Annotated in this window: 56 protein-coding genes (1 of these 56 cut by a window edge); 23 read left to right on the forward strand and 33 right to left on the reverse strand. The window is 59.4% G+C overall.

The window, feature by feature from the left end:
* From ABTW55_RS07265 to ABTW55_RS07275, 3 genes are all read right to left on the reverse strand, one after another.
* Window positions 1-294, reverse strand: the 5' portion of a protein-coding gene (locus ABTW55_RS07265; RefSeq protein ID WP_033653296.1) for an RNA polymerase sigma factor. 207 nt of this gene lie to the left of the window's left edge; the window shows 294 of its 501 coding nt (coding positions 1-294); the start codon lies at window positions 292-294; the stop codon falls past the left edge of the window.
* A gap of 144 nt (window positions 295-438) precedes the next feature.
* Entirely contained in the window at window positions 439-639 is a 201-nt protein-coding gene (locus ABTW55_RS07270) for a YaiA family protein (RefSeq protein ID WP_004940491.1), read from the reverse strand.
* 47 nt (window positions 640-686) lie between these two features.
* A complete protein-coding gene (locus ABTW55_RS07275) occupies window positions 687-1091 on the reverse strand; it encodes a nuclear transport factor 2 family protein (RefSeq protein WP_060420433.1) in 405 nt (134 codons plus the stop codon).
* A 96-nt stretch (window positions 1092-1187) separates the two neighbouring features.
* On the opposite strand from ABTW55_RS07275, the gene ABTW55_RS07280 reads away from it, so the two are divergent.
* Window positions 1188-1931 carry an AraC family transcriptional regulator gene (locus tag ABTW55_RS07280; protein ID WP_060420435.1) on the forward strand — a complete coding sequence of 248 codons (744 nt, stop codon included), beginning with the start codon at window positions 1188-1190 and terminating at the stop codon, window positions 1929-1931.
* 36 nt (window positions 1932-1967) lie between these two features.
* On the opposite strand, the gene aroL is transcribed toward ABTW55_RS07280, so the two are convergent.
* The 4 genes from aroL to ABTW55_RS07300 all read right to left on the reverse strand — a co-directional run bounded on the left by aroL (window position 1968) and on the right by ABTW55_RS07300 (window position 6405).
* Window positions 1968-2492 (reverse strand): shikimate kinase AroL, encoded by a 525-nt coding sequence (aroL, locus tag ABTW55_RS07285; protein WP_060420437.1) that lies wholly within the window; start codon window positions 2490-2492, stop codon window positions 1968-1970.
* A 109-nt stretch (window positions 2493-2601) separates the two neighbouring features.
* Window positions 2602-3120 carry a GNAT family N-acetyltransferase gene (locus tag ABTW55_RS07290; RefSeq protein WP_039567014.1) on the reverse strand — a complete coding sequence of 173 codons (519 nt, stop codon included), beginning with the start codon at window positions 3118-3120 and terminating at the stop codon, window positions 2602-2604.
* 53 nt (window positions 3121-3173) lie between these two features.
* Window positions 3174-5297, reverse strand: coding sequence for a TonB-dependent siderophore receptor (locus ABTW55_RS07295; protein WP_049196419.1), 2124 nt, complete (start codon window positions 5295-5297; stop codon window positions 3174-3176).
* Window positions 5290-6405: an ABC transporter substrate-binding protein gene (locus ABTW55_RS07300; RefSeq protein WP_060420439.1), complete on the reverse strand. Its 1116-nt coding sequence runs from the start codon at window positions 6403-6405 to the stop codon at window positions 5290-5292. The genes ABTW55_RS07295 and ABTW55_RS07300 overlap by 8 nt, the downstream gene beginning before the upstream one ends.
* 216 nt (window positions 6406-6621) lie before the next feature.
* Here ABTW55_RS07300 and ABTW55_RS07305 point away from each other — a divergent pair, with 216 nt between their 5' ends.
* Complete coding sequence (locus ABTW55_RS07305; RefSeq protein WP_060420441.1) at window positions 6622-7083, forward strand: GNAT family N-acetyltransferase; 462 nt, start codon at window positions 6622-6624, stop codon at window positions 7081-7083.
* On the opposite strand, the gene ABTW55_RS07310 is transcribed toward ABTW55_RS07305, so the two are convergent.
* From ABTW55_RS07310 to ABTW55_RS07320, 3 genes are all read right to left on the reverse strand, one after another.
* Entirely contained in the window at window positions 7084-7641 is a 558-nt protein-coding gene (locus tag ABTW55_RS07310) for a class I SAM-dependent methyltransferase (protein ID WP_033647359.1), read from the reverse strand. It abuts the gene before it with no gap.
* 242 nt (window positions 7642-7883) lie between these two features.
* Window positions 7884-8168 (reverse strand): YdgH/BhsA/McbA-like domain containing protein, encoded by a 285-nt coding sequence (locus ABTW55_RS07315; RefSeq protein ID WP_033647361.1) that lies wholly within the window; start codon window positions 8166-8168, stop codon window positions 7884-7886.
* 371 nt (window positions 8169-8539) lie between these two features.
* On the reverse strand, window positions 8540-9901 hold the full coding sequence (locus ABTW55_RS07320; protein ID WP_060420443.1) for an esterase-like activity of phytase family protein: 1362 nt from the start codon (window positions 9899-9901) through the stop codon (window positions 8540-8542).
* Window positions 9902-10327: 426 nt separating this feature from the next.
* On the opposite strand from ABTW55_RS07320, the gene aqpZ reads away from it, so the two are divergent.
* Complete coding sequence (gene aqpZ / locus ABTW55_RS07325) at window positions 10328-11023, forward strand: aquaporin Z (RefSeq protein WP_025301712.1); 696 nt, start codon at window positions 10328-10330, stop codon at window positions 11021-11023.
* A 57-nt stretch (window positions 11024-11080) separates the two neighbouring features.
* Here the strand turns inward: aqpZ and ABTW55_RS07330 are convergent, their stop codons facing one another.
* Window positions 11081-11851 carry a class I SAM-dependent methyltransferase gene (locus ABTW55_RS07330; protein ID WP_033647366.1) on the reverse strand — a complete coding sequence of 257 codons (771 nt, stop codon included), beginning with the start codon at window positions 11849-11851 and terminating at the stop codon, window positions 11081-11083.
* A 117-nt stretch (window positions 11852-11968) separates the two neighbouring features.
* On the opposite strand from ABTW55_RS07330, the gene ABTW55_RS07335 reads away from it, so the two are divergent.
* The 3 genes from ABTW55_RS07335 to ABTW55_RS07345 all read left to right on the forward strand — a co-directional run bounded on the left by ABTW55_RS07335 (window position 11969) and on the right by ABTW55_RS07345 (window position 14270).
* Window positions 11969-12754, forward strand: coding sequence for a helix-turn-helix transcriptional regulator (locus tag ABTW55_RS07335; RefSeq protein WP_060420445.1), 786 nt, complete (start codon window positions 11969-11971; stop codon window positions 12752-12754).
* Between the two features lie 125 nt (window positions 12755-12879).
* Window positions 12880-13626 (forward strand): DUF2076 domain-containing protein, encoded by a 747-nt coding sequence (locus ABTW55_RS07340; RefSeq protein WP_033637249.1) that lies wholly within the window; start codon window positions 12880-12882, stop codon window positions 13624-13626.
* Window positions 13627-13721: 95 nt separating this feature from the next.
* Complete coding sequence (locus tag ABTW55_RS07345; protein WP_033653304.1) at window positions 13722-14270, forward strand: GNAT family N-acetyltransferase; 549 nt, start codon at window positions 13722-13724, stop codon at window positions 14268-14270.
* Here the strand turns inward: ABTW55_RS07345 and ABTW55_RS07350 are convergent.
* The 6 genes from ABTW55_RS07350 to ABTW55_RS07375 all read right to left on the reverse strand — a co-directional run bounded on the left by ABTW55_RS07350 (window position 14261) and on the right by ABTW55_RS07375 (window position 18794).
* Entirely contained in the window at window positions 14261-14512 is a 252-nt protein-coding gene (locus tag ABTW55_RS07350; protein WP_033637247.1) for a hypothetical protein, read from the reverse strand. The two genes, ABTW55_RS07345 and ABTW55_RS07350, sit on opposite strands and share 10 nt — an antisense overlap.
* An 86-nt stretch (window positions 14513-14598) precedes the next feature.
* Window positions 14599-15051, reverse strand: coding sequence for a thiol-disulfide oxidoreductase DCC family protein (locus ABTW55_RS07355; protein ID WP_033653305.1), 453 nt, complete (start codon window positions 15049-15051; stop codon window positions 14599-14601).
* A gap of 73 nt (window positions 15052-15124) precedes the next feature.
* The gene (locus tag ABTW55_RS07360; RefSeq protein ID WP_033653306.1) at window positions 15125-15454 is read right to left on the reverse strand and encodes a hypothetical protein; all 330 of its coding nucleotides are present in this window, start codon (window positions 15452-15454) and stop codon (window positions 15125-15127) included.
* Between the two features lie 231 nt (window positions 15455-15685).
* Window positions 15686-16861, reverse strand: a complete 1176-nt coding sequence (locus tag ABTW55_RS07365; protein ID WP_033653307.1) for a type I restriction endonuclease — start codon at window positions 16859-16861, stop codon at window positions 15686-15688.
* Window positions 16862-17167: 306 nt separating this feature from the next.
* The gene (ycaC, locus tag ABTW55_RS07370; RefSeq protein WP_033653308.1) at window positions 17168-17794 is read right to left on the reverse strand and encodes an isochorismate family cysteine hydrolase YcaC; all 627 of its coding nucleotides are present in this window, start codon (window positions 17792-17794) and stop codon (window positions 17168-17170) included.
* A 118-nt stretch (window positions 17795-17912) separates the two neighbouring features.
* Window positions 17913-18794, reverse strand: a complete 882-nt coding sequence (locus tag ABTW55_RS07375; protein ID WP_033647377.1) for a pirin family protein — start codon at window positions 18792-18794, stop codon at window positions 17913-17915.
* A gap of 125 nt (window positions 18795-18919) precedes the next feature.
* Between ABTW55_RS07375 and ABTW55_RS07380 the strand changes: the two genes are divergently transcribed.
* Window positions 18920-19828 (forward strand): LysR family transcriptional regulator, encoded by a 909-nt coding sequence (locus ABTW55_RS07380; protein WP_033637243.1) that lies wholly within the window; start codon window positions 18920-18922, stop codon window positions 19826-19828.
* On the opposite strand, the gene ABTW55_RS07385 is transcribed toward ABTW55_RS07380, so the two are convergent.
* Complete coding sequence (locus ABTW55_RS07385; protein WP_060420447.1) at window positions 19829-20212, reverse strand: VOC family protein; 384 nt, start codon at window positions 20210-20212, stop codon at window positions 19829-19831.
* 2 nt (window positions 20213-20214) lie between these two features.
* On the reverse strand, window positions 20215-20997 hold the full coding sequence (locus tag ABTW55_RS07390; RefSeq protein WP_060420449.1) for a DeoR/GlpR family DNA-binding transcription regulator: 783 nt from the start codon (window positions 20995-20997) through the stop codon (window positions 20215-20217).
* 33 nt (window positions 20998-21030) lie between these two features.
* On the opposite strand from ABTW55_RS07390, the gene ABTW55_RS07395 reads away from it, so the two are divergent.
* Window positions 21031-21321 carry a hypothetical protein gene (locus ABTW55_RS07395; RefSeq protein ID WP_225845530.1) on the forward strand — a complete coding sequence of 97 codons (291 nt, stop codon included), beginning with the start codon at window positions 21031-21033 and terminating at the stop codon, window positions 21319-21321.
* Window positions 21263-21787 (forward strand): hypothetical protein, encoded by a 525-nt coding sequence (locus tag ABTW55_RS07400; RefSeq protein WP_223307172.1) that lies wholly within the window; start codon window positions 21263-21265, stop codon window positions 21785-21787. The genes ABTW55_RS07395 and ABTW55_RS07400 overlap by 59 nt, the downstream gene beginning before the upstream one ends.
* A 29-nt stretch (window positions 21788-21816) precedes the next feature.
* On the opposite strand, the gene ABTW55_RS07405 is transcribed toward ABTW55_RS07400, so the two are convergent.
* The 4 genes from ABTW55_RS07405 to ABTW55_RS07420 form a co-directional block, all read right to left on the reverse strand.
* Window positions 21817-22080 (reverse strand): DUF333 domain-containing protein, encoded by a 264-nt coding sequence (locus ABTW55_RS07405; protein ID WP_004940597.1) that lies wholly within the window; start codon window positions 22078-22080, stop codon window positions 21817-21819.
* Between the two features lie 50 nt (window positions 22081-22130).
* On the reverse strand, window positions 22131-22619 hold the full coding sequence (locus tag ABTW55_RS07410; protein WP_015376789.1) for a DUF2501 domain-containing protein: 489 nt from the start codon (window positions 22617-22619) through the stop codon (window positions 22131-22133).
* A gap of 126 nt (window positions 22620-22745) precedes the next feature.
* Window positions 22746-23336, reverse strand: a complete 591-nt coding sequence (gene pagP, locus ABTW55_RS07415; RefSeq protein ID WP_025301698.1) for a lipid IV(A) palmitoyltransferase PagP — start codon at window positions 23334-23336, stop codon at window positions 22746-22748.
* Between the two features lie 207 nt (window positions 23337-23543).
* Window positions 23544-23972 carry a hypothetical protein gene (locus ABTW55_RS07420; RefSeq protein WP_060420451.1) on the reverse strand — a complete coding sequence of 143 codons (429 nt, stop codon included), beginning with the start codon at window positions 23970-23972 and terminating at the stop codon, window positions 23544-23546.
* A 675-nt stretch (window positions 23973-24647) separates the two neighbouring features.
* Here ABTW55_RS07420 and ABTW55_RS07425 point away from each other — a divergent pair.
* A complete protein-coding gene (locus ABTW55_RS07425; RefSeq protein WP_060420453.1) occupies window positions 24648-26327 on the forward strand; it encodes an alpha-keto acid decarboxylase family protein in 1680 nt (559 codons plus the stop codon).
* Window positions 26328-26380: 53 nt separating this feature from the next.
* Here ABTW55_RS07425 and ABTW55_RS07430 read toward each other — a convergent pair whose 3' ends face one another.
* A complete protein-coding gene (locus tag ABTW55_RS07430) occupies window positions 26381-27484 on the reverse strand; it encodes a DUF1615 domain-containing protein (protein WP_060420455.1) in 1104 nt (367 codons plus the stop codon).
* Between the two features lie 177 nt (window positions 27485-27661).
* Here ABTW55_RS07430 and tehB point away from each other — a divergent pair, with 177 nt between their 5' ends.
* Window positions 27662-28525, forward strand: a complete 864-nt coding sequence (tehB, locus tag ABTW55_RS07435) for an SAM-dependent methyltransferase TehB (protein WP_060425338.1) — start codon at window positions 27662-27664, stop codon at window positions 28523-28525.
* Here the strand turns inward: tehB and ABTW55_RS07440 are convergent.
* Both ABTW55_RS07440 and ada read right to left on the reverse strand, forming a co-directional pair.
* Window positions 28520-29233 (reverse strand): 2OG-Fe(II) oxygenase, encoded by a 714-nt coding sequence (locus tag ABTW55_RS07440; protein WP_060420459.1) that lies wholly within the window; start codon window positions 29231-29233, stop codon window positions 28520-28522. The two genes, tehB and ABTW55_RS07440, sit on opposite strands and share 6 nt — an antisense overlap.
* Window positions 29230-30285: a bifunctional DNA-binding transcriptional regulator/O6-methylguanine-DNA methyltransferase Ada gene (gene ada, locus ABTW55_RS07445; RefSeq protein ID WP_047569114.1), complete on the reverse strand. Its 1056-nt coding sequence runs from the start codon at window positions 30283-30285 to the stop codon at window positions 29230-29232. Before ada ends, ABTW55_RS07440 begins: the two co-directional genes overlap by 4 nt.
* A 237-nt stretch (window positions 30286-30522) precedes the next feature.
* Between ada and leuE the strand changes: the two genes are divergently transcribed.
* Window positions 30523-31161 carry a leucine efflux protein LeuE gene (gene leuE / locus ABTW55_RS07450; RefSeq protein WP_060420461.1) on the forward strand — a complete coding sequence of 213 codons (639 nt, stop codon included), beginning with the start codon at window positions 30523-30525 and terminating at the stop codon, window positions 31159-31161.
* Between the two features lie 159 nt (window positions 31162-31320).
* Window positions 31321-32820 (forward strand): aldehyde dehydrogenase family protein, encoded by a 1500-nt coding sequence (locus ABTW55_RS07455; RefSeq protein WP_033653317.1) that lies wholly within the window; start codon window positions 31321-31323, stop codon window positions 32818-32820.
* A gap of 33 nt (window positions 32821-32853) precedes the next feature.
* On the opposite strand, the gene feaR is transcribed toward ABTW55_RS07455, so the two are convergent.
* The 3 genes from feaR to ABTW55_RS07470 all read right to left on the reverse strand — a co-directional run bounded on the left by feaR (window position 32854) and on the right by ABTW55_RS07470 (window position 35046).
* The gene (gene feaR / locus ABTW55_RS07460) at window positions 32854-33753 is read right to left on the reverse strand and encodes a transcriptional regulator FeaR (RefSeq protein WP_041033541.1); all 900 of its coding nucleotides are present in this window, start codon (window positions 33751-33753) and stop codon (window positions 32854-32856) included.
* A 139-nt stretch (window positions 33754-33892) separates the two neighbouring features.
* On the reverse strand, window positions 33893-34534 hold the full coding sequence (locus tag ABTW55_RS07465; protein ID WP_041033539.1) for a DsbA family protein: 642 nt from the start codon (window positions 34532-34534) through the stop codon (window positions 33893-33895).
* A 107-nt stretch (window positions 34535-34641) separates the two neighbouring features.
* The gene (locus ABTW55_RS07470) at window positions 34642-35046 is read right to left on the reverse strand and encodes an Exc2 family lipoprotein (RefSeq protein ID WP_033647394.1); all 405 of its coding nucleotides are present in this window, start codon (window positions 35044-35046) and stop codon (window positions 34642-34644) included.
* A gap of 193 nt (window positions 35047-35239) precedes the next feature.
* Between ABTW55_RS07470 and ABTW55_RS07475 the strand changes: the two genes are divergently transcribed.
* On the forward strand, window positions 35240-35488 hold the full coding sequence (locus tag ABTW55_RS07475) for a hypothetical protein (RefSeq protein ID WP_019454278.1): 249 nt from the start codon (window positions 35240-35242) through the stop codon (window positions 35486-35488).
* Here ABTW55_RS07475 and ABTW55_RS07480 read toward each other — a convergent pair.
* The gene (locus ABTW55_RS07480) at window positions 35485-36252 is read right to left on the reverse strand and encodes an NAD(P)H-dependent oxidoreductase (protein WP_060420463.1); all 768 of its coding nucleotides are present in this window, start codon (window positions 36250-36252) and stop codon (window positions 35485-35487) included. The genes ABTW55_RS07475 and ABTW55_RS07480 overlap by 4 nt on opposite strands.
* Window positions 36253-36336: 84 nt before the next feature.
* Here ABTW55_RS07480 and ABTW55_RS07485 point away from each other — a divergent pair, with 84 nt between their 5' ends.
* The 6 genes from ABTW55_RS07485 to ABTW55_RS07510 all read left to right on the forward strand — a co-directional run bounded on the left by ABTW55_RS07485 (window position 36337) and on the right by ABTW55_RS07510 (window position 42484).
* Window positions 36337-36717: a helix-turn-helix domain-containing protein gene (locus ABTW55_RS07485; RefSeq protein ID WP_047569126.1), complete on the forward strand. Its 381-nt coding sequence runs from the start codon at window positions 36337-36339 to the stop codon at window positions 36715-36717.
* A 128-nt stretch (window positions 36718-36845) separates the two neighbouring features.
* Window positions 36846-38447, forward strand: a complete 1602-nt coding sequence (locus tag ABTW55_RS07490; protein ID WP_060420465.1) for an ABC transporter substrate-binding protein — start codon at window positions 36846-36848, stop codon at window positions 38445-38447.
* Window positions 38448-38725: 278 nt separating this feature from the next.
* The gene (gene cybB, locus ABTW55_RS07495; RefSeq protein ID WP_079656961.1) at window positions 38726-39250 is read left to right on the forward strand and encodes a cytochrome b561; all 525 of its coding nucleotides are present in this window, start codon (window positions 38726-38728) and stop codon (window positions 39248-39250) included.
* 54 nt (window positions 39251-39304) lie between these two features.
* Entirely contained in the window at window positions 39305-40591 is a 1287-nt protein-coding gene (locus ABTW55_RS07500; RefSeq protein WP_060420467.1) for a hypothetical protein, read from the forward strand.
* The gene (locus tag ABTW55_RS07505) at window positions 40588-41763 is read left to right on the forward strand and encodes a hypothetical protein (RefSeq protein ID WP_060420469.1); all 1176 of its coding nucleotides are present in this window, start codon (window positions 40588-40590) and stop codon (window positions 41761-41763) included. Before ABTW55_RS07500 ends, ABTW55_RS07505 begins: the two co-directional genes overlap by 4 nt.
* Before the next feature lie 16 nt (window positions 41764-41779).
* A complete protein-coding gene (locus ABTW55_RS07510) occupies window positions 41780-42484 on the forward strand; it encodes a hypothetical protein (RefSeq protein WP_060420471.1) in 705 nt (234 codons plus the stop codon).
* Window positions 42485-42487: 3 nt separating this feature from the next.
* On the opposite strand, the gene ABTW55_RS07515 is transcribed toward ABTW55_RS07510, so the two are convergent.
* Window positions 42488-43603: a hypothetical protein gene (locus tag ABTW55_RS07515; RefSeq protein WP_230199945.1), complete on the reverse strand. Its 1116-nt coding sequence runs from the start codon at window positions 43601-43603 to the stop codon at window positions 42488-42490.
* A gap of 486 nt (window positions 43604-44089) precedes the next feature.
* On the opposite strand from ABTW55_RS07515, the gene ABTW55_RS07520 reads away from it, so the two are divergent.
* The gene (locus ABTW55_RS07520) at window positions 44090-44617 is read left to right on the forward strand and encodes a hypothetical protein (protein ID WP_060420473.1); all 528 of its coding nucleotides are present in this window, start codon (window positions 44090-44092) and stop codon (window positions 44615-44617) included.
* Window positions 44618-44667: 50 nt separating this feature from the next.
* Here the strand turns inward: ABTW55_RS07520 and ABTW55_RS07525 are convergent, their stop codons facing one another.
* A complete protein-coding gene (locus ABTW55_RS07525) occupies window positions 44668-44886 on the reverse strand; it encodes a TM2 domain-containing protein (RefSeq protein WP_015376761.1) in 219 nt (72 codons plus the stop codon).
* A gap of 440 nt (window positions 44887-45326) precedes the next feature.
* Window positions 45327-46106 carry an alpha/beta hydrolase gene (locus ABTW55_RS07530; protein WP_060420475.1) on the reverse strand — a complete coding sequence of 260 codons (780 nt, stop codon included), beginning with the start codon at window positions 46104-46106 and terminating at the stop codon, window positions 45327-45329.
* Window positions 46107-46656: 550 nt separating this feature from the next.
* On the opposite strand from ABTW55_RS07530, the gene ABTW55_RS07535 reads away from it, so the two are divergent.
* Complete coding sequence (locus tag ABTW55_RS07535) at window positions 46657-47595, forward strand: VirK/YbjX family protein (RefSeq protein ID WP_060420477.1); 939 nt, start codon at window positions 46657-46659, stop codon at window positions 47593-47595.
* Window positions 47596-47676: 81 nt separating this feature from the next.
* Window positions 47677-48843, forward strand: a 1167-nt coding sequence (pqiA, locus tag ABTW55_RS07540) for a membrane integrity-associated transporter subunit PqiA (RefSeq protein WP_258366721.1), incomplete at its 3' end; no start/stop codon positions are given.

Genomic DNA, 48843 nt, shown 5'->3' on the forward strand with positions numbered 1-48843 from the left:
TTGTTCAAGCGCCGGTTCACCGGAGGGATACTGCGCCAGAACGTCGTCTTCGACCGCTTCGGTCTGCCGCCGCTGCTGCTGGCGCAGATGGTCGAGCATCAGGTTTTTGGCGGTTTTGTACAGGTAGGCCTCGATATCGAGAATATTACCCTGCGGATACTGCTCGGTCAGGCGGGTAAAACTTTCCTGCGCCAAGTCCGCAGCCAGCTGAGGGTCGCGCAGTTTGGCGTTCAAATAGGCTTGCAGCGGCCGCATATGGCGCAGAAACAGCGCCTGCAACTCGGAATTGGACATCTCTTTTCCCAGAAGTGAAACACCCAATAGGGGCGATAAAAATCACATAAATGATTATCATTATCAATATTGTTCTGGGAAATATGTGCTAAGGCGGGGATAAACGGGAAACCGGCCTGGCGCCGGTTTCCGCTGGGCTGCAGGTCAGAGCTCTAACGCCTCGTCCTCATAGCGATGCTTGGCGTCAAGCGCTTCCTGCTCGGTTTCATGTTCACTGAGCAGCGTATTCGGCTCAATGTCGTCGGTGCGCACTTCAAAACGGCGCAGATGCAGGTTCGGGTCGCCCCGAAACACCTCTACGACGCGGGCGCTCCGTGGATAAGCAGGTTGATCATTTTCGCGCATGCCGTTCTCCCGTGTGATTCACACAGTAGCAAGTATAGCAGCCGCCCTCATTCCGACACGCGCGAGCCAAGATCGCGATCGCCGGGCGCGCCCGCCAGCAGCTCGGTCAGTTCATCGCAGGCGCAAATGCGGCCCTCACGCACGGTGAAGTGCGCCAGCACCCGCACGCGGCTGCAGGAGCCGTCGCGCTTTTCCACCTCGACCAGATGGTGGGTCAGCACCACCTCGCCCCGCTCCGCCGCCGCGATCACGCTCAGCGTCATGCGCCGGGTTTGCCGCTTCAGCAGCGCCATGTGTTGCTCAAACTGCTCGAAGTTCAGCACCTTGCCATCCACCTGCTGGCGGTAGTCTGCGCTGAAACGGGCGGCGAGCTGCGTTGGCCGGTGCTCCGGGCTGGCGACGACCTGCTGCAGCGTATCGAGCACCAGGTTCAGTGGGGTAAGTTGAGTCATCAGGTTTCTCCGAAATAGGGTGAACGGCGATCCTATCCCGACCAGGCGATGGCATAATAACCACATCAAGACTTTCAATAACGATAAACGGCCAATATGACGCAGATCCGCAGCCAACGCCTTCAGCATGAAAAAAAGCACCTGACGCCCTGGCACCGGCACGAAGGCGGCCAGATCTATCTCTTGACGCGCGGCATGCTGGCAATGGAACTCCCGGGCCGGCAATGGGCGATCACCGGCGGTACGCTGGGCTGGCTGCCGCCAGGATGCGCCCATCAGGCGCTGGCCTGCGGCGACGTGGCGGGCTGGAATCTGTATCTGCCGGTGGGAAGCGTGCCGGAGATGCCGCCGCAGCCGCAGCTGTTCACGGCCTCTGCGCTGTTGCAGGCCCTGGTGGAGCGCATCGCGCAGTTCCCCGCCGGCCCGCTGAGTGCGCCGCAACGGCGGCTGCTGCAGGTGCTGCTGGACGAAATGCACGCGGCAAGCCGCGCGCCGTTACAATTGCCGCTACCGCAGGACGCCCGGTTGCTGAACATCGCCCGGGCGCTGCTGAACGATCCCGCCAGCCCGCGCAGCCAGCGCGACTGGGCCATTTGGGCCGGGCTCAGCCCGCGCACCCTGAGCCGCCGCTTTCTGCAGGAAACCGGCATCAGCTTCGCGCTGTGGCGCCAGCAGGCGCGGGTATTGCGTTCACTGGAGGGATTATCACGCGGCAAAGCGGTCGGCGAGGTGGCCGACGCCTGTGGCTATGACAACGTCAGCGCCTATATCGCCGCCTTTCGTCGCCGCTTCGGCGTCACGCCCGGGGCGTACTTTGCGCCGGCTCGGCAAACGGAATAGGAAAACGGGCGCCCGGCGCCCGAAGAGAAGAAAGGGTTACTTCACCGTCTCACGCGGCAACACCGCGAGGATTTGTTCCACCACCCGCTGCGGATCGGCGGCGCCGTCTATCACGTAATGCGCGGCGTCCTGATACAGCGCTTCGCGCGCCGCCAGCACCTCGAGCATCTCCTCGGCGATCGGCCTGCCGGTGAGCGTCGGGCGCTGCGCATCTTCCGGGTACTCTTCCAACCGCTGCGCCAACACGCTGGCCGGCGCGCGCAGGTAGATAACGGTGCCATGCTGGCGCATAAACTGACGGTTCTCCTCCGCCAGGATCACCCCGCCGCCGGTGGCAACTATAGTTGACGGCTTGGTCACGGTTTGCAACGCGATGGTCTCGCGGCGGCGGAACCCCAGCCAGCCCTCGCGCTCGACCATTTCCGCCACGCTCATCTGCGCCGCCTGCTGCATAAACAGATCGGTATCGACGAACTGATAGCCCAACGCCAGCGCCAATGCGCTGCCTACCGTCGTCTTGCCGGCTCCGCGAGCGCCTATCATGAACAGGGTTTGTGTCATTACGGGTTGTCCCTTATGCGGTGACTTGAGTGCATTGCATACCAAAATACCGAGCGGGTGCGATGGCGTGGTGGCAGCATCATACCCTGCCCGCTCTGTATTTCAATATTTACGATAGTGTAAATTCCATGGCACAGCGACTGCCTGCGGCAAAGCCGTGCGCCAGATCCTCATCCAGGTGCCGCCGCAGAGCGGCCGTGAGCCGCGCGTCGTCAAGCGGCCGGAATCCCAGCCGCCGGTAGTAAGGCGCATTCCACGGCACCTCAATGAAGGTGGTGAGCGTCAGGCGGCCCGCGCCCTGCCGTTTGGCCTCTTCCGCCACCGCGCCGATCAGGCGACGGCCGACGCCCTGCCGCTGCCAGGTGCCGGCGACCGACAATTCGGCGATGTGCCAATCGTCCCCCTGAACCTGCACGGCGATAAAACCGGCGCACTCGCCGTTGTCGCTTTGCGCCAGCCATTCACGGTGCTCGGCGATAAATGCGGCGTGCTGCTGCGGGGCCATCACCTCGCCTTCGGCGATAAAGCGCCATTCCGGCTGCTGGCGAAACAGCTGCGCCGCCGAACGTTCAACCGCCATCAAGTGCACAATATCCCGCTGCTGCGCCAAACGAATCTGCAGGCTCATGGGTTCTCCTTAACGTTGGGGCGGTTATTTAAGCAAATTTCACCGCCCGTGGCTTAGAAATCGACACTGCCGCGCAGCACCACCTCACGCGGTTCCCCCACCGCCACGCGCAGGTTGCCGCCGCTGGACGGGTAGTAGGTTTTATCGAACAGGTTCTTCACGTTCAGCTGCCATTTCACCCGATAGCCGTTGATCGGCATAGTGTAAGCGGCGAACGCATCGGCAACGGCGTAATTATCCAAGTAGAAACTGTTGGCGGCGTCACCCGGACGGCGGCCCACGTAACGCGCGCCGGCGCCGATGCGCACCTCATCGCCGCTGTACAGGCCCGGGCTGCCCAGATTCTGGGTCAGGAACAACGAGGCGGTGTGGCGTGCCACGTTGGTCATCTCTTTCCCCTTGTTGTCCGGATCGTCCACCACCCGCGCGTCGGTATACGCATAGGAACCGATCAGGCTCAGCGAGTCGGTGAGATTGCCGGCCACGTCCAGCTCCACGCCCTGCGAACGCACGCGCCCGGCGGTGCGCGTCACGGTTTCGCCCTCCACCAGCTCACTGACCATCACGTTGCGCTTAGTGATGTCAAACAGCGCCAGCGTGCCGGTAACGCCGTTCGGCAGCGCCAGCTTGCCGCCGACTTCCCACGACTTGCCCTGCTCCGGCGGCAGCGAACCAATTTGGGTGGCGATGGAAGAGTTCGGCTTGAACGACTCGGTATAGCTGCTGTACAGCGACACATAAGGCGTCAGCTTGTAGACCACCCCGGCGCGCGGCACCAGCTTGCTGTCCGAGCTGTCGGTATTGGCCTGGAACGGCCGCCCCTTGCCGGCATAGACGTCGAAAGCGTCGTAACGCAGCCCGCCCATCACCAGCCATTTATCGGTCAGCTGGATGGAATCCTGCATAAACCAGCCGTAGCTGGTGAGGTTTTCCCGCTGGTCGCTGTCTTTGGCGCTGACCGCGGTTGACGGCGGCATCAGGCCGTATACCGGATGATATATATTGAAATCGCTGTTCTTTTTACCGCGGATCATGTCGCCGCGGTAGGTACGGTTATCTTCAAAATCGAAGCCGAACAGCATCTGGTGGTTGATGCTGCCCCAGTCCACGTCGCCATTGAGCGTCAACTGCACCGCGTTGGCGTGGCTGACGGCGTTGGCGGTCGCGTCGGCCTGGCGGCTCAACACGCCGCTCTCCGGGTTCAGCGCCGTGGCGCGCGCCTGGTTATCGCTGTAGCTGTTGCGGCTGTAGGCGTAGGTCAGTGAGCTTTTCCAGCGCTCGTTGAGCGTTTGATCGATCTGCAGGGTAACGCTGTCCTGATCGCCGCGGGTGGCGTTATAGGCTTCGTCGAAACGGCGATCGCGCGGCGTATTCACCGGTTTGCCGGTGCGCGAATCGATAATGGTGCCGCGATCGAACGGCACCAGATATTCCATATGTTCATAGGCCAAGCGCACGGTGGTGTTCTCGCCGTACCACATCAACGACGGCGCGATCACCGTCTGGCGGTTGCGGCCAAAGTTGCGCCAGTAATCGGTTTCATCGTGATCGACGATCATGCGATAGGCGAACCCCGACGTGCCGAGCGGCCCGGTAACGTCAAGCTGGCCGCCGCCGCCGTTGAAGCTGCTGCCCCAGCCTTCCACGTGGGTATGCTGCTGCAGCTGGGGCTTTTTGGTGATCATGTTGATCATCCCGCCCGGCTCGCCCATGCCGTACAGCATCGAGGCCGGCCCCTTGAGCACCTCCACCCGCTCGGTGGTCGGCGTGAAGTTGCGCGCCTGCACCGAGCGCACGCCGTCGCGCAGAATGGAGCCGTCGCGGTTGTCGCCGAAGCCGCGTTTCATGACCGCGTCCTGGGTGCCGCCCAGCGTGTTGGCCTGGGTAATGCCGCTGACGTTGTACAGCGCTTCGTCCAGGCTGCTGACCGCCTGATCGGTAATCACCTGCTGCGGCACCACGTCGATCGCCTGCGGCACGTTCAGCAGGCTGGTTTCGCTGCGGGTGCCGGTGACGCTGGTCAACGGCTGATAGCTCTGCACGCCGTCGGCGTCTTTGCGGCCAATCACCACCAGGCTTTCTTCTTTCGATGCGGCTTTTTCCGCCGCCCACGTCGGCGATGTTGCGCAGGCCGCCAAAGGCAACGCGCACCACCAGCCGCGCTTGTTGTTATTCATTATCTAACTGACTCCAATAGGTCCCTGAAAAAGGTAACGGCAAAAACTGCTGATACAGCTGTTGGAAGGTCTGCTGCGGGTTAATGTCGGCGAACAGATCCGGGTAAAACGCTTTGGCGAACATCTCGACCAGCACCACGTGGTACGGGCTGAGGTAAAAATTGTGCCAGACGCTCCAGGCGCGATGGTTTTTCACCGCCTGCAGGCTGGCCAGCATCGGCTGTTTGGCGATCAGCCGGCGGAAGCTGTCGGCGGCGTCCTGTTGGCTGACCTGCGGCCCGAGGCGCAGATCGGACAGCCGCTTGCCCTGCGGGCCGGCCATGCCGGTCGCGAGGTAAACGTCGGGATTGGCGCTCAGAATGGTTTCCGGGTTCAGTTCGCCATACACCCCTTTGACGCTGGCGTTGGCGATGTTGTCGCCGCCGGCGAAGGTCAGCAGATCGCCGAGATTGCCGTGCGCGGCGGTAGTGCAGCAGGTGTCGCGCCGCCCCAGATGCAGGTGCAGCATCACTTTGGGCTTCGGTCCCTGATAGCCCGCCAGCCGTTGCCGGATCACCGCCATATGCTGCTGATAAAACGCGATGAACTGCTCGGCGCGCTGCCGGCGATTGAGCACTTCGCCCAGCAGCCGCACGCTCGGCACGGTGTTGTTCAGCAAATCGATGCGCAGATCGACGTAGATCACCGCCACGCCGGCCTTGTTCAGCGCGGAAACCAGCAGATCGTTGTCGCCGTCTTCACGCGCGTAACGCGCCAGGATCACCAGATCCGGCTTCAGCTGCAGCAGGCTTTCGATGTTGACCTGGCGGAAATTATTGCCGCTGATAATGGGGATCGCGGCGATCTGCGGGAACTTCTGCGTATAGAGCTGCCAGCTTTGCGCGTCGAACCGCGCCAGATCCGCCGGCCAGCCGACGATGCGCTGCGCCGGGTTGCCCGGCTCCAGCAGCGCCAGCGTATACAGCATGCGGCTCTCCCCCACCACGATGCGCTGCGGGTTGTCCAGCACCACGACCTGGCGGCCAGTGATATCGGTCACCGTCTTCGCCTGAGCGGAAAACACGCCAAAGCACAGGGAAAGCAGCAGTAAAATGAGGGAATTGCGCATGATTGAACCGACACGGGGAATAGTGTGCGCATGATAATCACTCTCATTAGCACTTGCAATCCTGCGCCGCAATTGCCAAAAGAAATCCGGGAAACGGCGCCGGGCGCGCGCCGAAACACCGCGAAACCGCTGAAAGAGCGGCTTTAAAAAGTTAAAAAAATGGCGGAAAAGTCGGTTAAATAGAACGGAGAAACAGCAAAAAACCGGGAGATCACCATGACTCAACGCATCATTCCGCTGTCGGAGTGCCCGCAGTTTGCCGATGTGTGCGCCGCCTGGGCCTTCGGCCAGTGGGGCTCACAGCGCGGCGGATCGCTGGAGCGCACCCAGCTGCGCTTCGCCCAATGCAGCCGGCCGAGCGACGATCACCTGACGTTGATGATGATCGACGGCGATCGCCCGGTGGGCATGGCCAGCCTGTGGCCCAGCGACGATCATCAGCGCCAGGATCTCACCCCGTGGCTGGCCGGCGTTTTCGTGCATCCCGATCACCGCCGCAAGGGCATCGCCCACCGTCTGGAAATGGCCATCGTCGAGGCGGCGCGGCAGCGCCATCACTCGGTCTTGCATCTCATCACCGACAAATCGGAAGCGCTGTACGCCGGCTGGGGTTGGCATCCCCTTGAGCGCCGCCGGCAGCATGACGAAGACGTGGTGGTGATGGAGAAAACGCTGTAGCTAACGCGGCGTACAGACATACACCAGCGCCGGCGGGAAGTTGCGCACCACCCGCAGGCGCTTCCAGTGAAAATAGCGCGACAGCAATTTTTCCGACAGGTGACTGTATTGGAACAGCACCAGCGTGCCGTTGCGCGCCAGCAGCCGTTGCCGGGCCTGCTGAAGAATGCGCACGCTGATCCTGACCGGGATCGACAGCAGCGGCAGGCAGGAAAACACCACGTCGTAATCCGTGGCCATCCGGGTCGCCGAATGGGCCATCACCTGCAGCCGCCGATCGTCTATTCCGCGCAGCCGATGTACGAAATGGGGTTGGATCTCGAAAGCCTCCAGCGCCGCATCGGCGCGCATCCGCCCCAGAATGCGTTTGGTCAGTACGCCGTCCGCCGCGCCCAGCTCCGCGATCGACAACGCCCGGGTCCATTCAATCTGATTCAACATCGCCTGGCACAGCCACGGAGAAGAAGGCGCCAGCGTGCCGACGGTGCGCGGCGAAGCCATAAATTGCTGCAGGTAAGCGAAGTGATTCATCAGTTGCAGCCGGGTCGCATTTAACATTGAGGCCTCCTTGGGTTAAGCCCTCAATGTGAGCCGAATTTCTTAAGTAATCATTAACATGATTCCGAAAGCGGCGGACACAGTTGTAAAAAAATGCAACCTCTGCCGCGGTGGAAAAAGAAAAACGGTCGTAATAATGACCTGAAAATAAGCCGCTATGCCCCGGCTATTCAGATAATTATTACGACCGTTTATTTTATTGACCGCACTGCCGCGGCCAAAGGGTGAAAAAAAACCAACGCTTAGCGATAAATTTCCGCATTGCCGCGCCAGTTGCTGGAATCCCCGGGGGTATCCAGACCGATAATGCGGTAATGGCTGGCGCCGTCCGCCGCGGCTTTTTCTTTCAGGGCGGTGATGGCGTCATGCGGTGAGCCGCTAATGCCGGAAACCGACACTACGCCGACGCTTTGCAGATTGGCGGCCTGCTCGCTGTTGACCTGTTTCACCGACGACAGCGGCGCGGCGAAAGTGGAGAAGGAAGCGGCGGCGATCAATACGGCTGCGATGCTTGGGATAAGTTTCATGATTGACTCCAGGTGTTCTTGTTTATTAGCTCGTTGTCAGTGATGTTAATTATCCGCTAGCCAATGAAAACGGACGTCACGCAACGTAAAGAACATCAATCATTGTGAGGAGAATAAGGAGGAAGTGAGAACGAGTATGTATTTTCAGGCAGGAATGACTTTACAGGCTTCACCTTACCCCTATTTGATGAACAATTAAAGACAGGACGAAAGAAAGAACGCGCGCCGCCGCTATTTAAGATTTTTTACCCGCCGAGGCGCGCTGAGCTACGCTGATTTTGGCGATGTGGGAGAGCATCTCGCGCGGCAGAACGCCGCAGCGGCACGCGGAAGCCTGAAGCAAAAGGGGGCGCTATCGCCCCCGATATCGGTCACTTCAAGGGGTGCGGCAAGGTGAGCACCCAGAGCTCGCTCAGCGACTCCGGCTGCTCCAGCGGGCGCAATTCGATGCGGGCGTCGGTCTTGTCGCCGTCGAGGCTCAACCGCCCTTCTTCCTCCAGCTGGTAGTCGCCGATTTTCTTGCTCTTTGGCGACGCATCCACCAGCTTGGCCTGCAAGCCGAAATCGTTGTCGTTGATCACCGCCAGCGTGCGATCGTCGATCAGCGCCAACCCTTCGGCTTTCTCCTGGCGCCAGCCCAACTGACGCAGATCCGCCACTTCCCGTTTCTGCGCCAGCTTCACGCCGCGTTTGGCGAGCTCTTTCGCATCGTCGAACTCCAGCGCTTTCCCCTGGTCGTCAAACGCGCTCAGATCGCTGGCCTGCGCGAGATCCACCAGATAGATCTTGTTGATCATCGTCTTATCTTTATCGCTTCCCTGTTCAATCAACAGGACGCGCTGGTTGTCCAACGCCACCACATCGCCAATCTTGGCGTCTTTGGCTTTTTTATAGCTGTCGATATCGATGGGATAGCCGTACATGGCGGTTTTGCCACTGCGCGGATCGAAGCTCACCAGCCGGATAAACTGCGCCTTGTTTTTGCTTTTGCCCTCGACATCCAGCGTACTCTGCACCGCCGCCAGAATGCGCCCATCCGGCATTCGGGTCAGCCCCTCAAAACCGCGGTTGGGCTGGCGCCACTTCAGGATGTTCGGTAAACCGCTCGCCACCGCCTGCTCGCCGGCCTGCGGCGTTGGGCCGTATTTGGCGAGAATTTTGCCTTTGCCGTCGACATGGATCAGAAACGGGCCGTACTCGTCACACAGCCAATAGCCGCCGTTGCCGTCACCGATGATGCCTTCGGTATCCAACCCGCGGCGATCGCCGGACAGCGGTTGCAGCGCGTCATTCAACGCCACTTCGTTCGTGGAACCAATCAGCTCGCCCGGCAGCGGCAGCCCGCTGATCGGCCCTTTTTCGTCATGCAAGGGCCGCGCATTCTCGGCCACGGCCTTGCCGCCGCCAATACGAATGTCCATCAACAGGGGCACGAATTGCGGATTGGCGAAAATCTTGGCTTCTTGCTTGCCCACCGCAGGGGCATCGGCATTCGGGCCGCGATCGGTCAGCGTCGTCAGCACCAGATCGTCGCCCTGCTTGCTGTTGAACGTCAGCCCTGAGCCGATCCCCACCGGCAGCCCCTGCGGGAAATTCTTGGCGAACGCCCCCTGATAGGCGACGCGTTCCCCGCCGGGAAAGCCGACCACATAACGCGCCACCTCAATGTCGGCAGCGTAGGTGAATACAGGAAACAGTGAAGCCAACAGCAGGGAGAGCGATTTTATTTTCATGGTTTTTACCCGAGGTTGAATGAAGCGTTATCAGGCAGAAGAAGATATTAATTTAGCATGACACTTAGATGACAACAGGCCATTCGTCAAATGCACGATCGGTAATAAGGTTGGCTGGCAAATAGAAATTAGCAATTAACCTGAGCGTATTGAATGGGGAAAACCGCTGGAAAAAACCGCCCGAAAATAGCGTGCCATTTCGCTTAGGGTAAATTCTTATGGCAAAGATAAAAAAAGCGGCAAACGCGCGCCGGCACGGGGAAAAACGGCGTTTTTCTCATAGACAAAATAAAATGCCGAGGATTTAATACCGCCGTTATTCAAGGTGCATTAAGAAAATTCTATAGAATATCTGCATGAACTGAAAAAGCTGTTCTATAGTTTTTAGTGCTAACGCCCGTTAGTCAATTCCGCAGGATGGAATCTATGTCAAAGCGACTTTTTGCCGAATTTTTTGGCACATTTTGGTTGGTGTTTGGTGGTTGTGGTAGCGCAGTATTAGCAGCGGCATTCCCACAGCTGGGTATTGGTTTCCTCGGCGTTGCGCTCGCTTTCGGTCTGACCGTGGTGACGATGGCCTATGCCGTCGGCCATATTTCCGGCGGGCACTTTAACCCGGCGATCACCGTCGGCTTATTCGCCGGCGGCCGTTTCGCGGCGAAAGACGTGATCCCTTACGTGATCGCTCAGGTGATCGGCGGTATCGCCGCAGCGGCGGTGCTGTATTTGATCGCCAGCGGCAAAGCCGGTTTCGACGCCACCGCAGGCGGTTTCGCCTCCAACGGTTACGGCGAACACTCTCCGGGCGGTTACTCTCTGCAATCAGCAATCGTGATTGAGCTGGTGCTGACCGCCTTCTTCCTGATCGTTATTCATGGCGTGACCGACAAACGCGCGCCGGCAGGATTCGCCCCGCTGGCGATCGGCCTGACGCTGACTCTGATCCACCTGATCAGCATCCCGGTGACCAACACCTCCGTCAACCCGGCGCGCAGCACCGGCGTAGCGATCTTCCAGGGCACCTGGGCGCTGCAGCAGCTGTGGGTCTTCTGGCTGGTGCCGCTGGTCGGCGGCATTATCGGCGGCCTTATCTACCGCTGCCTGCTGGAAGATAAAAAATAAGCGCATCGCAGCCGATAGCGTTTCGCGGGGCAGCCTTCATCGGCTGCCCCGTTGCTTTCAGCCCTTCGTCACTTCAAACATCATGATATCGCTGGTAAAGGTGCCATCCGGCTGAATGGCGAAATGCGCCGCCACCTCCTGCGACACGCTTTGCTGCAGCGCGCGGATCGCGGTAACGAAATGCGCCGGCGTGCGCATACGCGCCACCCAACTGCCAAACTCCAGCATCAACCGATCCGACGTCACCTCGCGCACCACCAGCCCGGCTTCGGTCAGCAACGTCAGCCACTCGCCCGGCGCATAGTTGCGCACGTGTGAGGTGTCGCGCAGCACTTCCACGGTTTGCAGATAGATATCCAACAGCGGATGCCCCGGCGAGACCACGTCCATAAAGATCGCTCTGCCGCCCGGCTTGAGTACCCGCCTGACCTCACGCAGCGCCTGGCCGACGTCGTGCCAGTGGTGCGCCGAATAGCGGCTGATGACCAGATCGAAGCCGGCGTCCTCAAACGGCAAAGACTCCGCCACGCCCTGCTGCAGCTGAATGTTGTTCAGGCCTTTTTCCGCCGCCGCCTGCTCCACCACCGCCAGCATCTGCGCCGACAGATCGTAGGCCACCACCTGCGCTACCCTGGCCGCCGCCGTGAAGCTGGCATGCCCGGCGCCGCAGCCCAGATCGAGCAGGCGCGCGCCGGCATGCGGTTCCAGTAACTGTGCAAGGCGCTGCAAATCCTTGCCCTGCGCGTGTACCGCGCTGGTTAAGTAGGCGTTGGCCTGCTCGCCGAACTGCCGGTCTACCGCGTTTTTATGGCTGTTGCTGATGCTCATGTTTGCTCCCGTTATTATCCGGCTTGCGCCTGTGCCTGAAGACTTTCGGCTACTATAATCAGGCTACTATACGGGTACAATATGAGCAGTTATCCTGGTATAAATAGGTACCACGCTATGTCATCAGAAGCCTTATCCGGGCCAAAGGCCCTCGGCGCGTTTCTGCGCGCACACCGCGAACGCATCACGCCGGAAATGCTCGGCCTGCCCAGTTCCTCACGCCGCCGCACCAGCGGCCTGCGGCGCGAAGAGCTGGCGCAAATCAGCGGCATCAGCGCCACCTGGTATACCTGGATCGAACAGGGGCGCGAGGTGTCCATTTCCCCCTTCACGCTGGCGCGCATCGCCAAGGCGCTGCGGCTCGGCCCCGCCGAACGCCACTACCTGTTTACCCTGGCGCGCGTCGCCGACCCCGATCAGGAAACGCACCGCGAAACCGCCAATGACGCGGTGCTGCAAAGCGTGCACCAGATGACGGTGCCCTGTTACCTGCTGGACGTGACCTGGAACGTCGTCGCCTGGAACCCGCAGGCAGCGGCGCTGTTCAGCGGCTGGCTGGATGTGGCCAACAGCCCCAACCTACTGCACTTCATGTTCTTCCACCCGCTGGCGAAAACGCTGGTCAGCGATTGGGAAGAGCGCGCTCGCCGCGTGGTGGCCGAATTCCGCGCCGAAACCAGCCACCATCAAAACACCGAAGAGATGCGCGCCTTCGTGCGCAACATGACGCACAACAGCGCGGACTTTAATCACTGGTGGAAACAGCATGACGTGATGGCGCGCGAAGGCGGCGAGCGCGCGTTCGAGCACCCTCAGCAAGGTACGCTGCGCTATCGCCAGCTCACCTTCCATCCGGCGGAGCACGGCGGCCTGAAGCTGGTGATGCTGATCCCGCTGCCGTAATTGGTAACAAATTCATAGACAGGTTTACCCGTCATTTATTTATTGGTTCATGTAAACGCGCTAGGGTGATTGTTACCGATGACAACGATCATCCAGCACCGTTATTTATCTCCCGAGGTACGCCTATGCAATCCGAAGAACAACGCCTTATCGATGGTCTGTTTGGCCGCCTGAAAGAAGCCGAGACCAAGACGGGCCCACGGGATCTCCAGGCAGAACAGCAAATCAATCAGCATATTCGCGAGCAGCCTTCCGCCCCTTATTACATGGCGCAGGCGATGATCATTCAGGAAGCGGCGCTCAAGCAGATGGACCAGCGGGTCAAAGAGCTGGAAGCCCAGGTTGCGCAGCTGCAGCAAACCGCCAACGGCCAACAGAGCAGCGGCGGTTTCCTGGCCGGCCTGTTCGGCGGCGGCAGCCGCAATACGCCAAGCCCGCGTGAACAGTATCAGGCGCAGCAGCAAAATACGGCGGCCTGGAACAACGCGCAGCAGGGGGGCTACGCGCAGCCGCAGCAGCCAGCCTACGCCCAACCGCAGCAGGCGGCGCCTTCACGCGCCGGCGGTTTCCTGGGAGGCGCCTTGCAAACGGCGGCGGGCGTCGCCGGCGGCGTGGTATTGGCCGACATGCTGACCGGCATGTTCCGCCATTCGCAGCCGCAGGAAATCGTGAACATTATCGAAGAAACCCCGGCGCCGCTGGACGACAGCGCGATGCGCAATTTCGACGCCTCCAACAACCTTGATACCTTCAACAACGGCGACGGCGGCAGCTTCCTGAATCAGGACAACGGCTTCCAGAACGCCAACTACCAGGACGACCAGGACTACGCCGACGACGATTACAACGACGACGACGATTCCTTCCTGTAATGCCTCTCTCCCCCTCTCACCCGCAGAGGGGGATTTCCCGTTTCGCCGATCTGGACTACAGTGAACGCTGTTCATTTATCCGGCCGGGAGAAACGATGCCGAGCTTTAATCCTTCAGCCCCGTACTTCAGCGAACGCCTGCAGATGCGGCCGCCGGTGATGGCGGACCTCGAACGTTTCTACGCCATCTTTGGCGATCCGCAAACCCAACGCTTCAACCCCGCCGGCCCGCTCACCAGCGAGGCGCAGGCCGCTTCGGCGCTGCAGGAGCGGCTCGCCGGCTGGCGGCAACACGGCTACGGCTCCTGGGCGCTCGCCCTGCGCGAACGGCCGGATTGGGTTATCGGGTTTGGCGGGTTGTCCTGGAAACCGCTCGGCGCGCAGCGCACCGTGAACCTCGGCTATCGCTTCGACACCCGCGTCTGGGGCATGGGGCTGGCCACCGAGATGGCGTGGGCTTCACTGCAATACGGGTTTGTCGGGCTGGGGATGGGTGAGATTTCCGCCATTGTGCGCGCGGAGAATCAGGCTTCGTGGCGGGTGCTGGAAAAGATCGGCATGCAGCGTGTGGATACGCTGGATGACGTGCCCGGCGCGGCGCCGAGCCTGGTGTATACGCTAAAGCGCGGCGACTATCAGGGCTGATCGTCGCTGATTTTAGCCAACGCCATGCGGTAAGATTTGACCTTCTGACGCTTTTTCAGCCAGGTGGTGGTAGAGACGATGAACACCGCGCCCGACATCGCCAACACGCCGATCGGGTGGCCGTAAAACACCATCAAGGCAAAGTATACGGCGGAAACGATCGCCACCCACTTCGCCGTATTGCCCATGTCGTTCTTCTCCTGGGTCAAACGGCGGATGTGCTCTTCTTCACTGATTCCCATACGCGCTCCTTGTTGGCTGAACGTTCCATTATATGGGGCTGGAATGTTGATATTTCAAGCAGTTGGATGGTAAAGAAGCGTAAAGCTCAGGCCGGCGGTTCCCGCCGCCGAGGCAGATAGCGCCCGGGCTGATCGGCGCCCGGCAGGCCGGTGCCGTCGTTGCGGCCAAACAGCCGGTAGCGATTGCCGGCGACCGCGTCGTAGACCTTGTCCGCCAGCCGCGGCGGCAGGTAACGCGCCAGCGCCAGCACGCGGTACGGCCACCCCAATTGGCGCAGCGCCTGGAACAGCGCAGCCGAACGCAGCCAATAGCGCCCCTGCTCAACATAGACCACGGAATCGAAACGATCGGTCGGCAGCCCCAACGCCTGCAGGATCGCCTGCCCTTCGACCGATTGCACCGTCGCCAACAGAATGCACCGCTGCCGATCGGCGCGAATAAGATACCTCACCAGCCCGTAACACAGATTGCATTCGCCGTCGAACAACAGCGCGCGATCGCCGGGCTGGAGATAAGGCAATGGTGATAAAGGGGTCATCCCGCCTCCCGATAAACGTACGCCTTAGCCTAACGCGCCTTGAGCGTGCGAACCAGTGCGGAATGACGATCCGTTAACGCGCAGGCGGGGCGTCCGGCACGGCGACCACCGCAACGCGCACCTCGTAATGTTTGGCGCTGCCCGCCGGGATCACCGCCGTCAGTTTATTGATGGTTTCCACCGGATTGTCGCTGGCCGAGGTGGCGCAGAACAGTTCGCCGCCGTGGCAGAACCCCGGCTTGGGCGGGTGCCCGCCCGGGAAAGGCGGCATGCGCATCGGCTCATCCGCCGCGGGCGGCACCGCTTTGGCCGCAGGCGCCTCGGGGGCAGATATCGCGCTCGCGCTGAACAACAGCGCCATGCCCATGCAGGGCAGCGCCAGGATCTTGATTGCTTGTTTCATTGAATTAGCCTCATTTGCCGGGTTCGGGATTACGCTACCCCGCTCCCGGCTAATGAGAAAGCCGCTTTTCGCTACCTTTTCGCCCCGCTACGTTTTGCTTACATCCCGCGTCTAACTTAATGAAAACAGAAGATTTGGAAGCACTCCGATTTTTCCATCCTTCCACACGGCGCATACAACCCTGTGTGGAAGGCTTTAATTTTCCAATCAACCACTTAATGGGGATACAGGCTAGCTTTCCTGCTTATCTTTTCTCTTCTGCCTAAAGTTTTCGTCATTAATACAATATTGGTAAGAATCAACGATCAACCCCGTTAGCCGCAAAATATTTTCCGGGCGGTCGATAATGATATGCCCCCCTGCTGCCAACTCCAGGCCGGCGCGAGTTATCTCAGCCTGCCTGGCATCGTCTATCTCAAGCGGAAGCAAAATGGTTGGGCGTTGCTTATTGTCGAAATAACGCAGAATCCAACGCGTCGTCTTCCCTTGAAAGAGGATGCTGTAATAGCTTTCGGTATCTTTCGCAACCAGCTCTGCCTCAGTGCCCAAGATCATCGCCACATTGTCAAACAGGCACCTTTCTGCAAATGTAGTCACTATTTTACTATTCTCGGGGTCAACGATCGGGGCAAGCGGGTCGGGTCTGTTTTGCGTTTCACCTTCATCTGAGGATTCAGACGCTACAACATTTTCCGACGTCACTGACAGGCCAGAAACGACCATCGCACTCACTGCTTTTTCAACAGCCAAACGAACCAATGGCGTTATTGTGTCCAAAAAACGTTGGTTTAGCTGACGCTGAACGTTAGAGCGACTTGCCACATAACGAACAAAATCTGAATCAACGTCTCGAAGGCTGGCGCTGATAGTTTTTGTAAATGAAGTCAGATAGATACTTTCTTCAGCTAACGTTCGCAGCGCTTCAGGCTGAAATTGGTCGTGTCTAAATCTATAAAGCTGATCAATATCAGAATCGTTTAGATTATTAAAATCTATTTTCAGGAATGGCGAATCATCCATGATGTTCTTATCTTTCAGATCGGTGAAAAATCGCCATTCTTTTCCATTAGTTATTGCAGAAACCGTGACCTCTGGTGTCGCATTAAAATAGCGAGATAGCTGGGGACTATGGTTTGACAGATTTTGATTGAAAGACTTCGCCTCGATGAACATGACGGGAACCGCATGGCAAAAAAGGGCGTAATCAACGCGCTCACCCACTTTAACACCTGGAAAATCAGCACCATACTCTGCCTTCACCTTAGTGGGGTCATACGGATGAAAGCCTAAGGTTTCTAATAACGGCAAAATTAATGCCTGCTTAGTCGTTTCCTCAGTATTGCAATGCTGGCCAACAGAGGCCACATGAAGAACATGGGCCTTAAGCTTATCTCTGAATGCATTCATCAACCATCCCTCTGCTGTGTTAAATCGCTGTAGTCTTAAATCACACGTTCAAAAGTGCTTTTCTTGCAACAAAGCGGTGTTCTTAAATAGAACTCCGTCAATATTTAATAGAATTAGCATTAATTATTAGTTATATAGCAGAACAAATAGCCTTAATCAAAATAGGAACACGAAGACCTACAGCCGATCACAATAAAAAAGAGATAAGTATTAACAGATGGGAATTTATAGCGAGTGAACCATTATTGGTACTTATACAGAATCCAGCGACAAATGATGGGCAGGGAATACTGCCCATCTATCGCGTTACTTACCGTTTGTCAGCGTGTTATAGCTGGTCATCAGATTGCGGTAGTCCGGGATATGGTTGGAGAACAGCGTGCCCAGACCTTCGATGTCGTTGCGCCAGTCGCGGTGCAGCTCGCAGGCGACGCCGAACCAGGTCATCAGCTGCGCGCCGGCGGCTTCCATACGGCTCCAGGCCGACTGACGCGTCAGCTCATTGAAGGTGCCGGAGGCGTCGGTCACCACAAAGACCTCAAAGCCTTCATTGAGCGCCGACAGCGCCGGGAATGCCACGCACACTTCGGTCACCACGCCGGCGATGATCAGCTGCTTGCGGCCGGTGGCTTTCACTGCGTTGACGAAGTCGTCGTTGTCCCAGGCGTTGATTTGGCCGGGGCGGGGAATGAACGGGGCATCGGGGAATTGGGCCTTCAGTTCCGGCACCAGCGGGCCGTTGGGGCCGTTTTCGAAACTGGTGGTCAGAATGGTCGGCAGATTGAAGTACTTCGCTAAATCACCCAGCGCCAGCACGTTGTTTTTAAACCGATCGGGATCGATATCGCGCACCAGCGAAAGCAGCCCTGCCTGATGATCCACCAGCAATACGGCGGCCTGATCCTTGTCGAGGCGTTTGTAGTTTGCAGTCATGGTTTTACTCCCGTGGGGGTTGATGTTGCGGATGAAGCGCCCCGCCGCTGGGACGGGGCGCAGAGGTCTAAGTGTAGCGCCTGAGCCGGGGAACGCTTCCCGGCTCGGGCGCCTGCGGTCAGCCGGCGCTCGCTTCGGCGTTCATGCTGCCGAACTTGCCGCTGTTGAAGTCGCGGAACGCCTGCTGGATTTCCGCGTCGCTGTTCATGACGAACGGGCCGTAGCCGACGATAGGCTCATCGATCGGTTCGCCGCTCAGCACCAGCAGCGCGACGTCGTTGTTGGCTTCGATAGTGATCGCATCCCCCGCCCGGTCGAAACGCACCATTTGGGTTTCGCGCACCACCTCTTCGCCGTTGACCAGGATCGCGCCGTGCAGCATCACCAACGCCAGCGTATGGCCTTCTTTCACCGTCAGCGTGGTGGTGTGGCCGGCATTCAGCTTCATATCCCACACGTTGAGCGGGCTAAAGGTGCGTGCCGGGCCGGCGTGGCCGCCGAAGTCCCCGGCGATCACCCGCACCTGCCCGGCGCCGTCCGCCAGCGGAACCACCGGAATATCGGCGTTCAGCAGCGTCTGGTAACCCGGCTCGGCCATTTTGTCCTTGGCCGGCAGGTTGACCCACAGCTGCACCATTTCCATGGTGCCGCCCTTGCGCGAGAACTCCCGCGAATGGAACTCTTCATGCAGAATGCCAGAGGCGGCGGTCATCCACTGGACGTCGCCGGGGCCAATCACCCCGCCGCTGCCGGTCGAGTCGCGGTGTTCCACTTCGCCCTGATAGACGATGGTCACCGTTTCAAAACCGCGATGCGGATGCTGACCCACGCCGCGGGTGCCGGAGGCAGAGCGGAATTTGGTTGGCGCCGCGTGATCCAGCAGCAGGAACGGGCTCATTTCCGCCCCCAAATCGTTATAAGAGAACAGCGAATTCACCAGGAAACCGTTACCGACCCAATGTGCTTCCGGGCTGTTGTGAATACCGAGGATTTTTTTCATCTTGAACTCCCGTTTCAGGCCTCACGGCCTTAAGTTGATGGCAGAAGTTTAATCCGTCGGGGTTTGCTGCAGTAGTAGGCAAGATGTACACTCAGCGTTCTACTGGTAGAACGATAAGGGATAGGATGCTGACCGATCTGAACGATCTGTTTTTCTTCGCCAGCGTGGTCGATCACCAGGGATTCGCCCCCGCCGGCCGGGCGTTGGGCATTCCCAAATCCAAGCTCAGCCGCCGCGTGGCGCTGCTGGAAGAGCGCCTGGGCGTGCGCCTGATCCAGCGCTCGACGCGGCGTTTCTCGGTGACCGAGGTCGGCCAAAACTATTACGCGCACTGCAAGGCGATGCTGGTGGAAGCGGAAGCGGCGCAGCAGGCGATCGAACAGACGCGCGCCGAGCCCTGCGGCACGGTGCGCATGTCCTGCCCGGTGGCGATCCTGCACACCCGCGTCGGCAGCATGGTGGCGGCCTTTATGGCCGACTATCCGAAGGTGACGGTGCATCTGGAAGCGACCAACCGCCGGGTGGACGTGGTGGGGGAAGGGTTGGATCTGGCGATCCGCGTGCGGCCGCCGCCGCTGGAAGACAGCGATCTGGTGCTGAAGATCCTGGCGCAGCGCACCTGGTGCGTCGCCGCCAGCCCGGCGCTGGTGCGCACCCTCGGGCCGGCGCACGCGCCGGAAGACCTGCGTAAATACCCGACGCTCGATCTCGGCCCCGCGCGCGCTCAGCACCAATGGCGGCTGACCGGCCCGCAGGGTGAACGGGTGGAGTGGGAACACACGCCGCGGCTGGTCACCGACGACATGCTGATGCTGCGCACCGCCGCCATCGCCGGCGCCGGCATCGTTCAGCTGCCGGCGATGATGATGCGCGACGACATGCTGCGCGGCGAACTGGTCCAGCTGCTGCCCGGCTGGCAGCCGCAGGGCGGCGTGGTGCATGCGGTTTACCCGTCGCGCCGCGGGCTGCTGCCGGCGGTAAGGCTGCTGCTCGATTATCTGGGCGAGCAGTTCACCAGCATCGAAGAGGAGTGATCAGGCGGTGATTTCAATCGCGTTGCCGTCCGGATCGCGGATGACGGCCTCGTAGAAGCCGTCGCCGGTCCAGCGCGGCGCGGACTGCAGGATAGCCTCCTGCTGCGCGCGCTGCGCCAACCGATCGACCTGCCGCTCATCCCCCAGCGACAGCGCGATGTGCGCCCAGCCCACCCGCTCTTCCTGGGCCTGCGCCGGCAACAGCGTCGGCACGCGCATGATCTCCAGCGTCGGCCCGGCCGCCAGGCTGACGAAGCGGGAAACAAACCCCGGCCGGTTGCGGCTGACGTACTCCTCGCCCGCCTCAGCGTTGAAATAGCGCTGCCAGAACGCCAACTGCGCGTCGATGTCGCGGGTCCACAGGGCTACATGGGCTATTTTCATCATCATTCTCCGGTCGGTAAATCGCTGTGCCAAACCTGGCCACCGCCCTGCGCCACCTGCAGCTCGAGCTGCGGGTGCGCGCCGCGCGCCGTCACCAGATGATCCACCCGCCCGGCGGGCAGGAAGGGGTAAGGGGCGTAGGTATTGAGCTTATCGCGGGTACACAGCACCGCCACGCTGCCGGCGCGCGTCAGCAGCCGCTTTTTGAACGTGGCATCCTGGTAGCTCAGCGCGGAAAAGCCGCTGTCCGGGTCGTAGGCGCAGATGCCGGTGAACACCAGATCGAAATGGAAACCGTCTATCTCTTCCGCGGCTTTGGCGTCCACGCAGCCGCCAACCTGCGCATCCAGCTCGCCGCCGATCAGAATGGTGCGGAGCCCCGGCCGTTCCAGCATTTTGCCGGCGATGCTCAACGCATTGGTCACCACCGTCAAACGCCGATCGCGCGGCAACAGATCCGCCAGATACAGGTGGGTGCTGCCGGCGTCGAGGAAAATCAGCTGCTCTTCACCGATCAACCCCAGCGCGGTCTGCGCCAGCGCCAGCTTCTCATCGCCGCTGAGCGCCATGCGCGCCGCAACGGGCCCCTCGGCCGGCGTCGGCGCCAGCGCGCCGCCATAGATGCGTTTGCACAGATTCTGCGCCGCCAGCTGGCGCAGATCGCGGCGGATGGTGGCTTCGGTGGTATTCAGCCGCTGCGCCATCTCCAGCGCCAGCACCCGCCCCTGTTGGCGAAGCGTGTCGAGAATGGCCTGGTGGCGCTCATTCGGTAGCAGTTTGGACATCGTGTCAATCCGGTGACGCTAAAGTGATCACAAATGTACACAAACAAACATAAACGTACAACCGTGAGCGAAAGAAAAATCGCCGGGCAGGATTTTCGCCTGCGGGATGTTGGCTATACTGAGGCAAGCGAAGTTACCGCAGACGTAACGGCTTGGACGCTAAGGGAAAACGATGTTATTGACGATCGCAAGGTGGCTGTTTCAACTCCCCGGGAAGCTGTTCGGGCTGATTTTCAAAAATCGCCTGAGGATATTTTTATTCTTCATGCTGGTCGCCGTTGGGGTGCTCGGCGCCAAGCGCTATCTGCGCGCCCACCAATATGACGACGAGTTCAGCCTCGCCGCCCCCGCCGATTACAACCGCGCAATAAAGCGCGAAATGCCGCTGCGCGAGGCGCGTGAACAGTGCGGCGGGCCGCTGCATGACAATGCCGGGCAGCCGTGGCCCGCCTCAGCGGGTTATCTGCATCAGCCGACGCGGCTGCCCACGGCCGGTCTGCATCGGCTGACGCTGGATAATCAGGGCAACGATTTTGCGGTGCTGGTCAAGCTGGAAACGCCGACGGCGCCGCAGCAGCTGGCGGAAGTCTTTATTCCGCCCGCCGGCAGCTTCGAGGTGAAAATCAATGCGGACGCGGAACATGTGATGAAAATCAAGAACATCAAGACCGGCTGCATGTTCCGCTCCCGGCCGTTCAACCTGGATAAACAGCGCGATTGGCGCATGCCGCTGACGCTACAAAAGGACGGCAGCCTGCAGCTGCAGTCGATAGGGGATCGCCAATTCTGATCGGGCGCCGGAACCGGCGCCGCATAGGGTTACTTTTTCACCGGATGATCGCGGCGGAACAGCTCCCAGCTTTCAATTTCCTGCCCACTCGGCAAGGTACAGGTGGAATACTGGCCTGCCGCATTCTCTTTGGCGTTCAGCTTGCCGCCGATTTGGGTGCAGTACACGTCGGCCGGGTTCGCCATGCCGATCGGTTTCACCTGCGGCGGCGGTGGCGCATCGTTGGATTTCACGGAACACCCCTGCAACATCGTCATCCCTGCCAGCAGGGAAAGCATCAACGTTTTTTTCATTTTTCCAGCTTATGCAAAAAAGAACGGCGGAGCGCTCCGCCGTTCGCTTATCATGAAATAAAGGATTTGCCCTGTTTCAGCACCAGATCGCAGGCTTTTTGCTTCACCTTCTCGGTGATCTGCGAGGTGCCCAGGCTGTTCAGATCCAGGCTCTTGCCTTCGCCGGTCTGCAGCAAGCCGCCCAGGCCCTGCTGATAATCCTGGCTCTTGGCGTTTTCGGTGCTGGTGATGCCCAGCTTGCTGAGCAGTTGATCTTTCACCCCTTCGGCGCCGTTAGCCGACAGCACGTTGTTTTTCACGCAGTACTGCAGGATGCCGGCGGCATTGGTCATGCTGCTGGAGCTCAACGCCTTGTCGCCACCGTTCAGCAGGCCGGTCAACGAGGAGAGCGACATGCCGCCGCTGCTGTCGCCGCCCGACTTACTCAGTTCGCCCGCCGCGCTGCTGAGGGAATCCATCAGCCCAGCGGCCTGGGTGGCGCCGCTGGCCAGGGTAGCGGACAGCGCCAAAGCCAGCAGTAAACGATGTTTGGTGATCATAGTGGTGAAACTCCTGTAATAACGGCATGCAATCGGCGCAGCGCGCCGGGATACCCTTCCGACGCCGCTGGCGGCGACAAGTTCCTTTAATCTCGCCGCCGCGCCGTTTTTCGGAATTCAGGAAGTTTAGAACTGCCAGCGCAGCCAGGCGAAGAACACGTTGCCGTTGTTATAGGTGCCGGGAATGTAGGTCGCCTGGAACGTCAGCCGCTGATAGCCGATAGAAGCCAGCGGCAGCGGCGCCGGGATGGGAATGTATTTCCAGTTGTCACGCGCGGTGACGCTGGCGGTAAAGCCCAGCCCCAGGCGGAAATCCTTGTCATCCAGCGGGCGCCAGATCTTCTCGTAGGCGTAGCCGCCGATCGGCTCCCACTTGTTGAAGGAGTCCTTGAACGCCATGATGTAGATGCCGTGCCAGTCGCCGTCGCTGTCGTAGCGGGAGATGCCGTAACCGGCGCCCCACGGGCGTTCGTTGTACTTATCGATATGTTCATCATCGTAAGTCCAACGGTTGTGCCAGGTAATGGCCGGGATATAGAGATCGTGGTTAGGCGAGTTGTTCCAGGTCTCCGCCACGTTATCGGTAAAACGCTGCCATAGACCCGGTTTTTCAGCCTGCGCGGTATTGCCACTTTCTGTACCAACCTCAGCGTAAGAAGGCAGTGCAGGAAATATCAACGCCAGAGAACATGCCAAAAGAGTCCGTTTGAGAAACATCGTAAAGCTCCTGTAAAAATACGGCCGCAGATTTTTACCGATAGCCCAGGCAAGATCAAGCTGTATCTAATTTATCCAACGCCCGTTGTGCTTTGGTTAAGTTTAGCGCCGGAAAATGCCCAATAATTCATAACAAATTGTACCGATATCCGCATGCTATCGCCTTTAAGGCGGCAAAGCCGTGGGAAAAGTCCGCTTTGTCGCACGCTACTCGCGGGCAAGATGCTTGACCAACACATCGACATCGAGACGGTTCACAAATTCCAGAGAATATGAGGAATAGAGGCCGAACAGGCGGTTTTGGTGCCCGACCACCACCAGATCGATGCCGGCCTGATGAATGAAATCGTTGACGTCCTTAAAGCGCCGGATGGTGACGATTTCCTTGATCGCAACCGGCGCATCGACGGCGCTCACCAACCGGCTCAGCATCGCCTTGGCGGCGATCACCTCCTGCGCCTGGCGATCTTTGACCAGCGCATCGCTGCCGTACTCCAGCTCCGCATAGTCGGCGTTAAGGTGGCCGACGGTGATGGCGATCGGCAGCCCGCGCACCATCGCCACCGTTTGACGCAGCAACGGCAGCCCATCGCGCTCATCGTGAATCAGTACCAGAATATGTCGATAGCTTTTCATCGCGTAACCCCCTCACAGACCAGCACCACAGGGACATCATCCCCTCTGGTAGGTATACGCCATCTACGCACACGTAGAGAAAAGTTTACGTATCGCTTCCCATGGAATGTGATGGCCACCACGTTATCTTAGCGCCCGCAACGGTGTATTTTAACGCCGGCCCGACGTGGCGCGCACCGCCGCCCCCGTAAAGCAAAGCTGACGAAAACGGGCGAACAAAAAACTCAAGTTGTTAGTTTTTTGTTTTTCATTGGTTACTGGATGGTTTCATGAAATAAGCGTGCGGCGGATCACCAAAATCCCCCTTCACGTCAGCTTCGGTTTTTCTTTCCCAGGCAAAAAGCGTTGTGTCGCTCAATGGGATTTAACGCGGCGTCAAAAGTACCGGATGATTCGCCCTGCATCATGATAAATGCCAACGCGGCGCCGTTTCTCTGCTGATATTCCATCAAGGAAAAATACCGCCTCCTCCCAATACACGATAACCCTACTTTTTATGTATTTCCCAATCGCGTAAAGCGCCGAATACAAACCGCCTATTTACCGCCTGCCCACGTTCTCTTGAACAAGCCGACGCTTTAAATAACTGTTAATGCTAACGACACAACATCGCCAGCAATTTATTTTTGCTGATTTTCGCCTGACAAAATAAAGATAAATAATCCGGAGCAATCAATGAAAATAACCATCGGGTCATTCATTCTGCAACAGCTTCACGCCCTGAACGTCGATCGTATTTACGGCGTGCCCGGCGACTATAACCTCAGCCTGCTGGAGCTGCTGGAAAGCGATGACCGGCTGGCGTTTATCGGCAACTGCAATGAATTGAACGCCGCCTACGCCGCCGACGGCTATGCCCGAATGAAGGGCGCCGGCGCGCTGATCGTCACCTACGGCGTCGGCGATCTGGCCGCGCTGTCCGGCATCGCCGGTGCCTATGCCGAATCCTCGCCGGTGGTCTGCATTGCCGGCACGCCGCCGCTGCACGCAATGAAGAATCATCAGCTATTGCACCATACTCTGGGCGACGGCAATTTCGACAACGTCATGAACTGTTTTAAACAATTCACCGTTGCTCAAGCCTTGATTACGCCGGAAAATGCCGCGCAGGAAATTCCGCGCGTTATTTCCCGCGCCTGGATAGAGAAGAAACCGGTGTATTTACAGCTGCCTTCCGATATTTGCGACGTCGAAATTGAAATCACCGCAGCCACAGCGGCGCCGCAGTTGCCGGCCAGCGATAAATATAATGTGCAATTAGCGGCGATGGCGCTGTTAACCAAAATAAAACGCGCGCAGCGCCCGATCATGTTGGTCGACCAAATGGTGGATCGCTATCAGCTGCAGCGGTTGGTGATCGAGGTCGCTCACCGCTTTGCCATTCCGCTGACCAATATGCCGACCGCCAAATGCATCATTCCGGAAGATACCGCCGGTTGGATGGGTGGCTACAGCGGCAATCTGTCGCGCCCCGAACTGTATGAACGCATGGCGCACTCGGACTGCGTGCTGAGCTTCGGCGTGCGTCTGGTGGACTCCACCACCGGCTATTTCTCGCAGCAAATTCCCGCCGCCGCTCAGGTAGATATCCAGCCGTTCTCGCTGAAGCTGGACAACACCTCCTATCCGGCGGTGGCGACGGCGGATCTGCTGCAGGCGCTGCTGGATCTGAGCGAAGACGCGCCGGTACAGCCCCTGGCGCCGCTGCCCGATCCGCGTGAAAAGCTGGCGACGCCGAGCGACGCCCCCATCGACCAGGCCTATCTGTGGCAACGGATCCAACGATTTATCCGGGCGGATGACGTGGTGGTGGTGGAAAACGGCACCTCGGGCGCCGCCATCGGCGGCATGCGCATGCCCGGCGGCGTCAAGGTGGTCAACCAACCGATCTGGGGCTCGATCGGCTATACCCTGCCGGCGCTGCTCGGCACCCTGATGGCGGCGCCTGAGCGCCGTCACCTGCTGTTCATCGGCGACGGCTCCTTCCAGCTCACCGCGCAGGAAGTGTCTACCCTGCTGCGCTGCGAGCAAAAGCCGATCATCTTCCTGATCAACAACGACGGCTACACCATCGAGCGTTATATCCTCGGCGAAAACTCGTCCTACAACGACATCGGCCCGTGGGACTACGCCAAACTGCCGGCGGTATTGAATACCCAGGCGCAGCCGTTCAGCGTGGCGGTGGAAACCACGCAGCAGCTGGAAATGGCCCTGGAACACGCCTCACGGCAGGATCGGCTGGCGTTTATCGAGGTGAAAGTGCCGATGATGGACACGCCGCCGGTGATGAAAGAGTTCTGCAACCGCTGCAACAGCTTTAACTTCGGCCTGACCAACCCGCGCCGCAGCGCCTGATGCGCGATCGCGCCGCCGATGGTTTCAGGCCACCGGCGGCGTTTTCTTTTGGGTTACCCGCCGGCGCGCGCCATGCAGCGCTGGCGGCGTTCATCCACCCGTTTGGCGAACCAGGCGGTGGTCAGCTTGCGGGTGATTTTCGGGCTTTCCAGCTGGATGCCCGGTAGCATCTCGCGCGGCAGCTTGCCGCCCGCCAGCGCAAAGACCTTCTTATACAGATCGGTGCCGGCAAAGTCGGCCGTCTCGCCTTTCTCGAGCGCCCGGCGAATGGCGCTGTCGCTCATATTCAGGCGCTTGCCGAGCGTGCGCACCGCCAGCTCGGTCGAGCCGGGCTTGTCGCTGCCGAAGTCGATAAGATCGCCGTCCAGCGCCAGCGGAATGGCGCTCGCCCGGCTGACCGCGTTTTGGAACGCCGCGTTGCGGCTGGCGTACCAGCCGGCGTTGAAGTCGGCAAAGCGATAAATCGGCCGGCTGTAATCGGCCGGATATCCCAGCAAATGCATAATGCCGAAGTACATGCCGCCGCGCCGGCTGAAGACTTCGCGGCGAATCGAGCCGTCGACCGGATAAGGGTACCCTTTGGCGTGCGCCTCGGCGAAGGCGATACTCACCTGCATCGGGCCGCCGGTATGTACCGGGTTTAAATGGCCGAACAGCTTCTGCCCCATCGGCACGCGGTCGATCATGTCATCGAAGATATCGCTCAGATCCTTCTCGGTGCGCACCTTATCGAGCCGCTCGCTGTAGCTCTGGCCGTTCGACGACGAGATCTTCAACGCGGTGTGTACCAAAAAGTTCGGGATGTGCATCTGATCGGCGCGGCGGTCGATCTCCTTCCAGGCGATCTTCGGCAGCCCCGGCACCTGCGGGTTAGCCCGGAACGTCGACTCCTGTTCGGTCACCGCCAGCACCGAACACAGGTTCTCATCGCTCGGCTCGATGCCCTGCGCGGCGAAGGCGGCGGTAATATCGGTGGCCCAGCCCTGACGATCGCCGGCGTTGGCCGGGATCAGCGTCAGCAGCCGGGCTTTGACATCGGCGGGGCGCGCCGTCGGCGCCGTGGTGGTGGTTTTGCTGGTACAACCCGCCAACGCCAGCAGCGCGGCCAGGCTCAGCAAACGGAAGGATATCGGGTGGAATAAACGAGGTATCGGCATCTTTTCCCTGAACGTGATGACATGAACAGCACTGAAATTAGCCCAGCCGCCGCGCACAATCCAGTATAAAGATATGCCACGCCTTTCCGTCAGGCCGCTATGTTCAAACGCTCGATAAAGATGTATTTTATATACATCATATAAATCACTTTGCTTGCCCAGCCAGAGGAGCCCCTTATGGAGCAGCAGCTGCTTTGCTATAAAACCCTGCCGGAATGGAACAGCGACACGCTGCCGGAGGCCTTCCGCCAGCGCCACAACACCCAGAGCGGCACCTGGGCGAAGCTCACCGTGCTGAGCGGCAGCCTGACGTTCGCCATGATGACCGAGGACGGCGCCACCACCGAGACCTGGCAGTTCAGCCCCGAAAGCCAGCCGCCGTTTATCGCACCGCAGCAGTGGCATCGCATCGTTTCCTTCTCGGACGACATGACCTGCCGGCTGGCGTTTTACTGCACGGCGGAAGATTACTACCACAAGAAATACGAACTGACGCGCACCCACTCCGAAGTGATCGAGGCGGCGGCGCGCATCGCGCCGGGCAAGGCGCTGGATCTGGGCTGCGGCGGCGGCCGCAATTCGCTCTATCTCAATCTGAAGGGTTTCGACGTCACCGCCTGGGACAAGCACGCGCCGTCGATAGACCGCCTCAATCGGATCATCGACGCCGAGCAGCTGACCCGCCTGAGCGCCGGAGTGCAGGATCTCAATACCCACCGCTTCAGCGGCGAATACGACTTCATCCTGTCCACCGTGGTGATGATGTTCCTCGAGCGCCAGCAAATTCCGCCTATCGTGCAAAACATGCAGGACAGCACCGTTCGCGGCGGCCATAACCTGATCGTGGCGGCGATGGATACCGAGGATTATCCCTGCCCGCTGCCGTTCCCGTTCACTTTTAGCCCGGGTGAACTGCAGCATTATTATCGCGACTGGGAGATCCTCAAATACAACGAGGACGTCGGCCAGTTGCACAAGACCGACGCCGCCGGCAACCGCATCTCGCTGCGCTTCGCCACCCTGCTGGCGCGCAAGCTATAGCGCGTCGTGAAAGATCACCCCCAGCGTGTGGCGTTGGCCGGAACGTACCCGGCTGACGCCGTGGCGCAGATTGACCCGATAATAGCCTTTAGCCCCCGCCACAGGGCGATGATGCACGGCGAACACCACCGCGTCGCCCTGCTGTAGCGGCACCACCTCCGGCCGGCTCTGCATCCGCGGCCGCTGTTCGGTCAACACGAATTCGCCGCCGGTGAAGTCCCGTTCGGGTGCGGAGAGCAAAAACGCCACTTGCAGCGGAAACACCCGCTCGCCGTACAGATCCTGATGCAGGCAGTTGTAATCCCCCGCTTCGTAACGCAACAGCAGCGGCGTCGGCCGCCGTTGGCCGGCCCGGTGGCATTCGGCCAGGTAGGCCTCGTGTTCGGCGGGATAGCGCGCCGTCAGGCTCAACAAGGCGTTCCAGCGGTTGGCCACCGGTGCCAGCCGCGCATACATCAGGCTGCGCGCCTCGGCCACCGGAAGCGGCAGCGGATAGGCGAAGTACCGGTACTCGCCGCGGCCAAAACCGTGCTGCGCCATCACGATGCGGCTGCGGAAGTGCGCATCGTGCGGGTAGAGCGCCGCCAGCTCGCGGCACAGGTCTTGGCTGAGCACGCCAGGCAACCGCGCACAGCCCTGCGCATCGAGTTCGCGTTCAATCGCCGCCCAGTCCAATTCGGCCAGCCGCGCCGCCAGCGAGCGGCTCATCGCTGCGCCTCTTTTTCCAGCAAGGCTTTCTTGCGCTCGACGCCCCAGCGATAGCCGGACAAAGCGCCGTCGTTGCGCACCACCCGGTGACAGGGGATCGCCACCGCCAGCACGTTGGCGGCGCAGGCGCCGGCCACCGCGCGCACCGCTTTGGGCGCGCCGATGCGCCGGGCGATGTCGGCATAGCTGACAGTTTCGCCGACCGGTATCGTCTGCAGCGCTTGCCAGACCCGCTGTTGAAACGCGGTGCCGCGAATATCCAGCGGCAGCGCCAACCCGTTCTCCGGCGCTTCAATCAACCCCACCACCTGCGCCATCAGCGCTTCATACTGCGCATCGCCGCCGATCAGCTCGGCATTAGGGAACTTGTCCTGCAGATCCTGCACCAACCGCTGCGCATCGTCCCCCAGCAGAATGGCGCAGATGCCCACCTCGCTCTGCGCCGCCAGGATCTCACCCAGCGAACAGCGCCCGACGGCGAAATGGATGCGCATGCCTTTGCCGCCCGCCCGGTAGGCCTTCGGCGTCATGCCGAGCGCAGCGTTGGCTTGCCGGTAGAAGCGGCCGTTGGCGCCATAGCCGGCGTCGAAAATCGCGTCGGTCACCGTCTCCTGCTGCGTAAGACCGGTGCGCAAGCGCTGGCTGCGCTGCGCGTCGGCATAGCCTTTCGGCGTCAGGCCGGTGATCGCTTTGAACAGCCGGTGGAAATGGTATTGGCTCAACCCGACGTGACGCGCCAGCGCCTGCAGCGACGGCGCTTTCTCCGCCCGTTCGATATAGCGGCAGGCCTCGGCTATCTGCCGCGCATGCTGCTCTGTCAACGGCGTCAGCCCCTGGCGGCAGCGTTTGCAGGGCCGATAACCCGCCGCCTCCGCCTGCTCGGCATCGTCGAACAGTTCCACGTTTTGCCGGTTCGGCTGGCGTGACGGGCAAGAAGGCGAGCAATACACGCCGGTGGTTTTCACCGCATAGATAAAGCGGCCGTCGGCGTGTTTATCGCGGCTGACGATCGCCAGCCAGCGCGGGTCGGCGCTGTCGATTACGTTTTTCATCATCCGTTCCTCACTGCGGTTTCGATGTTAACCAGCATAGTGACGGGCCGTTGGCGAAACACGCCGACTCTTGCTTTTTAATTCGGCGCCGACCTTTTCAGCAATGTTTCGACAATTTTTAACCAACAACATGAAGTTTATTACGTTGCCAACCCGGTTGCACAGCGTTAGGATCGCGGCCGGTCACGGGCGTGGCCAGTGTTTTTGCCTGTTAGTTGCGCGCATGGAGAGGTTATTGTGTTAGAGAGTTTTGGCGTCCTGAATTTATGGACCTATTTGGCCGGGGTGGTCTTCATTATCATTCTGCCGGGGCCGAATACGCTGTACGTACTGAAAACCGGCGTATCGCGCGGCGTGCGCGCCGGCTACACCGCGGCGCTCGGCGTGTTCATCGGCGATGCGATCCTGATCTTCTGCGCCTATATCGGCGTGGCTTCGCTGATCCGCACCACGCCGTTCCTGTTTACCCTGGTGCGTTTTCTCGGCGCGATTTACCTGCTGTTCCTCGGCGCAAAAATCCTCTACGCCACCCTCGTGCAGAAGGCGCAGGCGCAACAGCAGCAGATTGAAGGCGGCCACAGCATTCTGCGCAAATCGCTGACGCTGAGCCTGACCAACCCGAAAGCTATCTTGTTTTACGTGTCGTTCTTCGTGCAGTTCATCGACTTCAACTACGCGCACACCGGGCTGTCGTTCACCATTTTGGCGCTGATCCTCGAAGCCGTCAGCTTTATCTACATGAGCACGCTGATCTTCTCCGGCGCGATGCTGGCGCATTTCTTCAACCACAAGAAAGGCCTGGCGAAGCTCGGCAACGGCCTCATCGGCCTGCTGTTCCTCGGCTTCGCCACCCGTCTGGCAACCCTGAGCTCGTGATCCCTCCCGGCCGGCGCCCGCCGGCCGCAGTTTACCCTTCCGTCACGGCAAAATGACACGCAGGGCAAACCGAATGTCAGGCAGACCAAAGCCGCCGCTTTTCCGCTGATCTAGACTTGCAGGGTTAACGATAACCTGATGAGCCTGATCGGAGGATGTATGTCTGACAATACCGTAGCCGTGCTGGATAGCGTGTCGCGTTTTCTCGATCGTCAGCATGGGCTGTATATCGACGGCCAGTGGCGCGCGTCCGCCGCGGAAGGCCGCCTGGCGGTGTATAACCCCGCCAATGGGCAGCAGATCGCCACCACCGCCGACGCCAACGAACACGACGTCGCGCTGGCGGTGCAGTCCGCCCACAAAGCCTTCAGCGAAGGCGTCTGGGCGCAGCGTCTGCCGGTAGAACGAGAACGCATCCTGCTGCGCTTCGCCGATCTGGTGGAACAGCACGCCGAGGAGCTGGCGCAGCTGGAAACCCTGGAGCAAGGCAAATCCATCAACATCGCCCGCGCTTTCGAAGTCGGCAGCACCCTGAACTGGATGCGCTACACCGCCGGGCTGGCGACCAAAATCACCGGCCAGACGCTGGACGTCTCCATTCCGATGCCGCCGGGCGCCAAATATCAGGTTTATACCCGTAAAGAGCCGATCGGCGTGGTCGCCGGCATCGTGCCCTGGAACTTCCCGCTGATGATCGGCATGTGGAAAGTGATGCCGGCGCTGGCGGCGGGCTGCTCCATCGTCATCAAGCCGTCGGAAACCACCCCGCTCACCCTGCTGCGCATCGCCGAACTGGCGAGCGAAGCCGGCGTGCCGCCGGGCGTGTTCAACGTGGTCACCGGCCGCGGCACCGTGTGCGGCAAGGCGCTGACCGAACATCCGCTGATCGCCAAAGTCAGCTTTACCGGCTCCACGCCGGTGGGCAAAAGCATCGCGCGCGCGGCGGCGGATCGCCTGACCCGCGTGACGCTGGAGCTGGGCGGCAAAAACCCGGCCATCGTGCTGAAAGATGCCGATCCGCAGCAGGTGATCGAAGGCCTGATGCTCGGCAGCTTCCTCAATCAGGGGCAGGTGTGCGCCGCCAGCTCGCGGATTTATATCGAAGCACCGATTTATGACCAGCTGGTGGCCGGTTTCGAACAGGCGGTGAAATCGCTGTCGGTCGGGCCGGGGATGGATACCGGCGCGCAAATCAACCCGCTGGTGTCGCTCGCGCACCGCGACAAGGTGGCGGCCTACCTGGACGACGCCCGGGCGAAAAACGCCGAGCTTATCGGCGGCGCGGCCGGGCCGGATGCCAACGGCTTCTACATTCCGCCAACGCTGGTGATCAACCCGGACGATCGGCTGAACCTGACGCGCGAGGAAGTGTTCGGCCCGGTGGTCAACCTGATTCGGGTGGCGAGCGCCGAGGAGGCGCTGAGCAAGGCCAACGACACCGACTTCGGGCTGACTGCCAGCCTGTGGACCACCAGCCTGCAGCAGGCGATGGCGCTGACGCCGCGCATTCAGGCCGGCACCGTGTGGGTCAACACCCATACGCTGATCGACCCTAACATGCCGTTCGGCGGGTTCAAACAGTCGGGCAGCGGCCGTGATTTCGGCCCGGATTGGCTGGACGCTTACACCGAGTCGAAATCGGTCTGCATCCGCTATTGAGTGAAGCGGCGCGGGCCTGGCCCGCGCCCTGGCTTACTGATACTGCCGACGGTACTCGCTCGGCGACATGCCGAAACGCTGCTTGAAAGCGGTCGAGAAATGGCTGTGATCGGCAAACCCCCAGTCGAGGCCGACTCCGGCCAGCTTCTCCTGCCCGGCGGCGCTGCGCAGCGCCTGCGCGCACAGATCCAGCCGGCGGTTCCTGATGTACTGGGCCACCACCAGCCCCTGACGGGCAAACAGCCGATACAGGCTGCGCAGTGACACCCCCAACTCGGCCGCCACCCATTCCGGGCGCAGCTGCGGCGACTGAATATGCCTGTCGATCAACGCCAGCGCCTTGTCGAAAACCGGCTGTTGCCCCTCCGGGCGCGCCTGTTCGAGCGCCAGCGCCGGGCGCAGCAGCGCCGCCAGCGCATTCAGCACCGCCTCGCTTTCCGCCGCGGCAAGCTGAGGATCCTGCATGCTGCTCAGCACCAGTTGGCGGCTGAGGCGCACCGCGCTGAGCTCTGCTCCGAGACGCTGGGCGCAAGGCGGCGGCACCGGCAGGCAGCCGCGCGGCAACAGCAGGGAGATTTGGCGCGAATCGCGCTGGAAGGTAAAGCTGCTGGGCCGTGAGGCGTCGATCAGCGTGATGTCGCCGGGAGAGAGCACCGTCTGGCTCTCGCCCTGCTCCATCAACGCGCTGCCGCGCAGCTGGAAGACGGTAAAAAAGTGCGCGCCGTCGCTGCGGGCGATCTCGCGCGGCGTGCGGTACAGCCGGGCTTGAGACACGTCGACCACGCTCAGGCGCAGCGCATGGGCGCGGAATTCCTGCATCGCCCCGCTGAAGCCCGGCCCCAGCGTTTTTGCGCAGAATCTGCCGCAGGCGGTGTTGATTTTGCCCAGCCACTCTTCGAAGCCGACGTCCCGGAGCGTTGCCAATGCCGTCATGATCTCTCCCTTCAAACAGCAGCGGTGCTGCGCCGTTGAACAGAAAACCACCATAACAATCCGTTAACACACAATCAATGGCGAGCCGGGGATTTGGCGCCGCGATCACAGATCATCGGGCGCCGGAGGAGGAATCGCCTTAAGGCTGCGTATCCAACAGATGCCGCACCACCGCCGCGTACTCTTTGGCGTAGCCTTCAACGCTGGTGCTGGCCATGCCGGCATTGTCTATCTTGTATTTACCGGCTACGTAGAACGACGGGGTGCCGCGCACCTCGAACGCCTTCACCGCTTCGTTCTGCTTGGCGATCAACCCTTTGACCAGCAGGCTGTGGCGCGCGTTTTCATAGGTGGCGGCATCGATGCCGGCCGCCGTGAACACCCGCTGAATATCTTCGGCGCTATTGACGGCGCGCTGTTTCTGCACCGCGTCAAACATCGCCCCTTCAATCTTGTCTTCCACGCCCAGCACCGTCGCCACCGCCCAGGCTTCGGTCAGCTCATTGCCCAATTTGCCCATCAGGCTGACGTGATACTTGGTGACTTTCTCACCGGCGGGCAGCGCCTGCGCCACGGTGCTGCCTACCCGGTAGGTCTCGGCGAACTGATAGCAAGGGCCGCAGTAGAAGGAGAAGAACTCCACCACCGCAGGCGCGGCGGCTACCGGCTTATCCAGCCGGGTGTATTGCTCGCCCGCACGGTAATCCGCGGCCTGAACCGCGGGCAGCGCCAACATCAATACGACGGCGGCGGCGAACGAACGCTTAACGTTTGCCAACATAAACACTCCTGGTTTCGATTATGAACATCGTCCTTAGCGGCGGTTTTTATAATCAAATAACCGGCAGAAGGCCAGTTTTTATTACCTTCTGTTTATGTGGGATTCAGTCAGCGGCCTTCGTAACCGTCCCAGTAGGCGCCCACCGCTTCCTGCGACAGCACCTGACGGCGTTTAGGATTGTCGGAGCCGCTGTAGGCGCGATTGATGAAAATGGTTTTGTGTTCCATGTTCTGCTGGAATTCCGGGCTGGCCAGATAATCGGCCTTTTTCTGCGCCTCGCTGCGCGCCACGCCCGCCGCGCGATCCTTTTTCCCCTGCTGGTAGAACTGTTCGAACATCGGCACGGCGTTTTTAATGCTGCCGTTCACATCGGTGCGGAATTGCGGGTCGAAGTCGTCGCGCGTTTGATAAACGTAGTGCTTGGCATGCCGCTCCGCGCTGCTGAGGTGGTGGGTGCAGGCGCTGAGCGCCAACAGCGGCAACAACAGCGCCGCGCTTTTCAGTCTTTTCATGTCGTCTGTCCCTGTCAGTGAGGAAGGTTCCTTTAGCGCCAAGAGCATAGCGCCGGCCCCCGGTAAACGTCAAACGACAAAATACGCATCACATTGTTTTATATTAATATTATATACATTTATTGGTATTCATTGCCTGAAACACTATGCTTTAACCGAACAGGGTAAACACTCACCGACAGCGAGGCGGCCAATGAAACCGATCGACAAAAACGTGGGGGAGTACGACCTCACGGCGGAAAAAAAAGCGGGCATGATCACCGGCACTATCCGCGGCGAACTGCCGGACAGCGACGCCAATCTGCCGCTGCTGCCCTTCTCCGGCACCTTTGCCGGCCCGAGCGTGGCCGAAGCCATCGCCGATATTCAGCAGCAGTTCCCCGACATCGAACCGGCGATTATCGACGACCTGCGCGAGGAACTGCTGAAGGCCGGTTTCTAAACCGGATCGCGGTGGCGCACGAACGGGCTATAGACCGGCGCACCGGGCTTCAGCGCCAGATCGGCGTCAAAATCGTCATTGCGGTTGAACCGCACCGCCGGCCAGGCGGCAAGATCGCCTAAGCCAGCCCGATACGCCTGCGTCACCTGCGCCAAAGCGGCGTTCTGCGCCTGCAGTGCCTCGCCCGTCAACCCGCCGCGCACGCCATAAACCAGGAACGGCTCCAGCACGCTAAAGCCGATATAGTGCAGCGCATGCATGATCGGCCACAGCATCAGCCGCATATCGCCGTCGCGCCCGTTCGGCGCGCAGGCCTGAGCGGAGGCGCCGGCGGTGACGGTCAGCAGCGCCCGTTTGCCGCGCATCACGCCGTTCTCATGGCGGTGGCGACTGTCGTAGATCCCGCCGTAAACGAATACCCGATCCATCCAGCCCTTGATGATGGCCGGCGCGCCGAACCACCAGAAAGGGAACTGCAGCACCAGCGTATCCGCCCAGTGCAGCAGCTCGATATGCCGCCGGATCTCCGCCGGCAGCGCCTGAGTCGTCCAGTGATGGCGCTGTTCCCGCATCGCATCAAATCTGTCCGCCTGCTTTCTGCTGGGGTAATGGTCTGCGCCTTCACGCGGATCAAACCCCTCCTGATACAGATCGACCGTTTTCACCTGATGCCCCTGCGCCAGCCAGGCCTGCCGCGCCTGTTCGGCCAAATGGGCATTGAAAGAATGCGGCTCGGGGTGAGCCAGCACAATCAGCACGTTCATCCTGTGTCTCCCGCTGTAAGGTGGTGCTGCTATGCTGTGGCTTTATCGCACCCTTGGCAATTACGCACCTGAAGGTAACCCCCCATGGCCTATCCCGGCGACGTCTATTCGAGTAAATGCTCCGCGCGCGATGCGCTGGCGCTGATTTCCGGCAAGTGGGTGATGCTGATCCTGCCCGCGCTGGCGCAGCGGCCGATGCGCAACGGCGAACTGCTGCGCCGCATCGACGGCATTTCACAGAAGGTGCTGACGCAAACGCTGCGCCAGTTGGAACGCAACGGGCTGCTCGAACGCTTGGATTTAAGTGAAAGGAATCAGGCGCATGTGGAATACCGGCTCAGCGCCGTCGCCTGCTCGCTGGTCGAGACGCTGACGGCGCTCGACCGATGGGCGGAATACCATTTCCCCGAGTTGGACGCCGCCCGCGAGCGCTATGATGCAGACCGCAAGCGCGCGGCCGATTAAAGCGGTTTGCCTGGCAACGCGGGGCGCACAGAATGCGCAGCTGAGACGCTTGTTCCCCGTCGCGCCATCCGTTATCTATAGTTAAATCAATTCGCCGCTAACGGCCCACTCCACCTGAGGATCTTGCCTTGACGTTTTTAAAACACCCTATCGCCGGATTGGTGCTGGCCGGCTGCGGCCTGCTGTCGGCGGGCGGCGCGCTGGCCGCTTCCGATGCGCTGGTGTACTGCACCGTCGCCTCGCCGGAATCGTTCAACCCGCAGCTCGCCAGCTCCGGGCCGACCTTTATCGCCACCTCGCAGGTGCTATACAACCGCTTGGTGACGCTGCGCGAAAGCGATAAAACCCCCGCCCCTTCGCTGGCCACCGAGTGGAGCGTCAGCCCGGACGGCAAGATCTACACCTTTACCCTGCGCCAGGGCGTGAAATTCAACAGCAACAAATACTTCACCCCAACGCGCGACTTCAACGCCGAAGACGTGGTGTTCACCGTGATGCGGCAGAAAGACCCCGCTAATCCGTATCACAAGGTCTCCGGCGGCAACTATGAATACTTCACCGACATGGGCCTGAACAAGCTGATCGCCAAGGTGGAGGCGGTGGACGAGCATCACGTGCGCTTCACGCTGAGCCAGCCCAACGCCGCCTTCGTCGCCGACTGGGCGATGGATTTCGCCTCGATCCTGTCCGCCGAGTACGCCGACGCGATGCTGAAAAAGGGCACGCCGGAATACGTCGACAACTGGCCGATCGGCACCGGGCCGTTCGCGCTGCAGCAGTACAAACAGGATTCGCTGATCCGCTACATCGCCAATCCGCACTACTGGCAGGGCGAAGTGGCCAGCAAGCACCTGATCTTCTCGATTACGCCTGATCCGCAAACCCGGCTGGCCAAACTGAAAACCAATGAATGCCAGATTATCCCCGCGCCGCTGCCGGAACAGTTCGCCGCCATCAAGGCCGACGGCAACCTGCAGCTGCACGACATCACCGGGCTGAACGTCGGCTATCTGGCGTTCAACACCCAGAAAAAGCCGTTCGACAACCTGCTGGTGCGCCAGGCGCTGAGCTATGCGGTGGACAAGAAAGCGATCGTCGCCGCGGTGTTCAAAGACAGCGGCACGCCGGCCAACTCGCTGCTGCCGCCGGGCATGCTGGGCTACAACGATCAACTGCCGGAATACGCCTACGATCCGCAGAAGGCGCGCGAGCTGCTGAAGCAGGCCGGGCTGGAGCAGGGCTTTGAGACCGACATCTGGTCGATGCCGGTGCAGCGCCCCTACAACCCGAACTCGAAGCGCATCGCCGAGATGATCCAGAGCGACTGGGCGAAGGTGGGTGTGAAAGCCAAGATCGTCACCTGGGAGTGGGGCCAGTATCTGGCCGGGCTGCGCAAAGGCGAGCAGCAGAGCGCGCTGTACGGCTGGGTGTCGGACAACGGCGATCCGGACAACTTCGCCACCCTGCTCGGCTGCGCCGGGGTGCAGAGCGGCGCCAACGTGGCGCGCTGGTGCGATAAGGATTATGACCGGCTGATCCAGCAGGCGATCCAGGAGAATCAACCACAGGCGCGCGCCAAGCTGTATCAACAGGCACAGGTGATCTTCGCCAAACAGGCGCCGTGGCTGCCGCTGGCCACCGGCAAAGTGTTCTACGCCACCCGCAGCAACCTGAGCGGCTATGTGGTGGACGTGAACGGCAGCGATTTCGCCAAGGCCAAATTGAACTGATCCCGGGCGCCGCAGCGAGGGCTGCGGCGCTATTTGCTTCGCTACTTATTAAGCTGCCAGCCTCTGAATCTATCGTCCATTAGCTTCACAACTTACGATGCTAACTGCCTCTCCTGCCGCCAGGCACTTAACCCACTAAATTCATAGCTTAACAAGCGGTTTAACCCCTGGCATTTTGCTTAAACTGCACACGGGCGCTTTCCTCACCTGTAACATTTCGTTACCATCGGCGCACAGACCCTCTAACATCAAAAGGCAACTCGGTGCAGAACACCTACATGCCGTGGCAAATTCGCCTGCACTGGCTGGTGGCGATCCTGCTGGTCATCACCTGCGTCACTATCGAGCTACGCGGCTTTGCCGAACCGGGCAGCGCCCCCTGGTACGTGCTGGTTGTCACCCACTTCAGCTGCGGCGTAACGGTGTTTGCGCTGATGATCGCCCGCCTGTTCCTGCGCTGGCGCCACCCTTCTCCCGCCATCGCGCCCAAACCGCCTAAGTGGCAAACCGGCCTGGCGCACCTGACGCACACCCTGATTTACCTGCTGCTGTTGACGCTGCCGGTGCTGGGGGTGTACTCGCGCTATCTGGGCGGCAAGGAGTGGTATCTGTTCGGCCTGCCGATGCCGTTCGCCGACGTGGCCGATCGGCCGCAGGCGCGGATGATTATCGGCTGGCACAAAACGCTGGCGTCGTTCGGCTACTGGCTGATCGGCCTGCATGCCGCCGCCGCGCTGTTTCACCACTACATCGTCAAGGACAATGCGCTGGTGCGCATGCTGCCGTTGATGAAAAAGCGCTGAATAATTTGGCGCCAGGGATGAATTTTCGGGCCACGCCCGCCGACAGGGAATGACATGCAAACCCAATTTTTTAATGTGACCGTCGAACAATGTGCCTGCCAACAGACGGCACCCGACAACCTGGTGAGGATCATCGCCGCCGGCCAAACGTTCTTTTTTTACCGTGACGACTTCAGCGACAGCGAAAATCTGCTGGCCACGCTCGCTGCCGGCGATCGGGTGAAGATTGGCGCCCATCGCCTGCAGGACGGCAGCTACTGGCTGCACTGGCTGCTGCACGAGACAAAAGGCCGGCTGGAGCCCGACAGAACGCTGAAATACAAGCTGAAATACTTCGCCCTGCTGGTGCTGGGCGCGGCGCTGGCCGGCGGTTTTCCGGCAGCCTTTTTCATCATGGACGGGGAAGATTCCTGGTTGACCATCGTTCTGTTCTTTATCGCCATCATCGCCGGCCTTGTCGGCATCGGCATGGTGCTGTTCGTCGGTTCGGAGCTGCTGCTGATCGGGCATCGCGGCCGCAGGCGCCTGCTCAAGGCGCTGGATCGCGTGCTGCAGGGGCAAGACGTCACGCCGCCCGGATCGCTCAGCCTGAAAATCCCCGGCATCAAATACCGGGCCGTCAGTGCAGACGCCACGTCAGTGCCCGCAGCGCAGCAAACCGACGTCCCCCTCCCCGACGGCGTCGAGACCTCCGGCATCGAGACGGTCAACGCCCTGAGCTACGAACTCCGCCACTATGAGATCCCGCGGCAGGTGCAGTATTTGGACACCTATGCGTGGCGCCAGAAGGAGACGCACTTCGCGTTGACGACCCGTGCGCTCAACGTCCCCAATACCAAACTGCATCCGGTATTTCGTCGGCAACATCCGCTTTTCATCGCCAAAGGCGATCCGCTGCAGGTGCTGTATTGCGAGAACGACACCGTCCCCGAGTTGCCTACGGTGCGTGGGATCATCAACCACCGCGATCGCCAGACCTACCTCATCGGCGGCCGCCGCTACTTCACCGAATCCGGCCTTAACCTGTGCGCGCGCGTTGTCTTCATTCTCGGCGCGATCGTGACGTGCTTTGTGCTCGGCCTGGCGGTGGCGGATAACGCCGATACCCCGGCGGGCTTTTACCTGGATGCCTGGACCCTGCAGCGTCTCGGCAGCGAATTGCCACCGATTCTTCTCTTAATGATGCTGATGGTCAGCGGCCTCGCGCTGTTGATCGAGGGCTTCGCCCAGATCTGCCGCCTTTACTCTTTTGACCAGCACCGCACGTTTAAAACGTTTAAATACCTGCGCAATCTGCGCCGCAGGTTATGGCGGCAGGATCAGGTGACGGAGCTGAAATGATGACGTTAGCGCTTTATAAAAGACCCCTTATTATCCTGACGCTGTTTTTGGCCAGCGCGCTGGGCGTCTATTTCCTCGCCCCTGAACAACGCTATGCGCAGTGGCAATGGACCCAGAGCGACGAAGCATTGCCGACGATAGCCCATTACGATCTCATCGACAGCTACCCGGCGCAGGACGGCGCCCTGCTGCTCATCAGCAAAAGGAGTGAGCGCGGGGCCTACAATAGCTTTTACGGCTGGGCGGCCAACTATCTCAGCCAGGTGTTGTTCAGCGGCCCGCAGGGATTGCAGATGCTGGGGGAACTCGACGAGTCTATCCACAATGCGGTTTGCGGCGGGCAAGAGTGCGTGCTTTTTCTGTCCAAGGGGCGCCGGCTGGTCGATGTGAAACAGGGCACCATCGGAGCGCTGATCCCTTGGCCGGAGGGCGACGACAACCGGCCTTCCTTTATCGGCGGCAAACTGGTGGCGCTGCCGGGTAAACGCGCGCTGTATCTCATCAGCACCGAAGGCGTATTCTACAGCCCGGACTTTGGCGCCCATTGGCGGCAAACGCTGAATCTGCCGGCGCTGTTGGAAGCGCGACAGCTGCTGGGTTTTGAGCGCGGCGAGGAGGACTCACCGACGGCTTACGCCTCCGGCAAGCGCAAATCCATACCCGAGATCTTTACCGCCGTTGACGGCGATCGCGTGCTGTTCTGGATGAATCCGGTGCTCGGCTCCGGCGCCTTGCACATCGCCGTTAACGGCAAAACCGGCGAGGTGGCCGAACCGCATTGGCTCACGGTGCGCGTGACGGAAAGCGCGCAGGCCCCGGATGGCGGCATCTACCTGATCGCACAGACGCTGGAAAGAGGGCTGTATCAGCTCCTGCATTATCAATCCGACGGGCAGTTGAAGGTGCTGCTGGAGACCGGCGATAAATCGCTGTATCAGCTGTGGGCAGGCAACGACAAGCTGGTCACCCAAACGGATAACGGCGATGCGCGCCTTTCGCTGATTTTCGATCTGCGCTCATCCGACGTGCGCTACCGCCAGCCGTTGGAGTATCGCTACAACGGGCGCGACGACGCACGCCAAACCGTGATCGAACCGGAAAGCCACTATGGCGATGACGGGGAGCCCCCGGCGCTGCCCTACTTCGTTCGCTATCGTTCCACCACGCCGTGAACATGAGGAACTTGCCATGCTGTTAGGTTATGGCGCCGGCGTTGCAGGGCTGGTGGCGCTGTTGTTGGCGCTGCTGCTCGCCGGCATCCTGCTCGCCTGGTGGGGCTGGCGCTACGCTTCTGCCCGCTGCGGCCGCCCACACCCGCCGCTTTCCTGGGGCGGCTATCTGCTGGCCTCGGCGCTGGCGATCTACCCGGTGGCGTTCGTGCTGATGCTGATCGACATCGCCATCCAGGATCTCAAGAGCCAACGGGCGGAAGAACGCTGGAATCGGCGCAGCTACCTGACGCTCGACGAAGCCAAACCGTTCGGTGAAATCACGCTGACGAAAGGCAGCTGGGTAAACCGGCAGGAACCGCGCCTGCCCGGCACCGAAAACAGCCCCATCACGATGGACGGCGTGACCGCCGTGCGTTTTCCTCGGCCGCAGAGCGTGGCCGGCGTGCCGATCATTGCCTTCGAGGTTTTACCGCCGGTAATGGAGCTGGCGAGCGCGCACACCTTCACCCGCCCGAGCGGCCAAAGGGTGCGCTGCGAAGCGGGTTGGCTGGTCTCTTTCTCTTTACCGCCGGATAAGCCGGCCCCGCAGTGGGAAGAGTGGCAGGCCGGGCTGCCTGCGGCGGCGTTTCGGCCCAGCGACTGGATCTTTAGGGAGTGCTTCCCCGGCAGCCCGATCGCCGTGCTGACCTTGCACAACGGCGAAGTCAGGGTGCTGCCTTAAGCCTTACGCCGTGGCGTTGGGCAAGCGCACGGTCACGCGATTATTGGCCGTGGGCAGCCGCAGCGGCGCGTCCTGCCAGCTTACCGCGATAACCAATACCGGCGGCGCCGCTACGCGCGGCGCACGCCCGTCGAGCCCCACGCTGTAGGCATCCCATTCAATCACGAATACGCCGCCGTCTTGCGGCTCGACCCGCTCGACAAAAAAGGTGGTGTCCGAACCGCGCCCGCCCGCCGGCTTGTGCGCGTAGGAAAGCAGGCTGAACCACTCGCCGGCGAAGTACAGATGGTACAGACCGTCGACGATATGCTCGCCGCGGAACTGGCAGCCGCCGACGCTCAAGCCGTCGCCCGTCGGCGCTTCCGCCACGCGTTCGAGATCGCACACCAAGCGATCGGTCGGCCGGTTATCCAGCAACAGCTCATAAGGCGGCGCGTGCAGCAGCGCGGCAGGATCGTCCGCATGGCGCAAATCCGCCGGTAACGTCGAGCGCGCCGCCAGCGCGCGGCCACTGGGCAAGGCGATCTCCAGACGATCCGCCGGATCCTCTGCCCACTGCGGCACCCACAGACCGCGCACCTGACGCAGCGGCGTGGCCACCGCCTGCCGACAGCTCGCCCGCAGCCGCGCCAGCGCCTCGGCGGAACCGCCGGCCACTGCTTCCAGCTCGCGATCGGTCAGCGCAGGCAGCGCGTACATCGCCCGGGCGGCAGGTTCGTAGACCGTCAGCCCCTCACCCTCGCGGCTGCGGGTCGGGATCAGGCGCAACCTGCCGCCGTCCACGTCCTGCGGCGCCGCACAGGCGCCATGCACAATCGCTCCGTCGCGCAGCAGCAGCGTCCAAAAACTGGGGCCGCCCATGCCCAGCTCCCCCACGCCGCCAATCTGCCGGTCGCTGTCGCCGGCGTGCGTCATTTCAATCGGCTGCGAACGCCAGTCGGTCTTGCGCCACTCTGCGGCCTCTTCGGGGTTTTGCACGCCTTTTGCGGCGTATTTGGCCCATTGCAGCACGGCGAACAGCGTGATGCACAACGCGCCGAAAATCGGGTAATCCCGCCAAATCAACAGCCAACCGACGATCAAAAAGGCCCAGGCGGTCATGGCGATATCCTTTTTCAAGAGCAAACCGCCTGATTCTAGCGCAGGCGGTTAGCGGGGTTGAAGCCTATGTCATGAATAATTAGCCGTTAAATAGAAAGGCAATAATTTCAGCGTTATTTCTGTGACTATAAAGATCACATAAATAACGCTTCACTGAGTGATTTTAACGTAGAAAAGATAACTCTCTGTATCTCAATGCAATATTTAAACCCGTATTAAAAGGCGAAGAATTAAAGCGGGAAAAAATCGCAATAATTTGTGCATATTCTAAACATTGACTATGTTTAGACATACTCTTTATATGCAGGTAAACATACTGAAAGACAAAAGAGCAAGGCCCTCAAGATAATTAAACCAACCTCGCGCACCGCGTGGGTGAAACACTCTTTACTATAAAAATTCCGAGGATATTTGATCTTCACGGAACGGGTAACTTTGCGTTTTATCAGGCCAATAGGCTACACACCGCAATTAATATCATTATTAGCATTCCGGAGAGCGACAATGAAAATCGTTACAGGCATTATCCTTACCTCTGTGGCCGCCTTCAGCGGCGCGGCTTACGCGGCCGATGCGCAGCCTACCACCGGCAACGCGGAAGTGACGCTGGAACACGTGCACGCCGTGATGGAAAACGGCAGCCCGGCGCCGCAGCACGACGCAGCCTGCAAAAAAGAACTTTCCATGCCGGAATCGAAATATATGGGCATGAAGGTTAAAACCGATTACACCATCAACAGCAGCACCATGATGATGTCGGCTAAATCGATGTTCCCATCGCCGGATTCCATGAAACCCATGGAGCTGACGGTCGATCTCTCCGCGTTGGGCCTGGAGGATGTGTATGCCTTCGGCGCCTTTAAACCGGCCGCGCTGCCGCAGGCGTATATTTATTTCACCATCGACAAGGATTTTAAAAATCCGGTCAGCACCTTTATGGTCATTAACCAAGGCAAGCAATATAACTGCGTAATTTCCAGCTCGAATAAAATGATGAGCGAAGAAATGCGCGGCAAGATGAAGAAACAGTAACGGAACGAAAAACGGCGCTTCCCTTAACAGGAAGCGCCGTCAGCAAAGCATTAAATCAGACCAGGATTGTATTTCTGGTTGAATTTCTCTTCCGATTGGAACAGATAAATAATGCCTTCGATAAAGCCGACAATCGCCGGGATCCCCGTCCAGCAGAACAGCAGGTAGAACAGCCCCCACCACTTCATCCCTAAGTAAAACTTGTGAATGCCCAGCCCACCCAGGAAGATGGCCAGCAGGGCCGCCGCGAGCTTGTCTTTTCTGCTCATAGTACACTTCTCCTTACTTCTCACCGAACCACCGGCATGCCTAAAAACGGATGCCGCTCCAGAGAGCGCCGCATCGCAATGCTTACGGAGAAAAACATTCACTCCTGCAAGGCTCAACGGGGGTAATTATAACAGTAATTAATTAAACGGTTGTTTAACCGGCGAAAGGATAAGCAGGGGGAAGCAGGGGGAAGCATGGAAAGTGAGGCTACAGATACTCGGTTTCGGCTCAAAAAAACACGCACGCTCGCAGGATCTCGTCGGCATAATAGATGAACGAACATTATCCCGCAGCCGTCATTTTAAGAGATAAGGTTAAAACAGATTTTCATTGCCTGATATCGGCATATCGTTATAATTTTTAGTTTCCCTGGTGAATGCCTGCAGGCAGCTAAAAGCGGCTCACTTGCAGGTATTCAAAAAATGATTATATCACGACGCTAAAGCCCATCACGTTGAATATTATGCGCCGCGATCGCATTCGCCATCAGGGCATAATCCTTGATGACCCCCGCGTGACGACGCCCTGAGCAGAAAATAAAATCACAGCGTTGCTCATCTTCGATCAGTTTTTTTGCCAGATGCCTGACTCGTAATTTGGGTGTTGCATTAATTCTGGTCACCCGCCCTCTTTCAGTTTCATTACTTTGCGGATGAACCTTTTCTTCATATTCGCCAATCATCAGGGTTATTTTATTAACGCTTTCAGCGATTGTTAACTTGCCATCAGGAAGCAACGCCCCATTCCCCCACCAGATCGATGGACTGGCCGCCAGATAATTTTGAAACGCGTCAGGATGATTAAGCAGCGTATAAAGTACAAAATGCCCGCCATGTGAATGACCTGCCAGCGTTTGTTTGTCTGTATTGATTGAGTAGCGTGACTCAACCCAGGGCTTAACGCATGTGGTGATAAACTGATAAAATGCCGGCGCTCCGCCACCGTCAATAAACTCTTTATCATCAGAGGGAACCGTATAGTCGCGGGTTCTTGCTTTTAGTATATCCACCCCATCCTGATAGCCGATGCCGACATAAAGAATATTGTCGTTACTTCTGCGCCGATGGCGTTCGGTCAGCTGGGAGAATTGAGTATTGGCATCGAGAAAGTAAAGCGCTTTTAAATCGCCATGCGCTTGCTTGTCATGAGCAATAAAAACCCTATAACGCTGACCATTAAAGCTAAAGTCCTTCGTTCTTGAAATCAAACATCCACACATAACAACCTCACTTTATAAATAAGCCTGTGATTTAACATTGGCGGTAATGTCTTTCCCCAGATGAGAGAAAAGACGGTGAGGTTCAACCGTAGCAACAGATTATTCTGCTTACGACGCTTGCTGGTTGTGTGAACAATCAAACAAATACACTAAACAGATACCTCTCCCACAAATAGGTATTTGACGCCGGCACCGCATTTTTCTTACAAGGAAGGCGTCACCAATAATTGTCCTATTAAGAAAATATTTATCGGAAAACCGTTCACCCTATGCACTATTTCCAACCTTACCATGTCACTTCAATATATTGATTAAAGTTGCAGCTACATTCTCCGCAAGTAGCACTGCTCACCAGCCAGGTGAACAACCTGAACCGCATGCGCAAAAGGCCGGCCGAAGCAGATTCAGGGCGACATGCTGTCCGGTTAAAAGCGTCTTCTCCATCAAATCTTGATAGAACATGAATAATAAATTAAGAATCACCCATTAAAATATCAAGAACGCCATCAATTAATAAACGAAAAATCAAAATAAAAAACGCACTTATAGGATGAAAATCTTGAAAAGAAACATTATCTTCGAATTACTCTCGGGACAGACTGTCCCTGGCCCGGCATGGAGAAAAAAGAGCTTCCGTGCAAAGTTCTTACTTCGACTTATTTTATACTATTCACCGACTAAAAAGGCACTATCCATTTTAACTCAACAGAGTGATTTAAAATCGATATTATATCATCAAAACACATTCCCTTGTAAAACGCACCGGCAATACCTGATGCGCAACCTCAATGCCAAACAACGTGCATCGGCAATTGTCAGCCATTATCGGTATGTGTCATCTCTCAGTAACAAAGCACTGTCCAACGCGCTGATATCTCGAGAAGAAACGATCTTGGCGGAATTCACCGGCAGAGAGGAGGCTCGTTTTACCATTTCGGCCTCTTGTGCGCACAAAGCCGAACGAGAAGGCGAATCAACACTATGGTTGCGTGGCGACAATAAAGAGTTACTTGCCAGCGTGACCTTTTCGGTCGTATCCGAAGGGGCTGAATGGAATCTCATCATTGGCGGCCTACAAGGCCCCGGACGGCACATACCGCACGAAGCCATCAAAGATGCTACACGTGCTCTGTCTGGCATTTTCCCCAAACGTGTTTTGATGGAGTTTATTAGCCACTTCGCTAATTTCACCGAGGTGCGTGCTATTTATGGTGTCAGCGATAATGGACACGTTTTTCGCTCAATGAGGTATCGAATGAGCAAAGGTCGGCATTTACATGCCAGCTACGACGATTTCTGGTCGTTGATAGGTGGGGTAAAACAGAGTTCGTGGCGCTGGCAGCTGCCATTGACGTTTGAAAGAAAATCTTTGGAACATATCCCCAGTAAAAAGCGGGCGGAGTATCGCCGACGTTTTCAGATTATAGACGATATAGCAGAGCAAGTGCGTACGCTTAATACGACTAACCTCTGCGCGAAAATCGCTTAATGAAACTATCATGATCATTCTTGGGACCGTTTTTTGAGTCAAATACCCCGTACATTGCCCCCCAATTGCAGGGAAAACCAGTTGCCATCCTTCTGTCGGCCAGCGCTACAGCACATCGACGCGTCGTCACACGATAAGACGCTTTGCCCGCAGTGCGACATGCTGGTGGCGCTACCGCCGCTGGCCTATGGCAGCAAAGCGGTATGCCCGCGCTGCAAAACCACGCTCAGCGTCCGCTGGGACGAACCGCGCAAGCGGCCGATCGGTTACGCGCTCAGTGCCTTGTTCATGCTGGTGCTGGCCAACATTTTCCCGTTTATCAACATGCGCGTCGCCGGCCTCGGCAACGAAATCCGGCTGATTCAAATTCCGGAGGTCATGGTGGCGGAAGATTACGCCAGTATGGCCACCTTGTTTATGGTGTTCGTGCAGCTGATCCCGGCGTTTTGCATGGTGGCGATCGTTCTGCTGTGCGCCAAAGTGCGCTTGCCGCTGGGGCTGAAAGCGTGGATGGCCCGGGTGCTGTTCCAGTTCAAAACCTGGTGCATGGTGGAAATTTTCCTCGCCGGGGTGCTGGTCAGCTTCGTCAAGCTGATGGCCTACGGCGATATCGGCATCGGCAGCAGCTTCGTGCCTTATTGCCTGTTCTGCTTGCTGCAGGTGCGCGCCTTCCAGTGCGTGGATCGACGCTGGCTGTGGCAGGACATCGAACCGGCACCGCGTCTCGATCGTCCGCTGACGGTGGGGCGCACCGGCATGCGCCAGGGCGTGCGCTCCTGCGCCTGCTGCACGGCGATCCTGCCGGCCAATCAGGTGCGCTGCCCGCGTTGCCACACCCCCGGCTATGTGCGCCGCCGCCACAGCCTGCAGTGGACGCTGGCGCTGCTGGTGACCTCCGTCATGCTGTATATACCGGCCAACCTGATGCCGATCATGGTGACCGAGGCGCTGGGCAACAAGATGAACTCCACCATCATGGCGGGGGTGATCCTGCTGTGGGGAAGTGGCTCTTACCCGGTGGCGATGGTGATTTTCATCGCCAGCATCATGGTGCCGTCGCTGAAAATGCTGGCGATCGGCTGGCTGTGCTGGGACGCCAACGGCAGGAAGAAACCGCGCGTCGACAGCGAGCGCATGCATCTGATTTATGAAGTGGTCGAATTCGTTGGCCGCTGGTCAATGATCGACGTGTTTGTGATCGCCGTATTGTCGGCGCTGGTGCGAATGGGGCAGTTGATGAGCATTTAC

The sequence above is a fragment of the Serratia sp. SM04 genome, assembly GCF_040280225.1.
Taxonomy (GTDB): Bacteria; Pseudomonadota; Gammaproteobacteria; order Enterobacterales; family Enterobacteriaceae; genus Serratia; species Serratia sarumanii.

Bases quoted from the DNA above. Each gene is read 5' to 3' on its own strand.
- ABTW55_RS07270 (WP_004940491.1), bottom strand. From the start codon at position 639: ATGCGCGAAAATGATCAACCTGCTTATCCACGGAGCGCCCGCGTCGTA.
- ABTW55_RS07275 (WP_060420433.1), bottom strand. From the start codon at position 1,091: ATGACTCAACTTACCCCACTGAACCTGGTGCTCGATACGCTGCAGCAG.
- ABTW55_RS07280 (WP_060420435.1), top strand. From the start codon at position 1,188: ATGACGCAGATCCGCAGCCAACGCCTTCAGCATGAAAAAAAGCACCTG.
- aroL (WP_060420437.1), bottom strand. From the start codon at position 2,492: ATGACACAAACCCTGTTCATGATAGGCGCTCGCGGAGCCGGCAAGACG.
- ABTW55_RS07290 (WP_039567014.1), bottom strand. From the start codon at position 3,120: ATGAGCCTGCAGATTCGTTTGGCGCAGCAGCGGGATATTGTGCACTTG.
- ABTW55_RS07295 (WP_049196419.1), bottom strand. From the start codon at position 5,297: ATGAATAACAACAAGCGCGGCTGGTGGTGCGCGTTGCCTTTGGCGGCC.
- ABTW55_RS07300 (WP_060420439.1), bottom strand. From the start codon at position 6,405: ATGCGCAATTCCCTCATTTTACTGCTGCTTTCCCTGTGCTTTGGCGTG.
- ABTW55_RS07305 (WP_060420441.1), top strand. From the start codon at position 6,622: ATGACTCAACGCATCATTCCGCTGTCGGAGTGCCCGCAGTTTGCCGAT.
- ABTW55_RS07310 (WP_033647359.1), bottom strand. From the start codon at position 7,641: ATGTTAAATGCGACCCGGCTGCAACTGATGAATCACTTCGCTTACCTG.
- ABTW55_RS07315 (WP_033647361.1), bottom strand. From the start codon at position 8,168: ATGAAACTTATCCCAAGCATCGCAGCCGTATTGATCGCCGCCGCTTCC.
- ABTW55_RS07320 (WP_060420443.1), bottom strand. From the start codon at position 9,901: ATGAAAATAAAATCGCTCTCCCTGCTGTTGGCTTCACTGTTTCCTGTA.
- aqpZ (WP_025301712.1), top strand. From the start codon at position 10,328: ATGTCAAAGCGACTTTTTGCCGAATTTTTTGGCACATTTTGGTTGGTG.
- ABTW55_RS07330 (WP_033647366.1), bottom strand. From the start codon at position 11,851: ATGAGCATCAGCAACAGCCATAAAAACGCGGTAGACCGGCAGTTCGGC.
- ABTW55_RS07335 (WP_060420445.1), top strand. From the start codon at position 11,969: ATGTCATCAGAAGCCTTATCCGGGCCAAAGGCCCTCGGCGCGTTTCTG.
- ABTW55_RS07340 (WP_033637249.1), top strand. From the start codon at position 12,880: ATGCAATCCGAAGAACAACGCCTTATCGATGGTCTGTTTGGCCGCCTG.
- ABTW55_RS07345 (WP_033653304.1), top strand. From the start codon at position 13,722: ATGCCGAGCTTTAATCCTTCAGCCCCGTACTTCAGCGAACGCCTGCAG.
- ABTW55_RS07350 (WP_033637247.1), bottom strand. From the start codon at position 14,512: ATGGGAATCAGTGAAGAAGAGCACATCCGCCGTTTGACCCAGGAGAAG.
- ABTW55_RS07355 (WP_033653305.1), bottom strand. From the start codon at position 15,051: ATGACCCCTTTATCACCATTGCCTTATCTCCAGCCCGGCGATCGCGCG.
- ABTW55_RS07360 (WP_033653306.1), bottom strand. From the start codon at position 15,454: ATGAAACAAGCAATCAAGATCCTGGCGCTGCCCTGCATGGGCATGGCG.
- ABTW55_RS07365 (WP_033653307.1), bottom strand. From the start codon at position 16,861: ATGAATGCATTCAGAGATAAGCTTAAGGCCCATGTTCTTCATGTGGCC.
- ycaC (WP_033653308.1), bottom strand. From the start codon at position 17,794: ATGACTGCAAACTACAAACGCCTCGACAAGGATCAGGCCGCCGTATTG.
- ABTW55_RS07375 (WP_033647377.1), bottom strand. From the start codon at position 18,794: ATGAAAAAAATCCTCGGTATTCACAACAGCCCGGAAGCACATTGGGTC.
- ABTW55_RS07380 (WP_033637243.1), top strand. From the start codon at position 18,920: ATGCTGACCGATCTGAACGATCTGTTTTTCTTCGCCAGCGTGGTCGAT.
- ABTW55_RS07385 (WP_060420447.1), bottom strand. From the start codon at position 20,212: ATGAAAATAGCCCATGTAGCCCTGTGGACCCGCGACATCGACGCGCAG.
- ABTW55_RS07390 (WP_060420449.1), bottom strand. From the start codon at position 20,997: ATGTCCAAACTGCTACCGAATGAGCGCCACCAGGCCATTCTCGACACG.
- ABTW55_RS07395 (WP_225845530.1), top strand. From the start codon at position 21,031: ATGTACACAAACAAACATAAACGTACAACCGTGAGCGAAAGAAAAATC.
- ABTW55_RS07400 (WP_223307172.1), top strand. From the start codon at position 21,263: ATGCTGGTCGCCGTTGGGGTGCTCGGCGCCAAGCGCTATCTGCGCGCC.
- ABTW55_RS07405 (WP_004940597.1), bottom strand. From the start codon at position 22,080: ATGAAAAAAACGTTGATGCTTTCCCTGCTGGCAGGGATGACGATGTTG.
- ABTW55_RS07410 (WP_015376789.1), bottom strand. From the start codon at position 22,619: ATGATCACCAAACATCGTTTACTGCTGGCTTTGGCGCTGTCCGCTACC.
- pagP (WP_025301698.1), bottom strand. From the start codon at position 23,336: ATGTTTCTCAAACGGACTCTTTTGGCATGTTCTCTGGCGTTGATATTT.
- ABTW55_RS07420 (WP_060420451.1), bottom strand. From the start codon at position 23,972: ATGAAAAGCTATCGACATATTCTGGTACTGATTCACGATGAGCGCGAT.
- ABTW55_RS07425 (WP_060420453.1), top strand. From the start codon at position 24,648: ATGAAAATAACCATCGGGTCATTCATTCTGCAACAGCTTCACGCCCTG.
- ABTW55_RS07430 (WP_060420455.1), bottom strand. From the start codon at position 27,484: ATGCCGATACCTCGTTTATTCCACCCGATATCCTTCCGTTTGCTGAGC.
- tehB (WP_060425338.1), top strand. From the start codon at position 27,662: ATGGAGCAGCAGCTGCTTTGCTATAAAACCCTGCCGGAATGGAACAGC.
- ABTW55_RS07440 (WP_060420459.1), bottom strand. From the start codon at position 29,233: ATGAGCCGCTCGCTGGCGGCGCGGCTGGCCGAATTGGACTGGGCGGCG.
- ada (WP_047569114.1), bottom strand. From the start codon at position 30,285: ATGAAAAACGTAATCGACAGCGCCGACCCGCGCTGGCTGGCGATCGTC.
- ABTW55_RS07455 (WP_033653317.1), top strand. From the start codon at position 31,321: ATGTCTGACAATACCGTAGCCGTGCTGGATAGCGTGTCGCGTTTTCTC.
- feaR (WP_041033541.1), bottom strand. From the start codon at position 33,753: ATGACGGCATTGGCAACGCTCCGGGACGTCGGCTTCGAAGAGTGGCTG.
- ABTW55_RS07465 (WP_041033539.1), bottom strand. From the start codon at position 34,534: ATGTTGGCAAACGTTAAGCGTTCGTTCGCCGCCGCCGTCGTATTGATG.
- ABTW55_RS07470 (WP_033647394.1), bottom strand. From the start codon at position 35,046: ATGAAAAGACTGAAAAGCGCGGCGCTGTTGTTGCCGCTGTTGGCGCTC.
- ABTW55_RS07475 (WP_019454278.1), top strand. From the start codon at position 35,240: ATGAAACCGATCGACAAAAACGTGGGGGAGTACGACCTCACGGCGGAA.
- ABTW55_RS07480 (WP_060420463.1), bottom strand. From the start codon at position 36,252: ATGAACGTGCTGATTGTGCTGGCTCACCCCGAGCCGCATTCTTTCAAT.
- ABTW55_RS07485 (WP_047569126.1), top strand. From the start codon at position 36,337: ATGGCCTATCCCGGCGACGTCTATTCGAGTAAATGCTCCGCGCGCGAT.
- cybB (WP_079656961.1), top strand. From the start codon at position 38,726: ATGCCGTGGCAAATTCGCCTGCACTGGCTGGTGGCGATCCTGCTGGTC.
- ABTW55_RS07500 (WP_060420467.1), top strand. From the start codon at position 39,305: ATGCAAACCCAATTTTTTAATGTGACCGTCGAACAATGTGCCTGCCAA.
- ABTW55_RS07505 (WP_060420469.1), top strand. From the start codon at position 40,588: ATGATGACGTTAGCGCTTTATAAAAGACCCCTTATTATCCTGACGCTG.
- ABTW55_RS07510 (WP_060420471.1), top strand. From the start codon at position 41,780: ATGCTGTTAGGTTATGGCGCCGGCGTTGCAGGGCTGGTGGCGCTGTTG.
- ABTW55_RS07520 (WP_060420473.1), top strand. From the start codon at position 44,090: ATGAAAATCGTTACAGGCATTATCCTTACCTCTGTGGCCGCCTTCAGC.
- ABTW55_RS07525 (WP_015376761.1), bottom strand. From the start codon at position 44,886: ATGAGCAGAAAAGACAAGCTCGCGGCGGCCCTGCTGGCCATCTTCCTG.
- ABTW55_RS07530 (WP_060420475.1), bottom strand. From the start codon at position 46,106: ATGTGTGGATGTTTGATTTCAAGAACGAAGGACTTTAGCTTTAATGGT.
- ABTW55_RS07535 (WP_060420477.1), top strand. From the start codon at position 46,657: ATGAAAATCTTGAAAAGAAACATTATCTTCGAATTACTCTCGGGACAG.